Origin of the sequence: Streptomyces sp. CA-106110 (assembly GCF_050936285.1) — a bacterium.
Lineage (GTDB): Bacteria > Actinomycetota > Actinomycetes > Streptomycetales > Streptomycetaceae > Streptomyces.
Genome location: NZ_JBNJNB010000001.1, coordinates 222,086 through 279,756, shown reverse-complemented (window position 1 = coordinate 279,756; position 57,671 = coordinate 222,086). Strand labels below are relative to the sequence as shown.

Sequence of the window (57,671 nt, the reverse complement as noted above, 5' to 3'; positions counted from 1 at the left end):
GGTGAACTGGCGGCTGTTCCTGCCCGCCGAATGGGATCCGGCCACCGCAGACGAGCCCGAGAGCGCCGTCCTGCGGCGCCGTCGGGCGCGCGTCCCCGATGAGGTCGGGCACGTGCCGAAGTGGCAGCTGGCCGTGGACATGGTCGACGAGCTGCGCTGCTGGGGCCTGGATCCGCCGCTGGTGGTGGCCGACGAGGGCTACGGGCAGGACGGGGCCTTTCGCCTGGCACTGGAGGAGCGGGAGATCGCGTATGTCGTCGGGGTGCGGTCGGATACCGCGGTGTTGCCCCAGACGGCGGCGCGCACCGCCCCGCCGTGGTCGGGCACCGGGCGGCCGCCGGTGCCCTGCTACCGGGACAAGCCGGTGTCGGTCCGCGAGATCGTGCTGGCCGCCGGGCGCGGCGCACGGCACCGCGTCACCTGGCGGCGCGGCTCGAAGGGGCCGCTGCGCTCGTACTTCGTCGCGCTGCGGGTCCGGCCGGCCGGAGCGCGGGTCCGCCGGGCGCACCCCGGTGAGGACCTGCCGGTGTGCTGGCTGCTGGCCGAGTGGCCCGCCAAAGAGCCGGAGCCGACCAAGTACTGGCTGTCCACCTTGCCCGCCCACGTTCCCCTGCGGCGCCTGGTGCGGCTGGCGAAGATCCGCTGGCGGGTCGAGCACGACTACCGGGAATTGAAGACCGCCCTGGGGCTGGGCCACTTCGAGGGACGCACCTACCAAGGCTTCCTGCGACATCTCACGCTGGCCTCGGTGGCGCAGGCGTTCTGCACCCTGGAGCGACTGTGCCCGCCAGCACCGGCCACGGTCTGACGATCTACCAGGTCGTGGCCGGGCTCCAAGTCCTCCTCGTCTGCTGGGCCGGGGCGTGCCCCACCTGCCGAAGACCCTGGCCCTGATACGACACGCTCGCCCCCTACCTGACCAAGCCCTACTAGACGAGTCTGTCCAAATGCCTGCGGGCATGAAGAGAGGGTGTTCAAGATCCGTTTGTGACGACAGAACTGAACACCCTCGTGACCGCACTGTACGTGAAGATCGACGACGAGTGGGCGGGGATCGGCCGCTTGCCCGGACGGCCGCCGAAGCTCAGTCACTCGGAGTTGCTGTGCCTGGCCGTCATGCAGGCACTGCTGGGCTTCCATTCCGAGGCCCGCTGGCTGCGGCACCTGCGTGCGCACTACCGACCCCTGTTCCCGTTCATCCCGCAGGACTCCGGCTACAACAAACGGCTGCGGGCCGCGCTGCCGCAGATCAAGCGGGTGATCCGGATGCTGGCGAAGGACACGGACTTCTGGCACGACACCGTGTGGATCGCCGACTCGACCCCGGTGCCGTGCGGGATGTCCCGTCCCACCGTCAGGCGGTCGGAGCTGGCGGGATGGGCGAACTACGGCTACTGCGCGTCGCATTCGCGGTACTTCTGGGGGCTGCGGCTGTACCTGGTGTGCACGCCGGCCGGGATGCCGGTCCTGTGGGCCCTGGCCGATCCGAAGCTCGGCGAGCGGGAGGTGCCGGCCGCCATGCTGGAGATTGACGCCCGTCTGGTTAGTGAGCGGCCCGGTCTGCTGCTGATCACCGACAAGGGCTTCGCATCCAAGCCGTTCGAGCAGTCACTGTCCGCACAGGGCATCACGCTGTTGCGGCCCTCCCGTAAGAGGGAGGTTCTGCGTCCGGGCGAGCCGATGCTTAAGAAGGTCCGCCAGCTCATCGAGTCGGTCAATGACACCCTCAAGGGCCAGCTCGACCTGGAACAACACGGTGCACGCACCCATGAGGGCGTCGCCGTGCGAGTCGCTCAGCGCGTGCTGGCGCTGGCGGCCGCAATTTGGCACAACTTCCAGACCGGCCAGGCGGTCAGCCGCTCACTGACCGCCTTCGATCACTGAACGTATTCGGACAGACTCGTCTAGTAGGGCTTGGTTAGGTTGGGATGGGCTTGGTGTGTCTGGGTGGGGGCAGCGGCGTCCGGCACAGCGGGCAGCGCCCGGCCCAGCAGGACCTGCAGTCCGGCCACGACCTGGTAGGTCGTCAGGCCGTGGCCGCCGCTTTCGGGGACAGTCGCTCCAGGGTGCAAAACGCCTGGGCGACCGAGGCCAGGGTGAGGTGCCGGTGGAAGCCGTTCCAGGTGCGGCCCTCGAAGTGACCCAGCCCCAAGGCGGTCTTCAGCTCGCGGTAGTCGTGCTCGACCCGCCAGCGGAGCTTCGCCGAGCGCACCAGGTGCCGCAGGGGGGTGTCCGCGGGCAGCGTGGAGAGCCAGTACTTGGTCGGCTCCTTCTCGCCGGCGGGCCACTCGGCCAGCAGCCAGCACACCGGCAGGTCCTCGCCGGGGTGCGCCCGGCGCAGCCGCACTCCGGCGGGGCGCACCCGCAGTGCGGCGAACCGCGAGCGCAACGGGCCCTTGGAGCCCTGCCGCCAGGTCACCCGGTGCAGGGCGCCGTGCCCGGCGTCCTGCACCAGCGTGCGCACCGAGGTGGGTGCCTGCCGGTAGCGGGGCACCGGGGGCCGGCCGGTGCCCGACCAGGCCGGAGCGGTACGCGTGGCGGTCTCGGGCAGCACCGCGGTGTCCGAACGCACCCCGACCACGTAGTCGATGCCGCGCTCTTCCAACGCCAGCCGGAAGGCACCGTCTTGACCGTAGCCCTCGTCGGCCACGATCAGCGGCGGGTCCAGCCCCCAGCACCGCAGCTCGTCGACCATGTCGACGGCCAGCTGCCACTTGGCGACATGCCAGACCTCGTCGGGGATGTGGGCCCGGCGGCGGCGCTTGGCCACCTGGTCGGCGTCCTCGGCGGGCGCGGCGGTCACGTCCCACTGCTCGGGCAGGAACAGCCGCCAGTTCACCGGACAGGAGGCCGCGTCGGTGACCAGGTGCACGCTCGGGGCGACCTGGCAGTTGGCGGTCTTGCCCAGCGCCCCGCAGTACTGCGCGGCCACGCCGGGCGAGGCGTGGCCGTCCTTGGGAAAGGACACATCGTCGATCACCCAGGCGGCCGGGCGGATGACCGGCTCCATGCGCCAGGCCAGCTCGGCCAGCACCATCTGATGGGACCACGGGGCGTCGGCCAGGAACTGCTGCAGGCCCTGCCGGTCCACCCCCAGCCGGGCCGCCATCGGCTCCATCGACTTGCGGCGGCCCGCACCGAGCAGCCCGCGCACATACCGCTCGCCCCACCGCCGCTGGTCGGACCGTCCCAACGGGGCGAACACCTCGGCCGCGAACGCCGCCAACCGGTCCTGGGCCTCCACGAGCTCCTGCGGAGTCATGGCCCTCACCTCCGCGAGGCCAACACGCCCTCCTTCCCCCAAGATAACCAAGCCCTACTAGTTCCAAGCCCTGCGAACCACCGCTCCTCACTCACTGATCGCAAGAAGAAGGACAGATTGACGTGGATCTCGACAAGCTCATGAGCAAGCACCTCACCAGGTACTTCGACCCCAGCAAGACCATTCCGGAAGAGACCCTGGAGAAGTTGCTGAGGTTCCTGCGCTCCACGCCGACGTCGGTGAACGTACAGCCCAACCACTTCTACGTCCTCGCCACGCCCGAAGGCAAAGAGCGGCTCGCCAACAACCTGGGCGAACGATTCCAGGACAACGCCGAGAAGATCCTGAACGCCTCGCACACCATCATCCTCACCACCCGGGCTGACGTGCCGGACAGCCACCTCGAGGCGGTGTTCAGCAAGGAGAGGGCCGACGGCCGGTTCCCTGACCCGTCAAAGCAGCAGCTGTGGGAGTCGATGACCCGCGACTTCCTCAACCTGCGCAACTACGGCTACAAGGACCTGAACCACTGGATGGAGAAGCAGACCTACATGGCGGTGGGCCTGACCATGATGGCGGCCGCCGAGCTCGGCGTCGAGGCCACACCGCTGGAGGGATTCGACCCGACCAGTGTCGACAAGGCGTTCAAGATCCGCGAAGCCGGACACAGCACAACAGTGCTGCTGGCCCTCGGCTACCCCGACCCGGAGAAGGTGTACACCACCCCGATCTCGCGCTTCGACGCCGACCAGCTGTTCACCTTCATCTAAACACCAACGGCATTGGGAACGGCTGAAGTACGCAGACCGCGGACACCTCGATCCTCGCTGTCGGCCCAGCCCGGGCAACCAGGCCGGCGGCAGGCGCCGCCGGTCGTCACGGCCTGCGCGATGTCAGTCTCGCGGCGCCTCGACGTTCACGGCGTACCGCTCGTCTAGCGCCGCGGCCTCTTGGCGGCATCGGTCGTCGTAGACCAGGTGACGCGGCCAGTCTCGTCCAGCAACAGCGCTACCGCCTCTGAAGGGTTCTCAGCGCCCCCTGGCCGGCCACGGGACTACGGCCGCTTCGTCAGCAGCGAGGACGGGTTCGTGTGGGACTGCTCGTCGAACCGCTCCAGCGCCCCGCATCAGTGAGGCGTGCGGGCCATGCCGGAACGTCACCAGCGGCCGGGGCCTGATCCGGGCCAGTGTGTCGACGGCCGCCGGTCGACCCATTGGTCGTCCGTGTGTGAGTGCGGCGTTTGGTGTGTACCACGCGCGGTTGCCGTCACAGATTCCGCGAGCAGGTGCCTGGAGTGCTGGAGCGATACCAACGACGCACAGCTCGCCTGGCCAGTCAGGTCAAGGCTGTGGGCAAGGAGTTAGCGGGTCGGGCCGGGGCACGCCTGCTGGCGATGCTCGCGGTGGGCGTGTCTCGTCACACGGCCCGGCGCGCCCTGCTGCGCTGGCCCCGGAGGCCTTCCAGCGGCCGCACCCCGGCCCCGGCAGGCGTCCCGTCGGAGATACTGACCCACTCCGAGCATGGCGCCCCGAGCATGCGACGTGGCGCTCCGGCTTCGCGGTGCAACTGGCCTGACAGGCGGCGCCCAGGGGCCCGCCTGGCCGTTCGACGCGAAGTGGCCCGGCCTTTTGCTCAGAAAATGGTCCACACGTGTGGGCGGACGCGCGCATACGCTTCGGTCATGGCCAGCGCGGATTTGGCCGCCTGCGTCGCGCCGCCCGCGTAACTGTCTCTGTACCCCGTCGGCTTCCGTCACTGTTGCCGGCGTGCGGGCGCCGCCGTTCGTGGCGGCCATGCGGGAGACGCCACCTTGGGCCTTGGCCGGGCGGTCAGGGCACCCAGATCGATAGAGGAGTTGATCACCTTGGACGGACAGGAGCTGCAGAAAATCGCGGGCGACTGCACTGTGGAACTGCCCGCCACCGACCTGGAGCGTCGTTTCGGCCCCGACTGGGAGGTCTATAAGGTGCGCGGCAAGGTCTTCATGCTCATGACCGACATGCCGGGGCGCCCCGTCGTGATCCTGAAAGCTGATCCGGACGACGCCGCAGCCCTGCGTGAGGAGTACGCAGACATTACCCCCGGCTATCACATGAACAAGAGGCACTGGATCACGGTGGAAGGCGGGGACACCGTCGACGAGAAGCTGGTGAAGGAACTCGTGATCGAGTCCTACCGTCTCGTGGTCGGCGGGCTTCCCAAGTCCGCGCAGCCCGTGGATCCGCGGACCTACGGCCGCCGCGCCTGACCTTCGTCATGCCCATCAGCGGCGAGAAGCTCCAGGACGGAGCGCGCGACACGGCACTGGTGCTGCCCGGGGTCAGCAACGGGCGCCCGTTCACGGAGGAGCTGGACGTCTACAAGGTGGCCTACCAACCAAACCTTCGTTACCCAGCACTTGGCGGAGTAGTCACCCCGGGGTGGAGCGCCCTGGTCGCCACACTTCCCGATAGGCCGATCACCCTCGCCATCGACGGACCTGCCGCCCTGGATTGGTCTGCGGACGTCAAGTTGCTGAACTCGGCGCTGGAGGCGTGGGCTCGATCGCAGTTGCTGCAGGGTGAGGTTGGTCCGGTAGGCAAGGACGATCAGCAGGACTGGATCGGCGATTGGTAGTGCCCAGGGCCGGCCGCGGCCCGTGTCCGGTGCGAGCTCCCTCAACTGCCGTACCAGATGCTGCATCTGCGGGTCGGTCAAGCCCGTCCGCGCGCGAAGTTCGGTGGTCGTGCAGTGCGCGAGACGCAGGCGCATGAAGGGAGCATGTGGGTCCCGGCGTTGCTGCTGCGCGAGGGCACGAGGCCCACCTGATGGTCCTGGCCGGCGGCTACGCATTACCCACCACGAAGGCCCGGCGCGCTGCCGCAGCTGAACTCGACCGGTTCGGCGGAGTCGACGGCAACGTATCTAACCTGTCCATTGTCTCCTTCCCATCCACGTTCGACCCTGCCCACGGCGATATCGAGGCGATGCGGGTCGAGCTCACTGACGACGAGCTTGCGGCCCTGGCGAATGCTCGACGCAAGGAGCGAGGGTGCAAACGCGCGCTCGACCGTTCCCGCCGGGCCTTAAACCCCGGCCAGTACGAACCGTCGAAGCGGCAGCAGGCCCGGGCCGAACGGCGCCAGGCCGGCGGCCTGCCTGAGCGGACCATCGAAACTCCCCGTGGCGCCCGGTCAGCGAACAAGGCCAGCGTGCCTCAACAGACGTACCGGCGCGAGACGCTGTCGGCTGGCTGCCGCCTAATGGGACTTGCCGGGTCGGAGAGACTTGGTGCCGTAGCCGCCAGCAGGTGAGCACTACTGCCGCCGGAACCCTTGGAGTTCTGGGTTGAGACCGTGCCCCTGCTGGTCGGCCGGGAGGCCAGACCGCTCATGGGGTGGCGTGCCCGCCCGATGGGGCGTGAGCACTGAATCCATTAGGCCGCGCGCCGCGCCTTCCGCAGGCTGCAAGGGAAGCGAAGTACCTGACCTGGAGGACGAGTTGCTGCTGATCGGCGATGACTGGGCCGAAGACCACCACGACGTCGAGGTCCAGGACGGGGCCGGCCGGAAGCTGGCCGCCACGAGGCTGCCCGAGGGGGTGGAGGGCATCGCGAAGCTGCACGAGCTCCTCGCGAAGCACGGCGGCGGGGACCTGGATGCCGCCGAAGTCGTGGTCGGGATCGAGACCGACCGCGGTTCGTGGGTGCAGTCCCTGATCGTCTCCGGCTACCGGGTCTATGCGATCAATCCCCGGCAGGTCGCCCGGTTCAAGGAGCGGTACGCCTCCTCCGGAGCCAAGAGCGACAAGGGCGACGCACATGCGCTGGCCGACATGGTCCGCATCGACCGGGCCCAGCTCCGCCCGGTGGCCGGGGACAGCGAGCAGGCCCAGGCCGTCAAGGTCGTCGCCCGCGCTCACCAGACCCTGATCTGGGAACGCACCCGCACCTTCCAACGGCTGCGCAGCACGCTGCGCGAGTACTTCCCCGCCGCTCTTGACGCCTACGCGGACCTGACGCTGACCAGCACGGATGCGCTGGAACTGCTGATCAAGGCGCCTACCCCGGCGGCCGGGGCGAAGCTGACCCGCACCCAGATCACCGCCGTCCTGGCCCGCGCCCGTCGGCGGAACCGGAACGCGAAAGCGGCCACGATCCAGGCCGCGCTGCGCGAACGGCAGCTCGGCCTGCCCGAGCCGGTCACCGCCGCCTACGCGGCCACCGCCACCGCCCACGCCCGTGTGATCATCGCGCTGAACGAGCAGATAGCCGCGATGGAGGAGCAGGTGAAGGCCCATTTTCGAGCGCACCCGGACGCTGAGATCTACCTCTCGATGCCCGGCATCGGACAGATCACCGGCGCCCGGGTGCTCGCCGAGTTCGGGGACGACCCCACCCGCTACGCCTCCGCGAAAGCCCGCAAGAACTACGCCGGCATCAGCCCCATCACCCGGGCCTCCGGCAAGAGCCACACCGTCCAGGCCCGCTACGTCCGCAACAACCGGCTCGCCGACGCCCTGCAAGCCCAGGCGTTCTCCGCGCTGCGGGCCGCACCAGGCGCCCGCCGCTCCTACGACAAGCAACGCGCCCGCGAAGCCGACTACAACCCCGCCCTGCGCCAGTTCGGCAACCGCCTCGTCGGCATCCTCCACGGATGCCTCAAGACCCGCTCTCTCTACGACGAAGCGACCGCCTGGTCGCACTACGCACAACCCCACGCCGCTTGACACTCAACGACATGGGGTGTCTCAACCGGGCGAAGCTCGCCGAGGCCGCGGCCACTGCGGCCGCAGCGAAAGACCACCGCGCACGGCGAATCGCTGAGCGGATCGTTGGCGCTCATGGCGTCAACCTGACCGTCGAGGACTGCGACATCCGCACCTGGTACCGGCTGTGGGGCCGCGCCCTGCAAGCCACCACACCTGGCCGGCTCATCGCCGCGATCGGCAAAGAATGCGAGAAGACCAGCGGCCGCCTGCTGCGCGCGTCGACCTTCACCACGAAGCTGTCCCAGACCTGCCTGTGCGGCGACCAGGTGCGGAAAAGCCTCGCCGACCGGGCGCACACCTGCACCTCCTGCGGCCTGGCCGCCGACCGTGACATGGTCTCCGCCGCACTCGCCGCGCACGTCCGGGTTCAAAACCCGGACGATCCCAGCACGGCGGGCCTGGACACCGTCCAGGCCCGCACCACACAGATCTTGTTCTCGCCAGGGCTGCAAGAAGCCCTGTCGAGTCAACCGCAGCGCGGTGGCCGCCCCAGCAGGGGCCGCACCCACGCGGCAGCCCACGGTCCGGGAATCCCCGGCCGGCAGGCCTCTGCTCGACGAAACACCCCCGACCGGCACCGGCCCACCCCGAATGAGACCCGACCCGCGAACCAGCGGCACAAGGACCACGTCGGAACAGCCGGCTGTATGGACAACACGCCACCCAGGCGCGCCGGCTCCGCACAGACACCGGACGGGCATCACGGCAATACGTGATGACTCTTAGCTCATTGCGCCGATCCTCGTGCGCGGCGATCGACGTGCGTCGACGAGCGCGGGCGGTGACCTGCTCAGGGTCGGGTGGGGTCTGGTTGACGGTGAGGTTCGTCAGGATTAGTCACCATGCTGGCTGTTCCCCCGGTCGTATCGGTATGCGGGTTGCGTGCAAGGAGAACAGCGAAAAGGGTGGCGACGATGGCAAGTCCGCCGTACCCGAGGGCGATCTGCGGTAGCGAGAAGGTGTTCGAGAGTTGCCCGGAGATGAAGCTGAGGAGGGCGGCGCCAACGTAGCAGAGGAGGTAGATCGCGCTGAAGATCGGTGCCCGGTCGGCCAGGGTGCTGCCGTACAGCAGGCCGCGGGTGGCGGCACTGATGGCGATGCCTTGACCGGCGCCTGCGACGATCGTTGCGGCGATGAACAACGCCAGTGTGCCTACGTCGATCGCTGTGATGATGCCGATCCATCCGGCCAGGAAGATGATCATGCCGATGCGTTGGGCCGCCGCGGATGTGAACCGGCCGCCGAGGGGAGCGCCGAGAACGCTGGGGGCCATATAGGCGGCGAACACCAGTCCGAGGATGAGGGAGCTGTGGGTGTGGAGTTGATCTTCGACGAGCGCAGGCATGAAGGCCTGGTAGAAAGCCCCGGTCGTCCAGGTGGCGACGAACACCGCGGCCGCGACAGGGAGCAGATGCCTGACCCGGGCCGGTATGCGGACCCGGGGTACCAGTGATCGCCAAGCGCCAGGCGTCGGCTTCGCGGTCTCCGGGCTGATGACGATGAGTGCGGCAGACAGTACGAGGAGACCGGCGGAAACCAGGTAGATGAGGTGGCGTGGCCAAGGGCCGAACTGGACCAGGGCGCCGGAGGCGATCGCGCCGAGGGAGAGGCCGAGCATGGGTCCTTGGCTGGACGCGACAGAGGCCAACCAGGCCGGCCTGCTAGGCGCGGCGTCGACGATGTAGGAGGTGAGGCTGCTGCTGGCCAACCCCGTACCGACGCCCATCAGGAGCCGGCCGGCCAGCAGAATGCTGATGTCGTGCACGTTCAGCAGCAGCAGACACCCCAGCAGAAGCAGGCCGAGGCTGGCGATCGCGGTGAGCCGTCGGCCCAGATGATTGGACAGTCGTCCCAGCACCAACAGTGCGGCGATAGTGCCGACGGAGTTGGCGACGACGGCCAGCGCGATATCGGCGTTGGTGAACCCATCCTCAGCCCGATAGGTGTTGAACAGGGGGATCGGCGCGACCAACGCGGCAAACGAGGCCACCAGGGAGACCACCGCAGATGAGAATGCCAGCCGGAGCGTTCTGCTCCGGCGAGTCCGGTTGATCACTGGTGCCACGTCTTGCATCGAGCCGTGCCTTTCTATTGTTCTGAACCACCCCGGAGTTTCTGGAGGCTCCGGGCTGTGTCTCTGCCCAAGGGGCCGACGCCGGACAGAGCCAGGCCCGTGCAGCCAGGCCAACTGGCGCACCACGCGACACCGGTGAGCACGAAGGCACAACAAATGGCGTCATGGTCCGTCTCATGAGCGTCGATCCGCGGCGCCGTCTTACCAACAACGTCGCGATCTCGCCCGTGCCTCCTCGCCCTCTCGCCGTAGCTGGCTGCGTCTGCATGAGTCGCTGCTGGCCGAGTTGCGTGCCGTCGGCATGCTGGACCGGTCGAGGGCGGTGATCGACGGCTCTCACGTCCGGGCCCTGAAGGGCGGCCCAAAACCGGACCGAGCCCGGTCGACCGTGCCCGGACAGGCTCTTAGCCTCGATCCACCGGTCGGCTTTGAAGGGGTCTTTTGAGGTTTCGAGGGTCGGGCGTTGGGGCTGTGACTGGACGTGGGCAGGGGGTATTTGCTGGTCTGCCCAGCGTTTCCACGGTTCTGCTCCGGTCGGGCCCCTGGCGGGGCGGGATGGTCAGTGACGTCGGGCCGCCTCGGGTGGCGGGTGGACGGTGTCGAACAGTCGTGTCCAGGCGTGCTGCCAGGGCCATCGCTGCGGTAGGTGCAGGGTGAGGCGGCGGGCGGAGCGGGCGATCCTGGCGGGGACGTGGACGAGGTGGGCGCGCAGGGTGGCGGTGGTGGCTTTGGCGTGGAAGGCGGAGGTCAGGGCGCCGGTGGCCCGCAGCAGGTTGTAGGCCATGGCCCACAGGGTGAGCCAGGCGGCGTTGGCGTGGAAGTGCCCGGACGGCAGGTGGGCCAGTGCGGAGTTCTTGCTGTCGGCGATGACCTGCTCGACGACGGCGTGGTGGCGGTGTTCCCGCTCGGCCTGGAGGGTGGGGGCGGGGTTGTCGGTGAAGAACGGGTGGTAGCGCCAGGCGGGGAAGAGTTCGCCCTGCTCGCCGATGGTGGCGGGTTTGGCCAGGTCACGGACCCGGCGCACGATCAGCCGGGCGGTGACCCGATCTGCCTTCTTCCGGCCGGCGAACGCGGTGTAGGCGGGTATCTCGGCGACTTCGGCGTCCGAGATGAGCTCGCCGCTCTCCGGGTCGAGCACCGCGGTGGGGTAGGTGATCTGCTGCCAGGCGGTGTCGTCGATGGCGGCGATGGCCCGTTTGATGGAGGGGTTCATGCCGGTGGTGAGGGAGAAGCGGGCGCCGGCCCGGCGGCAGGCGGCGATGACGCCGGCGTTGTAGAACTGCGAGTCGGCGCGCAGGATGCGCAGGCCGGTGCAGCCGGCCTCACGGGCGGTGGCCAGTGCCTCGCTGACGAGTTTCGGGGCGCCGCGGGAGTCGGCTGCTTTGCCGCGGCGCATCCGCACGGTGGCGATCACCGGTCGGGAGGTGGGGGTGCAGATGGTGGCGAGCAGGGGGTGCAGGGTGCGGATGCCCTTGAACCGGCCGTACTCGCCACCCTGCTTGGTGCGGCCGTAGACGCGTTTGTGAGTGGAGTCGACATCGATGAACGCCTTCTCGCCCGCGCCGGGCAGCAGCGGGGTGTTCGCGGCCAGCGCGGCCAGGAACTGACGGTGCACCGCGTGGAGTTGGAGGGCATGACCGTGGGTGAACGAGCGCAGGAACGTGCCCAGAGTGGACGGGGCACGGATACCTGCGAACAGCAGGGGCATCGCACCGTGCCGCAGCACGTCCAGGTCGTCGATGCTGTCCGCGCCCGCGGCCATGCCGGCCACGATGCTGGTGACCTTGGCGTCCGCCGCGGCACCCGCCCCGTTCTTCGCCCCCCTCAGCTTCACCTTGTCCGCCGTCAGACGGGCAAGCCCGCACCGCTCAGCCAACCGCATCACCGGGACCAGCCCGGCATACGCGACCAGATTCGCCTCATCGAACGCGGCGGACACCGCCGAAGTGGCATGGGAAGATTGCATCTCGCGGATGTACTCCGATTCTGTGGACATGGAACCCTAGGAAGTCCCATCGTCCCAGCTCAGAGGGCATCCGCGTCTTCATGTCCAAGCCCTGGACCGGCTATTGCCCGGTGGATCGAGGCTAAGCACGACGCGCGGACGCCTCGCGGGCACGATGCCATTCGATCGGGCGCACTGCCCGCCCCGGGTCCCGCCGGTGCAGCGGCCCTCGCAGGCCTGCTGGTATGGCTAGGGAGCAACGTGCCGCTAACCACTAACGATCCCCCCGGGGGGCAAGGCCGATGAAGGTCGGTATGACTAGCGGACAGGGCGGCCAGTTGCTTGGCCCGCCCCTCGCGGCGGACGCCGCGACCTACTTCATCGACCCGGCCTACAGCAATGTGACGGGGCGCCTCCTTCCAGTCGAGCGAGCGACGCCCGCGCTCCAGCGCGCGGAAAGAGACACCGGGCCTCAGCGCCCTGGGACGGAAGCGCCAGAACGTCTACTGCCCGTCTACCCCACGTCGGCCGGACAGGCCCGAGCAAGGGCGCGGCACCCTGCAGCTGCCACCAGGCCGAGCTGGCGGCACCGGCCCGTGGCTCCGGCGTCTACCGGAGCTCTATCAGCCTTCTGTAGGCACGGGGGGACGCGCAAGACTGGCCGCCCCACCGGCACTCGCAAGGGAGACGACCCTGTGGCGCTTGGCCTGCCCGCCGGGATACGGGCTTGTCTCTTCGACCTCGACGGCGTCATCACCGACACGGCCTCCGTCCATGCTGCTACGTGGAAGGAGGCGTTCGACACGTTCCTGCAACAGCGCGGGGGCGACGGCATGCGCCCGTTCAAGGCGGACACGGACTACCGCGAGTTCGTCGACGGGCGGCCCAGAGCCGACGGCGTGCGGTGCTTCCTGTCCTCACGCGGCATTGAACTGCCCGACGGCAGCCCCGACGACCCCGCGGGCCTGGACACCGTGCACGGCCTGGGCCGCTGGAAGAGAGACCTGTTCGAGGCCAGGATCCGCTCGCAGGGAGCTGACGTCTACCGGGACACCATGGCCTACCTCGTGGCGGCCCGTGACCGAGGGGTGCTCACAGCCGTCGTCACGCGACGGCGTCGTTGCCGCGAGCCAGTGCTTGCGGGGCAAGCCCTACCCCGACACGTTCCTGGCGCCAGCCCGCGACCTGGCCCAGCGCCCCTCCGAGTGCGCGGTCTTCGAGGACGCGCAGGCAGGCATGGACGCCGGCGGGTCGGGGCACTTCGGGTGGGTGGTCGGCGTCGACCGGACGGACCAGGCCGGCGTCCTGTACGCGCATGGCGCCGATACGGTCGTCAGGGGCCTGAGAAACTTTGCGGGCACTCCCGACCGGCGGCACCGGTGATCAGCCATCCGTCCCACGCCGTCAAGCCGTGGGCACTGCGGGAGACCGCTGGACCACATATCCGAGCCACTGAATCAGTAGGAGCGCCACCGATGCTGCTGAGACCACGAGCGATGCTCCGTGGGTGTCTCTTGGTCGACACCGCTCCCTGTTGTGGGTTTCCGGCCCGTACATCCCGGTCGGCCGGACTGAACGAAAAGGACAAAGAACTACTGTGAAGGCGTGCGGAGTGTCCGGGGCGGAGAAGGAAGTCGCCCTGCTGGAGTTGCCGGAGCCGTCGTCTCCCGGGCCCGGCCAGATCCTGGTGACGGTTGAGGCGGCCGGTGTCGGCCCCTGGGATCGACTGCTGAACGGCGGCGGCTGGGACGTGGGGCTGCGCCCCCCGGCGGCGCTGGGAGTGGAGGGCGCGGGCAAGGTGCTGGCCGTCGGCGCGGGCGTCGACGGGTTCGCCGTGGGCGACCGGATACTCGCGCACGAGGCCCCGCTGCCCGGGCGAAGCGGCTTCTGGGCCGAGCGCGTTCTGATCACTGCGGCGCACGCGGTGGCTTGCCCGTCCGGACTGGATTCTCTGGAAGCAGCGGCACTGCCGGTCAACGGGCTCACCGCGTTGCAGTCCTTGGAGAAGCTGGGCCTCAGCCGAGAGCAGCGACTCCTGATCACCAACGGGAGCGGGGCCACAGGAGCCCTGGCCATCCAGCTCGCCGCGGCCAAGGGCATCGAGGTGACCGCGACCGCCTCCGCCGGCGCCGCCGAGCGTCTGCGCGGTCTGGGAGCGACTGAGGTCGTCGACTACCACGACCCGAACTGGTCGGCCAAGGTGCGCGGCGGGTTCGATGCCGCCCTCATCATCGCCACCGGCACAGCGGACGCCGCCCTGCCTCTGCTGCGTGACGGCGGCCGCCTGTGCTCCGTGACCTCGGACGCGCCTCCTGAAGAACGAGGTATCACGAGTTGGAATCTCTACGTCGAGCCCAACGCCGCGCAGCTTGCCCAGTTGGCGGAGCAGGTGGCCGCGGGAGCCTTGAAACTCGCGCCGGAGCCCCTGCCGCTGAGCGAGGGACCTGCTGCGTTCGCCCGGGTGGTTACCGGACAGGCCGGCGGTAAGAAGATCGTGCTCATCTGCGCATGATTCAACCAGCCACCGCCCGATCTTGATGCTGGGTCACGGTGCTCGCCGGGACAGGGAGCGGCCGCATATGGCAGTGCGGCATGGGGATCACCCGCACTTGCCGCTTGACTGGCGTCCGTGATCATGCACAGGGTGGCGGCGGATGTCATCCTGCACGTCGGATGACCAGTACGGCCACATCGTCGATATGGCCCACCGCGACGGCTGCGTCGAGGATTCGGTCGGCGGTCGCCTCGGCGTCCAGTCCGTCGTGGAGGGCTTCGCCGGCCAGTGTTCCGATCAGCTCCAGTCCGGCATCCAACGTCAAACTTGGTCCTTCCAACACGCCGTCGGTGACCATGACCAGCGCGTTGTCCCTGTCCAGGGTGAAGGTCACCTCGTGGTAATCGGTGTCGGGCACGACTCCCAGGACCGGGCCGCCCGGCAGCTCACAGACGTTGTGGCTGCCGTCTTGGTGCGCGTACAGCAACGGCACGTGGCCAGCGCTGGTACCGGTGACCTGGCCGTCGTGTGGATCGATGTGCAGCATGGTGCAGCTGGCGAATCGTGCGGTGCCCATCGTGATGAGCAAGTCGTTGGTGCGTGTCAGGACGGTTCCGGGATCTGGTTCTTGGGCGGCGATCGCGCGTATGGACGAGCTCACTTGTCCCATGAAGGCGGCGGCGTTCACATCGTGCCCTTGAGCGTCGCCGATCTCCAGGGCGATCGCGCCGTCGGGCATGACGAAGGCGTCGTACCAGTCGCCGCCGATGTCGAGTCCGTCCTGGCTCGGTCGGTAGCGGGCGGCGACCTCCAGGCCCGGGAGGTGCTCAGGCAGCGTGGGGAGCATGGTCTGCTGGAGCGCCGTGGCCAGCTCGATTCGTGCCTTTTGCAGCCTGATGCGCTTCAGTGCCTGGCCTGCCAGGTCGGTGAGAGTACTGATGAGGGCACGCTCGTGCGGGGACCAGTGGTGCTCACTGTCGTAGGTGACCGACCAGGCTCCGACCGGTTGCTCGCCCAGCGGGCCGAGGGGACTGGCCACGGCAGCGAAGTCGGCCCCGAGCTGGTCGATCCACGGCAATAGGACTCCTTGTGGCCAGTGGCGGATGTATTGCCTCTGGTTGGGAATGAACTGCGGCTCGCCGGTTCGGATGGCATGGGACAGTGGGCTCGGGGCATCCAGCGACAGGTCTTGCAGGGCCTTGGCCAGCGGCAGCGGGTACCCGGCATCGGAGAGAACGCGTAGCTGGCCGTCGTCGACGAACGCCAGCACCGCGCCGGTACCACCGAAAGTCGCGGCGAGCCGTGTCAGGATGACCTGCTGCAGTTCTTGCTCCGTGGCTGCAGTGATCAGGGCGGAGGAGAATTCGGCGACCTCGTTGGCGCGCTGCCGCTCAGCAGTCAGCGCGACCAACGCTCTCCGTCGGCGCGCTTCCTGCTGGGTGTCGTCCCGGACCACTGCGAAAGTCCGCACAGGGCCGCCGAACCCCAGTTGGATCCGACGGGTCTGGCAGGCCAGATGGCGCCAGTCATCGTGCTCAGCGAGGTACCGCAACCTGATCCAGGGTGACTGGGGGGCGGTCGTACGCATGAGCCGGCGCAGCGCCTGCCGGTCATCAGGGTGGGCTCGCCGCACCACGTCGGACATGGACACGGAGGCCTCCGGGAACAGCATCGCCAGGGCGGGTGCGCCGCCCATCCACTCCAGCTGGCGGTCATCAGGGGAGCACATGCACAGACCGAGATTGGCAGCCTTGGCTGCCAGTCGGAACGGAATCAGCAGACTGCTCAGGTCGTTCCCGGCGTGCAACGAGTGCACCCACACGAGCTGCTCGCCATCTGCGGGATCCTTCACTGCCCGCGCCTCGATCAAGCAGACAACGGGTGCATGGCCTGGCCCGGGGAACTCCAGCACTCGCATGGCGACCGTTCCCGTGGTGGCGGCGTGGGCCACGAGACTCCTGGCTGACATCCGCTGACTTGCGGGCAACAGATCACCGATGTCACGACCCACGCACTGGTTCGCCGGCCTGCCCAGGTTGCTGGCCATCGCAGCATTGAGGCTGCGGATGGCACCGTCCAGGGTCAGAAGAGCCGACGGGCCGGCGCTTCGAAGGAGCTCGTCCGAGGCGTCCATCTACCGCTCCCTGACGATCAGCGAGCGACGTTATATTCCTATTTATCGTACTTCGACTCCCTGAGGGCTTCGCATTACCCGATCAGGCACCCGGCCGGGCTCCGTTACGCCGGGCGAGCTGTCCGGCTCCACTCCTGCCTCCGACTCGCTCTGGTGAGTTGCCTGGGGTCAGACACGATTTCCCCCATGTGTCTCCCGACAGCTGCAGGCTCCGGAGAAGGCGCAGGCCGCAGAGGGTGAACGGAGCCAGCTGTAAAGGCCCGGGCAGCGGCGGTCCCCCGCGATCGGCTCGCCCGCGGATCTTTCCCCCTCACGCCCGGTCGCCGGCGCGGGCCTTCCTGCGCGGCTTCCGGCACTCCTGACTACCTGAAGGGCGCGCGGCGGGTGCGTCCTCGGCATCTATGCGGCGTACACGTCCCTGGCAGGGCACCCCAGCCGGGTCCGTCGCCCGCTGCCGCATCTCGCCCCTCCGGGGTGCAGGAGCATCTCGGGGACCACGACGGGGAGTAGACGCCGAGTCGATGCCAGTAGGTCCTACTTGGAACCGCGGGTGCGACTGCGCCCCCACTGCCCACAGGACGGATAGGACGGAGGCGGGCTCGTGCGGGTTCATCCCCGGCGGCACGGAAGGTCGGCGAACTCGGCGAGCTCGGAGTCCGGCGGGTGAGCACGGGCTCTCTGCCCTACGGTGCCGCTGTCCGGGCCGCCGCCGGCATCCGCGACGGCCTGACCCCGCCAGCGGTGACGCCGTACCCGGATATGCAGCAGTCGCTCGTTCGCTTCGCCCAGGCGGCCTGCGACCGACGGCTGCGACCTGCTGCCCAAGAACCAACACGACGACCGGGAGGAACAGCATGACCGACGTTGCCGAAGACTTCGACCTCGTTGTCCTGGGGGGCGGCAGCGGTGGTTACGCTGCCGCTCTGCGTGGGGCGCAGCTGGGCCTGCGCACCGCGATGATCGAGCGGCACAAGCTGGGCGGGACCTGTCTGCACAACGGATGCATCCCTGCCAAGGCCCTGCTGCATGCTGCCGAGATCGCCGACCGGGCCCGCGACGCACAGCTCTTCGGCGTGATGGCCACGTTTGAGAGCATCGACATGCCCGCGGTGTTGCGTTACAAGGACGAGACGGTCGACGGCCTGTGCAAGGGGCTGACGGGCCTGGTCAAGGCACGGGACATCACTTACATCGAGGGCGAGGGCCGGCTGGCCTCCCCGACCTCCGTCGACGTGAACGGCCGGCGGATCCAGGGCCGTCACGTGCTGCTGGCGACCGGCTCCGTGCCGAAGTCGCTGCCGGGCCTCGAGATCGACGGCAACCGCATCATCTCCTCCGACCACGCCCTCGTCCTGGACCGCGTGCCGAAGTCCGCGATCATCCTGGGAGGCGGTGTCATCGGCGTCGAGTTCGCCTCCGCGTGGAAGTCCTTCGGCGCGGACGTCACGGTCGTCGAGGGCCTCAAGCACCTCGTCCCGGTCGAGGACGAGAACTCCTCCAAGCTTCTCGAGCGCGCCTTCCGCAAGCGCGGCATCAAGTTCAACCTCGGCACTTTCTTCTCCGAGGCCGAGTACACCCAGGACGGCGTCAAGGTCATCCTCGCCGACGGCAAGGAGTTCGAGGCGGAGGTCCTCCTCGTCGCCGTCGGCCGCGGCCCGGTCTCCCAGGGTCTCGGCTACGAGGAGGCCGGGGTCGCCATGGACCGCGGCTATGTCCTCGTCGACGAGTACATGCGGACGAACGTCCCGACCATCTCCGCCGTCGGCGACCTGGTCCCCACGCTCCAGCTCGCGCACGTCGGCTTCGCCGAGGGCATCCTGGTGGCAGAGCGGCTGGCCGGCCTGAAGGTCGTCCCGATCGAGTACGACGGCGTCCCGCGGGTGACCTACTGCCAGCCGGAGGTCGCCTCCGTCGGCATCACCGAGGCCAAGGCCAAGGAGATCTACGGCGCGGACAAGGTCGTCGCTCTCAAGTACAACCTGGCGCGCAACGGCAAGAGCAAGATCCTGAGCACCTCGGGTGAGATCAAGCTCGTCCAGGTCAAGGACGGTGCCGTGGTCGGCGTCCACATGGTCGGCGACCGCATGGGCGAGCAGGTCGGCGAGGCCCAGCTGATCTACAACTGGAAGGCGCTACCGGCCGAGGTGGCCCAGCTCATCCACGCCTACCCCACGCAGAACGAGGCGCTCGGCGAGGCCCACCTGGCCCTGGCCGGCAAACCCCTCCACACCCACGACTAATGCTGAGGCCGCATCGGTTCGCCGGGTCGTCAGGCTGCGATTTCGAGGGTTCGCCCGCCCCAGCGGATGCCTTTCTCGCTGTGGATGCGGTCACGGGGAGCGATGGCAATGATCTCAAAAGCCTGCCGTAGCTGCGCTGGACTGATCGTGGCGCTGGCACCGAGGGGCTCGACAGTGGCCGCGTTGTTGATCAGAACATCGACCGGGCGCCGGACAGCAGGTCGTCGATGGCCATGGTGAGCTGGTTGGCTGGATCGCGAGTCACGATGCAAACCTCGACACCCGACGCAGTCGCTCTGATGGCGTTGTCGGCTTCGTCGAGTTCGTCGGCAGCACGGGCGAGAAGAATGACCTCGGCTCCGGCCTGGGCAAGTCCGGCCGCGATCGCTGCACCGCTGGGCCAGAGCCGATGATCAGTGCGGTCTTGCCAGCAAGCCCAGCCGTCATGCTTGAGGGTTCCTTTCAACGCGCGCGATTTGTGGGATGGGCTTACCCACGCCCCGTGACGCACCGCGCGACTCCGATGAGCGAGGAGGCGCACCGGATCGCGCCTGTATCTATCTCATAGGCGCCGATCCTCCGCGCCGTCTTACCGACAACTTCGCTATTGCGCTTGTTCCTCGACGCCCTCGCGCCCCACCCCTTATTCATCAGCGTGGTAAGACGCCGAGGTCCGGCGCCGCTATCACTGGTGAACCGAGAATGCCGTGCAGGCATGGACTGGATATAGGGAGGTGCCGGATGAAGGCGATTGTGGTGATGGATCAGGCCGCGGGAACGGCCGGGATGACGCTGGTGGAGCGGCCCGATCCCGAGGCGGCGGGGAACGATGTCCTCGTTCAGGTTCATGCATCGGGATTCACCCCAGGCGAGCTGTCGTGGCCCTCGAACTGGACCGATCGCCTCGGCCGTGACCGGACGCCTTCGATTCCCGGACACGAGCTGGCCGGAGTGGTCACCGCCCTCGGCTACGGCACCACGGGGCTGTCGGTGGGACAGCGGGTGTTCGGCCTCACAGACTGGACTCGCGACGGCACCCTCGCGGAGTACGTAGCCGTCGAGGCACGCAACCTCGCACCGCTGCCGGGCGATGTCGACTTCACGGTGGGCGCATCCCTACCGATCTCCGGCCTGACCGCGTGGCAAGGGTTGTTCGAGCACGGCCGCCTGCAAGCGGGGCAGAGCGTCCTCGTGCACGGTGCGGCTGGCGGGGTCGGATCGATGGTGACTCAGCTCGCACGAGAGACGGGTGCGTACGTCATCGGCACTGGACGCGCTGCTGACCGCCAGACGGCGCTCGACTTCGGTGCGAAGGAGTTCGTCGACCTCGATAACGACGCTCTGGAAGATGTCGACGGGGTCGATGTGGTGTTCGACGTCATCGGCGGAGATATCGGGAAGCGGTCCGCAGGTCTGATTCGCGCCGGAGGAACTCTGGTGACCATCGCCGGCCCGCCGGAGGCGCGCCCCGCCGACGGCCTGGCAATCGACTTCGTCGTCGAGTCCGATCGCGCCCAACTGGGCGAGGTCGTCCAGCGGGTCCGGGATGGCCGGCTGCGGACAAACATCGCCAACGTGGCTGCCCTCGACGATGCCGTCGCTGCCTTCAACCCGACCGAGCGGATCAAGGGAAAGACGATCATCCGCGTCCGTCCATAAGGACTCGGAGACAGCAGAGTCCCCCGCTATGTCGTCCTAGCGGGGGTCTCGTCTCGCGTCACTGCGTGATGTGGCTACGCCGTACGCCTGACGGGGGTCTGTGGTGTGCAGGGCGGCATCTGTCGGGGGATGGGGAGGAACGGTCAGGACCCTTCGTTACGGGGACTCCCGCATGCGTCGATTGCACCTTCAGCGGTGTACAGAATGAGGGATCGTAGCCGCGCCTCCATGCGGGCTCATCTGCCGTCGTAAGACGCCGAGCCCGTGCGACGCCAATAGTTTGCGGCTCGGCGTGCCGTGGAGGCGAAGACTGGCACAGGGAGGCGGACGATGAAGGCGATCGTGGTGACGGACCAGGCCGCGGGAACGGCCGGGATGAAGCTGGTGGAGCGGCCCGAGCCACAAGCATCGAGGCTCGCCAGCCTCGCGGGCGCGAACTACGGCGATGTCGTCGTTCAGGTTCATGCGTCGGGATTCACCTGGGATGAGCTGTCGTGGCCCTCGACCTGGATCGATCGCCTCGGCCGTGACCGGACGCCTTCGATTCCCGGACACGAGCTGGCCGGAGTGGTCACCGCCCTCAGCTATGGAACGGCGGGGCTGTCGGTGGGACAGCGGGTGTTCGGCCTCACGGACTGGACTCGGGACGGCACGCTGGCGGAGTACGTAGTCGTCGAGGCACGCAACCTCGCGCCGCTGCCGGGCGACGTTGACTTTACGGCGGGCGCGGGCCTCGTGATGCCGGGCCTGACCGCGTGGCAGGGACTGTTCGAGCACGGCCGCCTGCAAGCGGGGCAGAGCGTCCTCGTGCACGGTGCGGCCGGCGTAGTCGGATCGATGGCAACTCAGCTGGCACGAGAGGCCGGCGCCTACGTCATCGGCACCGGGCGCGCTGCCGGCCGTCAGACGGCGCTCGACTTCGGTGCGAAGGAGTTCGTCGACCTCGATAACGACGCCCTGGAAGACGTCGGCGGAGTCGATGTGGTGTTCGACGTCCTCGGCGGAGACATCGGGAAGCGGTCCGCAGGTCTGATTCGCGCCGGAGGGACACTGGTGACCATCGCCGGGCCGCCCGAGGCGCGACCCGCCGACGGCCTGGCGGTCGACTTCGTTGTCGTGTCCGATCGCGCCCAACTGGCTGAGGTCGTCCAGCGGGTCCGGGATGGTCGGCTGCGGACAAACATCGGCAACGTGGCTGCCCTCGACGATGCCGTCGCTGCCTTCAACCCGACTGAGCGGCACAAGGGGAAGACGATCATCCGTGTTCGTCCGTAAGGGCTCAGGGAGAGTGACCGGGCCTCGTGGATCAGCGTCAGCCGTGTGACCCGGTCGCTCACGCCGGTACGGCGTGGTGACAGCCGTCTCCTCGTCGTGCATTGCAAATGCGCGAGCGACGCTGGATTCCGCGCGCGCCGAACTTGGGAGAACCATGCAGAGCAGGCCGTCTCCGTCTTTGCAGGCGAGTAGGGCACCGAGCGGATGGCGGGGCTACCGCTGGGTGACCCTGTGGTCCGTGCCGATCGTGGCGGTTCCGGTGGCCGACTGGTTCCTGCCGCCGCACATCCACCTCGCCCATCTGCTGGTCATCCCGCTCGCGCTCGCCGCCGCCTTCACCGACACCCGCCGTACCGCCGTCACCGCTCTGCTCGCCCTGGCGGCGCTGGTCGTCGCGGGAGCCGAGCGACAGACGCTGACCACCGAGAACGTACTCGTGCAGACGCTGTCCCTGGTGCTGTTCTCGGCGCTGCTGCTGATCGCCACCCGTCTGCGCGAGCAGCATCAGCGCCAGCTGGCCATCGTGCGCCAGGTCTCGGAAGCCGCACAGTCCGTGCTGCTGCGGCCGCTGCCCCGACGCGCCGGAGCGATATCCCTGGCATCCACGTACGTGGCCGCCGAGACCGAAGCCCGGATCGGCGGCGACCTGTACGCCCTGGTCCGCGCGCCGGGCGCCACCCGGCTGATCATCGGGGATGCACGCGGCAAGGGGCTGGGGGCCATCGGGGACATCGAGACCGTCCTTGGTGCCTTCCGCTTCAACGCGCACCGGCACGCCACACTGTCCGGGCTCGCGTCCGCCCTGGAGTCCGATGTGCGCTGGGACCTGGGCCAGGCGCACCGCGGGGATCTCGACGAATGGCCCGGTGAACGCTTCGTCACGGCGGCCGTGCTGGAGATCCCGGACGACCAGCCCTGTGCCCGCCTGATCAGTTTCGGCCACCTGCCGCCGCTTCTGCTGCACGGGGGACACGTCACGCCCCTGGACGTCAGCGCCCCCGCTCCCCCGCTGGGACTTGGCACCCTGACCGAGACCGAGTACACCCCGTTGACCTTCCGTTTCACCCCGGGCGACCGGCTGGTGCTGTACACGGACGGAGTCACCGAGGCCCGGGACCGCCTGGGCAGCTTCTACCCCCTCCTCGAGCGGGTGACGGCCTGGGCCGATCAGCGTCCGGACGCGCTCGTGCGCAGGATCGGCGCGGACCTGCGGGCCCATACGGACGGGCCGCTCGCCGACGACATGGCCCTGATCGTGCTGCAGCGCGAGGGGGCGCGCGTCCCGGCCCGGATATCCGAGAACCGGTGGGTTTCGTGACGAAGGCGCGGCCCGCCTGAGGAAGGGGGGCGACGGCGCCGGGCGCCCCCGGGCCCGGCGGGCTGTTCCCTGCCGGGGCCGGCGAGGCGCGGGTGCGGGCCCTGGGCCGGTGCGGGGTGTACGTTGCGCAGCCGTCCGGCGTACACCCGGCACATGCCGGGGACACGGCCAGCCAGGGCCTGCATGATGTCGGTGTCCGCCGGGAATCACCGAGAGCCATCACGTCCGCGTGTCCCGGCCGTACTCAGAAGCCATTTCCCGGATACGGTCCCAGCTTGCGCGCAGTTCTGCGGCTCCGGCCGGCCCGGGTGTGGCAAGTACCGGCAGTCAGCCGTCTGCGCGCTTGGCAATGCGCTGTACGGCCTTGGAACTGGTGCCGCGGCCGAGGTTGCTGCCACCGCCGCCCAGCATCACAGGGATTGTAGAGACGGGCTTGGGCAGGATCGTCGCGTTGTCGATGACTACGCGAGGACCCCGGAAGGTCACCGGGTCCGGCCCCACACGGCATCGAAGAGGTCCAGCGTCTTGTCGAGGGGGCGCCCGCGATCCGCTCGGGTGGCGCCGAGTGGTTTCACGCACTGGCCGGCAGTTGCTGATCAGCCCAGGTGAGTTTGCCGTCCGGGATGTGGCGGGTTCCCCATCGGCGGGACAGTTGGGTGACGAGGAAGAGGCCGCGGCCGTGTTCGTCGGTGGTGCGGGGGTGTCGCAGGAGCGGGTGGCTGTGGCCGGCGTCGGAGACTTCGCAGGTCAGCATCTCGTGCCGGATGAGGCGTAGGCCGATCGTGCGGTCGCTGTTGCAGTCGCCGTTGCCGTGGATGATGGCGTTGGTGACCAGTTCGCTGACGATCAGCTCTGTGGGCTCGGATAGGTGTTCCAGTCCCCACTGGGTCAGCTGCCGGGTAGCGAGAGTTCGGGCACGGCCGGCGACGGCGGGGTCGCTGGGGAACTGCCAGGAGGCGACCTGGTCTGCGCTCAGCGAGCGGGTCTGTGCGAGGAGCAGAGTGACATCGTCGCTCGGCGGCTTGGCCCGCAGTGTGTCCACCGTGGACGAGCACAGATCGTCCAGTGTGAGGTGGGGCCGTGCGAGGGCCGCGCGCAAACGGTTCATGCCGGCGCTGATGTCCTGATCGCGGGCCTCGATCAGACCGTCGGTGTAGAGGGCGAGCACGCTTCCTTCGGCAAGTTCGAAAGTTGCGGACTCGAAGGGGCCCAGTGCGAGGCCGAGCGGTGCTCCGGTGGGCAGGTCGGGGAAGGTGACGTGGCCGTGCGGGTCGATGATCGCGGGCGGGGGGTGGCCAGCCCGTGCCATGGTGCAGGTGCGGGTGATCGGGTCGTAGACGACGTACAGGCACGTGGCGGCCATCGTGGTGGTGGCCGGGTGCCGGGGGTCGGCTTCCGCCTCGGTGAGGCGGATGACCTGCTCGTCGAGGCGGGACAGTACTTCGTCGGGAGGCATGTCCATGTCGGCGAGGGTGCGCATGGCGGTGCGGAGTTGGCCCATCTTGGCCGCCGCGTTGATGCCGTGTCCGACCACGTCGCCGACGACCAGGGCGACGCGGGCGCCGGAGAGGGGGATGACGTCGAACCAGTCACCCCCGATGCCGTGGTGGCTGTCGGCCGGCAGGTAGCGCCAGGCCACATCAGCGGCGGAGCCGCCTGTGGCGCGGTGGGGGAGCAGCAGGCGCTGCAGGGCGAGAGCCGCGGAGCGTTCGCGCACGTATTGGCGGGCGTTGTCCAGGGCCAGCGCTGCCCAGCTGACGAGTTCCTCGGCCAAGAGCAGGTCGTCCTTCTCGAACGGCCTGGGGTCCTTCGTCCGCACGAAGACGGCCACGCCCAGCACTGCGCCCCGGGCGTGGATCGGGACGACCATCAACGAGTGCATGGCGTGCTTGCGGATCTTCTCCGCCCGCGCCGCGTCCTGGTGGTCCAGCCAGGTGCCCGGGGATGTGTCCAGTATCGGCTCGAAGTGGGATTTCCCGGAGCGCAGGACATTGGTGAAGGGCGAAATGGGCGGGACGAAGACCGGCTCTCCGCGAGCGAACAGGGACTCCGGCGTTCCCGGGTGGATCGAGGCCAGGCCCGCACGGCGGAAGGCGGGGATGTGTCCGTCCTGTGGGCCGAGATGGGCCAAGGGCTCCTCGCCGAGTGGGACGGACTCCGCCAGGTCGACGGTGGCGTAATCCGCGAGGAAGGGCACGGCGAGGTCGGCCAGTTCCTGCCCGGTCTGCATGACGTCCAAAGTGGTGCCGATGCGTCTGCTGGCCTCGCCGAGGATTGTCAGACGCTCTCGCGCCCGTCGGCTGTCGGTGACGTCCACGCTCACGACGCACACGCCCAGCGCGCGACCCTGCGCGTCATCCAGGCGGAAGAAGGACGCCGTCAAAATGCGGTTGCTTCGCACATTCGCCGGCAGGAAGGCCTGGTAGTCCACGTCCATCGCCGGGTCGCCGCTCTCCAGCACCCGGTGCATCACCGCCTCCATCGTTTCGGCGTCCGTCCCGGGCGCCGCCTCCGTCAGCCTGCGGCCCAGCCGCTGGGGGGGAGGGATGCCGTCCTTGGAGCCCTGGATGTCGTTCACCTGGATGCAGCGCAGGTGCGTGTCCCGTATGACGACACCGATCGGCAGGCGGCTCGGCAGCGGCAGCGTAGCGAGGAGCGGCTCGGCCTGCCACGGGGGAAGCGAGGCCTTGTCGGTCGCCCAGACCACCCACCAGTCTCGGCCGTCCTTCCCGGACAGTGATGACACGCACAGGCGCAAGTCGATGATGCGGCCGTTGCGGTGGCGGACCTGCGCGAGGTCGGACCAGCGGCCCCGGAGGGTGCTCTCTTGTGCGGCGTGTGAAGCCTTCGCTCGGTCGTCAGTGGCCACCAACAGGGCACCGGCGGACCGCCCCACCACCTCCGCGGCCGAGTAGCCCACGAGTCGCTGAGCGGCCTGAGACCATCCGACCACCATCCCCTGCGCGTCGAGGAGAGCTATCGCCGGGCCGACTGTCTCGAAAGCCGTCGAAGCCTTGGAGACTGCCGTCTCTGCGGAACTGCCCACTGATCTTCCCTTCTATGTCCCCCGGCGATGCGGTCCGCCCAGGCGCCCGGCTGTCTGGTGGATGGACAGGTCCAGAGCAGGGGGTGATCGAGCTGCCAGGCACGGCAGGCCACAGCCCTTTCACACCGCCCCCGCCGGTGGCTGCGGCGGTGGTCTCGGCCCCTCAGACCTGCTCCGGCGGGACCCCGTCGGGGCCGGGTGCGGTCAACGGACCGTCGGCTGACGGCGACGGCAGCAACACCGCCGTCCGGTGACGCCCCGCTTGCTGTCACCCGCACCTCACACGGGTTGCCAGGAACGTGCGGGCACGATCGCGGCGTAGCCGATCGACGAGGGAGCCCGCAGGCCCCACACCAGGCGTCCAAGCCCCATCCCCGCCGCGGACCATTGGGGCCAGCACATAGGGAACGATGCTGCACCCGAGGAAGGCGCCCATAGGCCGCAGGAAGACCGTCACGGTCCCGTGTCCAGGCGGATCATGGCCTTGAAGGCTTCCGGGGCGAGCTTCACCTAGTCCAGACGGGGCGTGTGCTCGGGGAGGCGCTGCGGGCTTCCGTGTGCTTCGTTCGTGTTCATGCCTGCAACGCTACGGACCCAGTGGCACCGGAGTATGGTCCATTTCTATGACAGATTCCCGGGCCAATTCTGCGGACAAGGCAAGATCGCGGTCTACGGAGCTGGAGCACTGACCCGTTCCCGAGGGTGGCGCCCCGAGCATGCGAGGTGGCGCTCGGGCTTCGCGGTGCAACTGTGCGGCTGCCGGCGGCCGGGTCGTGGCGGCGTCCAGGGGTCCGCCTGATCGTTCGGCGCGAAGTGGTCCGGTCCTTTGTCTGGACAATGGTCCGCACGTGTGGGCGGACGCGCGCATACCCAGTCTGATGAACATCGGTGTCTTCCTCTCCGCCAGTGACCTCGACGAGCGCTGCACCCGGCCGACCCGCGAGTGCGCGGAGCTCGTCGGTGGGGGCGGCCACACCCTGGTGTGGGGCGGATCCGATACCGGGCTGAAGGTCCCCGCCGCCGACAGCACCATGACGACTCCGGTCAGCGTACGGGCAAGCGGGTCGGCGTCCTCTACGGTGCGAAGGGCCAGCAGGACGGCTTGGGCGGCGCCATCCGGATAGTGGTCGCCGGGGCTGGTCAGCAGCAGCCTGTCCATGGGCATGCTCTGGATGCGCTCCAGCAACGTCCGGTAGGAAAGACGTTGAGTCCGGATGGCCGCGGCAGCCTGCCCCAACGCGAGGGGCAAACAGCCGACTTCCTCGGCTAGTGCCTGGGCGTCGGCATCCTCGTCAAGACCGGTTCGCTGGTGCAGAAAGGCGACCGACTCGGAAAGGGAGAAGGCCTCGACCCTGACCGGAGTACCAAGGTCCTCGCAGGCATGGCTGGTACTGGTCACAATGACGTGGGCGGCCCCGGCTGCAGGCAGCCACCGTCGCACGGCCTCCGGATCGGGCACATTGTCGAAGACCAGCAGGCTGCGCGCCCCGGCGTCGACCTCCAGCCAGGCCCGAGCCTTGCGGGCGGCCGTGAGCGAGTCGTCCTGGCGCGCGGTCAGACCCAGTGCCCGGGCCAGCCTGTCCATTCCGGCCATCGCCTGGTTCTCGTCCTCGGCGACGATCCACGCAACAAGCGGCCAGCCCTGGGCGATGCAGTGGCGCGCAAATCCCGCAGCCAGATGCGTCTTTCCAATCCCACGGCTGCCGGTCACGGCCGTAACGACGGCGATCCCTCGTATGTCGACCAGTTGTTGGCGAAGGTCCAGCCGTTGCTGATAGGCGGGAGGCTCACGCGGGATCTCCCCAACGACCACTTGACCTCGCCCATTGGTATCAAGGCGACCGCGGTTGAACCGTCTGCTCGCGTCACGCACTGAAGGCCGTTGGTTGCCGGCCCACACCCCCAGCGGCAATGACACGACCGCGGTGGCCAGGCCAGCCAGCGAGAGCGCGACGTCCTGACCAAGTCCCGGGAAGAGCAGGGCGCACAACCCCCACGAGCCGAAGAACGCCGCGCTGAGAAGGACGCCGGACAGGCCCCACCGCAAACTCCTGATCAACTGCGTACCCCCTCTTCCCCCCAGCCCGAGCCACCTCACTCAGGCCCGGGCCCCAACGTCTGGCATTCCCTCTCGAAGCACGCAGAATCTCCTGCGTCGAATGCACTGATCCGGCTCCTGCACTGGGCCGAACGCCACGGCCTGTCGATCGCGGTCGAAGACCTCGACTTCAGCGCGGAGAAAGCCCGGGAGAGGGACGGGCGCAGGAAGCGGTTCAGGCAGGTGATCTCCGGCATGCCCGTGTCCAGGCTGCGGGCCCGGCTCGTCAGCATGGCGGCCGAACTCGGCATCCCCATCATCGCCGTCGACCCCGCCTACACCAGCAGGTGGGGCGCCCAGCACTGGCAAAAGCCCCTCACCCACACGACCAGGAAACCCAGCCGTCACGATGGCGCGAGCATCGCGATCGGCAGGCGCGCCCTGGGGCACCGCATCCGGCGACGGACGGCACCGCCTTCTGCCCACCAGAGCGATGGACAGGAGCATCGGACCGCCCAGGCCGGACACGGCGCCCCAGGGCGTGAGGGAACCCGCCCCCGCATCCCCGGACCACGGACACGATCCACTGGGACCAGACGCGGCGCGGACGCGGGAGACCAGGACGCCCAACACCGTTCGGAGCGTCCGACTGAGCCCGTGCACCTCATGCTCAGTCCTTAGTCAGGAACGGTCAGTCCCGGATGTCCTGCAACAGCCACTCACGGGGGATCTCGTGGCCCAGGCCGCGCTCACGGGCCCGCTCGTAGACGATCGCCGCGAGGGCGTGGAACTGGGCGCCCTGGATGTTGCCGCGCTCGGAGAACGTCACCTGCCGGTCGTCGTCCCGCGCGCGGGCGCGCCCGGCCAGCACGGCGTCGAGTCGGACCACCCGTGTCCCGCTGGGGGGCCGGCGCGATCCTCTGCCGTGCTGGTGGTGGTCCCAGACGGCGGCTTCCGGGCGGGCCCGATAGGTCACGTATTCGTCGTCGGTGGCCCAGTCGGGCGCCGACGAGGGCACGCTGGCACTGCCGAGCCGCAGCCACACGTCGAAGCGCTGTCGAGCGTGAGCATCGGGGCGTCCGCCGATGCAGGTGACGTGCGTGCCCGGGCGCAGGTGGCGGCCCAGGACGACGTCGCCGACCGCGTCGGTGCAGCCGGCCACGAGGTCGGCGCCGTGATGGGCGGTCTCGGGATCATCGACCGCCACCACCTCCACGCCGTGCAACTCCCGCATCTGTGCGGCGAAGCGCTCGCGGTGGGACCGGGTGGGGCTGTAGACCTGGACCCGCTCCAGAGGGCGGACGGTGAGGAAGGCCTCGATGTGGCTGCGCGCCATGCCGCCGGAGCCGAGCAGGCCCAGCACGCGGGCGTCCTCGCGGGCGCCGAGACGCACGCCGATGGCCGAGTCGGCACCCACGCGCAGGTGCTGCAGCAGCCCGTCGTTCAGCAGCGCGACGGGCTCGCCGGTGCGGGCGTCCAGCAGGAGCACCAGACCGCAGAACATCCCGGGGCGCACGCAGTACTTCTCCTGGGTGCGACCGCCCGGGGGACCGGCTTCGGTGAGCACGTCCGACTTCATCCGGATGGCCGCATAGCCGCTGCGTGCCGAGCCGCCTTCCATCGTCCCCCACTGGTAGACGCGCTCGTCGTCCACGGGCAGGGACAGGTCGATGCGCGGGCGGCACACGCCGATGCCGGCGGCCAGGTCCCGGTACGACTCCTCGAGAGCGCTTACCACGTCGGGCATCGTGAGCACGGCGGCCGTGACCTCGTTGTTCAGGACGAGCATGATCCTCCGTTCGGCCGTGCGGGGAGGGGGCGGGCCCGGGGCCGGGCTGGTCACGCGGGCCGTTCAGGGGCGCAGGGGTGTGCTCGGGCCTTCGTGCTCCGCGCGGGCCGCAAGGTGGCGCCACATCGCCGCCACGTTGAACGCCGGTCCGAGGTCGGGCAGTTCCTCGATGTCCTCGTCGGGAATCGGGCGCAGGGGCGCGGCGGTGGCGGCCACGGCCAGGGTCATGCGTGCCAGGGAGTCCACCGCCAGGGCCCGGGTGACGGCTTCCGCGACGGCATGGGCGGGGTCGCCGGTGCCGACGGCCACGAGTCCGTGCCCCCGCAGTACGACCACAGGACGGTCCCCGAGGCAGTCCGCCATCTTCTCGGCCAGGTCACGCCGGCGGATCAGGGCCGACTGGGGCCAGACGGGGATGCCGTCGTGGGCGAGCCGGGCCGCCGGTATGTCGTAGGAGCCGACGAGCGGAAGCCAGGGCAGGTCAGCCACGGACGCGGCGACCACGGCGGGCGGATGGGCGTGCACCACGGCCGTGACCTCCGGCCGTGAGCGCAGAATCTCGGTGTGGATGGGCAGTTCGCTCGGCGCCTTCCATCCGGAGGGGGCCGAGCCCGTGCCGTCGAGGCCGACCTCCTGCACGTCGTCGACGACCGTGAAGGCGAGCCCGCGCTCAGCGGGTCCGCGTCCGCGGATCAGGAGGGTGTCCGGGCCGGTCCGGGCGCTCACGTGGCCCAGGATGTGCTCGACGAGGCCGGTGACAGCGAGTACGCGGCAGGCGACGGCGACGCGTTCACGAAGGGCTTCGTAGGACTCCACCTGGATTCGCCCACCCCTTGGATGCGTCCACTCCATTGGCCTGTTGGTATGACTTTAAGCCATTGCGACGAAGGGCGTCAATAAAGCTCCTGGTCATGGGACAATGCGCTCATGCCATCGCGACCCAGCCAGGCTCAGCGTGCTGAGACCGGAGCCGAGAACCCCGTCAAGGCGGCCGCCCCGGCCGAGGGGCTGTTCAAGACGGTCTCCTCGAGCCGTGTCTCGCAGCTGATCGTCGACCAGATTCGGATGCTCCTGAAGGAGGAGCGCCTGCAGCCCGGTGACCGGCTGCCCAGTGAGCGCGAGCTGTGCACGCAGTTCGGGGTGAGCCGTGTGACCGTGCGTGAGGCGCTGCGCAGCCTGGAGGCCAGCGGGCTCGTCGAGATCCGGCTCGGTGCCCGAGGCGGCGCGTTCGTGACGGCGCCGTCGTCGCGGCGGGTCGGTGAGGGGCTCGCTGACCTGCTGTCGCTGTCGCCGCTGACCGCCACCGAGGTCACCGAGGCCCGCCTCGTCTTCGAGCTCGGCATCGTGCCCCTCATCATCGAGCGAGCCACCGAAGAGGACCTCGACGCGCTCCGCGCCCTGTGCGACGAGCATGCGGAGGCCGTCAAGCAGGACAGGTACGACATGGAGATGTCGGCGGACTTCCATACCCGCGTCGCCGCCTGCACGCACAACGGCGCGATCGAGATGCTCGTCCAGTCCTTCCACGGCCCGCTGCTGATGAGTCTGCGTGAGGCGCAGAGTATCGAGCCGCAAATGGGGCACCGCGGATCGAAGGAGCATCGCAAGTTCGTCGAGGCGATCGCGGCGCGTGATGCCGAGGCCGCGACGGAGATCATGCGTACGCACCTGCAGCGGACCGCGTCCAGAGTGAAGGGCGACGGCCGGCGCAGGTGATCCCGAAAGTGCCATGCCCCGGGTCCTGTTGGGCCCGGGGCTCTTTTGTGCTCCCCGTGAAGGCATTATGGTTAGACCATAAGGCGATTGAAAGGCTTCGGCCATCACAGGAGGCACCATGGGCAAGAAGGGACGAGTCTTCGTCCGCGGCCTGACCTCGGAGACGTACGGGCTCGGTGAGTACCGCCGCAGACAGCTCGCCGTCCAGCGGGTCCGCGACGACTCCGTGGTCGTCGACGACGCGAAGGTGGCGCACTCGGGCGACAGCGAGAAGTCCCGGACGTGGTGGCGGGTCGGACCCGGGGACGAGGACTTCCTCACCCAGACGATCCAGGTCCACTTCGTCGAACTGCCGCCCGAGTCAAGCAACCACGGGCACGGACACCAGAACGAGGCGGCCTTCTACATCCTCCAGGGCCGGGGCTACGAGATCCACGACGACCAGCGCTACGACTGGACCAAGGACGACCTCGTCTTCGTCCACGCCGACTCGGTACACCGCCACTTCAACCCCTACGACGAGACGGCCACCGCCCTGGTGGTGAAGGCCAAGAGCACCTGGATGTTCATGGGCCTGTGGCAGCAGGGCCGCAGCGGCCCGGTCGAGCGCGAGGCCGAGTTCGGGCCCCGTGAGGACTGGTCCCGGATCTGGACATCCGGCGTCACAGATCGTAAGAAGGTCATCTCCCTGGCCGACACCACCTGGGAGAACACCCCGCTCGGCCGCGTCCGGGTGATGTCCTCACCGGAACGCACCGACGCCCGCATCTTCTCCATCGACGCCTTCGAGCTCGACATCCCCGCCGGCAGTCGCTCGGGCAAGTACTGGAAGATGGCCGACGAGGTGTACTACGTCCTCGACGGCAGCGGGTACGCCCTCCAGTGGGAGGTCGAGGCGGAGATCGCCGAGAAGTACTACGCGCGGGTCGCCCTGGAGCCGACCCGACACGAGATCACCAAGGGCGACACGCTGTATGTGCCGCAGAACCACGTGTGCCAGCTCTTCTCCTACGACGGCACGCCGCTGCGACTGCTGTCGGCGCAGAACCGCGTCTTCAAGCACCTCGGGTACGACACGGTGCACTTCATGGAGGACGCTCCCGAGTACCACGCCGGGCAGAACGCCTGACGGACCGGAACACTTCGGCCCCACACCCGCTCAGTCACTGGGTGTGGGGCCGAAGTCATCCCTAGCGCGTGCCTGTCACGGGCGCGCCGACGCGGCCTCCTCCGCGGCGGTGACGAGGTCGTCGACGCTCAACAGGGCTGGCTCCCGGGCCGTTTCGAGGCGCAGTGCCAGTGCCCCGTGCACGGTTTTGCGGATCCGGCGGCCGTCCAGACCGGTCAGCAGCTTGCCCACCCGCTGGTGCACGGCCGTGTCCTCGGCCAGCGTGGCCAGTTCGGGCCACTGCGCCGCCAGCCCGCGCAGCGAGTCGGCCACGATCAGCGGGACCACCGAATCGTCGGGCAGTTCGGTGTGCACGACGAGGTCGGCGCGCGAGAGGAACGCCTCGTCGACGGCCTCGGCGAAGTTCGTCGTGACGACGAGCAGGGTGCCGGGGCGCTGCGCCCGCAACGAGTCCAGACCACTGAGCACGGCGTCGGTGGCCCGGTGGACATCGACCGGGTTGGTGTCGAAGGACGCAGCGTGGCGCCGAACCGCGAGCGCCTCGACCTCGTCGACGAGGACCAGGGTGTGGGGCCGGCGTGCGGCCAGCTCCGGGAGCGTCTCGCGGAACAGCCGTGAGACGGCGCGCTGGCTCTCGCCCAGCATCTCGCTGGGGAAGGCATGCGGATCGACCTCGACGAGCGTCGTCGCACCGTGCGGGGCCAGAGTGCGGGCGGCGGCCTGCGCGAGCCCCTGGGCCAGCGTCGTCTTGCCGGTGCCGGGCGGTCCGGCCAGCACGACCAGACCGTGCGGCGCCACGGGCGAACCCGCGAGCCGCCGCCCGTGCCTGAGCACGAGAACGGCGGTCGCGAGCAGCCTCTCCTTGACGCGTGGGTCGATGATCACCGAGTCCCACGGTCCGTCATGGTGGTCGGCGGGCAGCGCATGGATCCCGGCCACGCCGTGCGGCAATGCAGTGCTCACCGCTTGCGGCCCCCGTTCACCGGGTTCCCCCGAGGATGCGCCAGCCTTCAGGCCAGGGAGGAATCGTGCTCTTGCGGAGCAGGGCGGGGATAGCCGGATCGCCGTCAGGGCGATCCGGTGTCGACCCCGTGCGGCGGTGCTGTCGCCCACGATGATCGAGAACTCTCAACTGTCAGTCCTCCCGGGTAGGTTCGGATGTATGACGACAGAAGCGACCGCGAAGGACAGCGGGCATGCCCGGTACACCTTCCGTGTGCGCCTGTCGAACACGGCCAGGCGCGGGCTCGAAGCCGAGTGGCATCGCTGCCGCTGGATCTGGAACGAATGCGTGGCCAAGTCCAAGCAGGTCCACGTGCGGAGCAAAGCGGGCGGTGAGAAGCTGACGTGTGGTCCGGCTCAGCTCGACAAGATGCTGACCGAGGCCCGCAGGGGGATGCCGTGGCTGGGTGAGGGCGCGAGCGTGCCTCAGCAGCAGGTGATACGCGACTTCGCCACGTCCCGCGCCAAGGCCCTCAAGGACCTCAGGGACCGGGTTGCGACGCATCGCCGGGCCGGGATGCCCAGGTGGAAGAAGAAGCGGGAGGCGCGGCCGAGCCTGAACTACACCCGGCGCGGCTTTCGTATCAAGGACGGTCGTTTGCACCTTGCGGGCGGGATCGTGGTGAGCGTGGTGTGATCGCGGGAGCTGCCCGCGGATCCGTCCAGTGTGCGCGTGTACCAGGACAGCCTCGGCCACTGGCACGCGTCCTTCGTCCTCCCGGCTCAGGTTAAGCCGCTCTCTGAGACCGGCCGCTTCCTGGGCGTGGACTGGGGTGTGAAGGAGACCGCCACCACCACCGATGACGCCTACGACCTCCCGAACGCCGAGCACGGCAGGCGGGCCGCGCAGCGGCTTGCGAAGTACCAGCGGATGATGGCCCGGCGGCGCCGGCCGAAGGGACAGCCCGCATCCGCCGGCTACCGGCAGGCGCAGGCACAGGCCGCGAAGCTGAACAAGAAGGTGGCTCGGCAGCGGGAGGACACCGGCCGCAAGTGGGCCAAGGGTGTGATGCGCGGTCATGACGGGGTTGCGGTGGAGGACTTCCGGCCGAAGTTCCTCGCGAAGACCACCATGGCCCGCAAGGCGGCGGATGCCGCCATCGCGGCGACGAAGCGTGCCCTGGTCGAGATGGGCCGCAAGCACGCGCGAGACGTCCGTCTGGTGCACCCGGCGCACACCACGATGGACTGTGCGCAGTGCGGAGCGAGAACCAAGCACGCACTCCCTCTCTCGATGAGAACGTATGCCTGCACCGTGTGCGGAGCTGTGTCCCCCAGGGATAAGAACTCCGCCCGCGTGATGCTGGTCCGGGCAGGTTGGAACCCGGACGGTGCTGAGGGCGTAAGACCTCTTGGTCCGGTGGACCCAGAGGCAGCCTGAGCCGTAAATCCCCGCAGCCCTGGAGGGTGGAGAATCCCCTCCCTTCAGGGAGGGGAGCCTTCAAGGCCAGGTGGGGCGCGTGAGCGCCGGCCACTGGACGGTCGTGGGGTCACCGGCCTGCGCGTCCCGGATGTGCTCCGGCGGCTCTTCGAACAGCACCAGCGGATCGCACAGGGCGCGCATCGTCTCCAGCAGACTGTCGAACATATGGATCCGCACCACCTTGGCCGTGCGGTCCGTTGCGGAGTTGATGTGCTGGTGCCACAGGAAGTGGTCGACGACGATGATGTCGCCTTTCTTCCAGGGGTGCCGCTCGACGCCTTCCGGCTCGGTGCCCAGATAGCTCTCGCCGCTACCCTCGACGACATACAGCCACGCCTCGCCGGGATGCCGGTGCATCGACTGGGCCCGGCCCGGAGCGATCTCGAACATCGCCATCGTGATGCCGGAGGCCTGGTAGCCGATGGCGCGGTCCAGCAGGAACGTGGTGCGCGTGCCGCGCGGGGTGTTGCGCAGCTCCAGCTCGTCCCAGCTGGTGTGCAGTCGGCCCGAGCGGCGTGCCTCCTGGTCGCGGGCGAGTCGCCGCAGCCGCGTCGCGTACGGGTCGGCACCGTCACGGCCCGGCGAGAACGGCGGGCGCGGCGGCAGTTCGGACACGGGGGTGTGGCCCGCGTCCTCGAGGACGGCCATGCCCATCGTCTCCAGCAGCGGCGCGCTGGAGAAGGTGAGGTAGCGCGTTGTGGTCTCGCCCTCGTTGCCGCTGCGGTGCCAGGACCAGGCAGGCAGGTGCAGCGAGTCGCCCGGCCCCCAGTCGATGCGCTTGCCGTCGATCTCGGTCCAGCCCCGGCCGGCCACCACGAACACCATGGCGTCCCATGAGTGCCGGTGCAGCGTCGTCACGGTCCCTGAGTCCAGTTCATGGGCCAGAGCGTCCATGGTTCGGGTGGGCCGGTCACCGTCGGCTCCGACGTAGACGCCCACGCGGCTGCCCCGCTCGGTGGGGTGCATCTTGACGTCCTCGAGGGCGACGACGGTGCGTTGGTTCTTCCGCCACTCCTCGATGAAGGCGGCTCGTCGGCGCTTCTGTACGTGGTAGTGAGTGACCTCGGTCGTGGTGTGCGTACTCAAGCGTGTCTCCCAACAGGACGAAATGCACACGGAGTCGGAGGATCAGGAGGTGGCCGGCTGGGCTGTGGGGACGCTGTACTCGCGTACCGTGCGGCTGCGGGCCGCGCTCGCGCCCGACACGGCGGCAGGGACCAGACCGCCGAGGGTCAGTGCCAGAACCGGGCCGAGCGCGCCGGCGGCCAGGCCCATCACCGAATCGCCGATCGCCGGACCGCCGCGCGAACACATCTGGTAGATGGCGGAGACCCGGCCGCGCAGCTCGTCCGGCGTCTCCACCTGGACCGCGGCATGGCGGACGGTGGTCGCGACCGCGTCCGCCGCCCCCAGGGCGAGGGCCATGGCGATCGCCACCGGGAAGGTGCGCGACTGGGCCAGGCCCACCACGGCCAGGCCGTACGCCGCCGTGCCCCAGAGCACGATCCTGCCGGCGCGTGCCGTGCGCACCAGCCGGAACACCCATACCGAGCCGATCAGCGCGCCTGCCGAGGGGGCCGCGGACAGCAGTCCGTAGCCGGTGGCGCCCACATGCAGGACGTCCGCGGCGAAGGCGGGCAGCAGCACCCGGTAGGCGCCGAACACCGTGGCGGTCATGTCCAGGCCCATCAACTGCCAGACCACGGGCCGTTCCGCCACGTAGCGCACGCCCTCGCGCAGGCTTCCCAGCAGGGACCGCCGCTCGCCGCCGCCCGCCAGTGGAGGCACCCGCAGCAGGGCGAGGACGGCGACGAGAGCGGCGTAGGTGACGGCGTCGAAGACGTACACCGCCCCCGGGCCGCCGACGGCGATCAGCACACCCGCGAACGCGGGGCCCACCAAAATGGCCAGTTCCCGAGACGGGTTGAGCAGCGCGAACGCCTCGACGAGACGTTCGCGCGGCACCATCGCCGGGATCAGCGCCTGCCGCGCGGGCTGGTCGAACGTCGCGGCCGCCGTCGCCAGCAGCGACGAGACCACGACCGACCACACCGTGGCGGCGCCCGCCAGGGTGATCGCGGCGAGGGCCGCCGACACCAGCAGTGCGACGCCCTGAGTGACCTGGAGCAGGCGTCGGCGGTCCAGTCGGTCGGCGTAGATCCCGCCGACCGGCGACAGCACCAGCAGGGCCACCGCCTGGGCGAGACCGACGAGTCCCACCTGCGCGGTCGAGCCGGTGAGCTGGTAGACCTGGTAGAGGTTGGCGGCGACGGCGCCCCTGGTCCCGATCTGGGAGAAGACGACGCCGCCCCAGTAGAGGTCGAAGTCCCGGTTGCGCAGTACTTCGGGTATCGCCATCGGTCAGTCGACCGGGACGAGGGTCACCTTGTCCGGGGCGACCGAGAAGTGCACTTCGGTTCCCGGCGGGATCGACAGGTTGGGATTGGAACGGTTGCGGACCTCCAGATCGCCCACACCCACGATGTGGTCCACGACGTCGCCCATGAAGGCGCGGGTGAGGACCGTACCCGACCACTCGTTGGGCACATCGCCCCGCCGCTCACGGGACAGATCGACGCACTCGGGCCGGATCGAGATGAGCACCGTGTCACCGACCGCGGGCGGCGCCTCCACCCCATGTGCCACGAGGCGCCCCTGTGCCGCGTCCACCTGCACCTCACCGCCCGAGACCGAGACGACCTTCGCCTCCATGAAGTTGGAGGTGCCGATGAACTCGGCGACGAACCGCGTGGCCGGCTTGGTGTAGATCTCGCGGGGCTTGCCGATCTGTTCGATGCGGCCCTGGTTCATCACCGCGATGCGGTTCGACATCACCAGCGCCTCGGACTGGTCGTGCGTGACGTAGATCGCGGTGAGATTCAGCTCCCGCTGCAGGCGCTTGAGTTCGAACCGCATCGTCTCGCGCAGCTTGGCGTCCAGATTGGACAGCGGTTCGTCCAGCAGCATCAGCTCGGGCCTGGTCACCAGGGCGCGGGCCAGGGCCAGTCGCTGCTGCTGGCCGCCGGAGAGCTTGGTGGCGGCCCGGGCCGCGTAGGCGCCGAGCTCGGTGACTTCGAGGACCTGGCCGACACGGTCCTCGATCTCCTTGCGGCCGGGGCGCTTGGCGCGGGGCATCACGTCCAGCGGGAACGACACGTTCTTGAAGACCGACATGTGCGGCCAGATGGCGTACGACTGGAAGACCATGCCGAGTCCGCGCTGGTTGGCGCGCATGTTGACACCGTGCTTGGAGTCGAACAGCACGCGCCCGCCGAGTGTCACCCGGCCCTCCGTCGGGCGTTCCAGGCCCGCGACGGAGCGCAGGGTGGTGGTCTTTCCGCAGCCGGAGGGGCCGAGCAGCGTGAACAACTCGCCGTCGTGCACCTCGAAGTCGACCCCGCCGACGGCGAACACACGCGTCCCCGCGTCGGATCGCCGGCCGGAGGAACGCCCGGCTGTGTCGTCGTAGCTCTTCTTGAGGGATTCGACCGTCAACATTGCTGAAGGTCCCTTCGATCAGTTCGCGGAGTCGCTCTGCAGCCCGAAACGGGCACCCAGGCGGTAGGCAATGGAGACGAGGACGACGAGCAGGACGACCATGCAGACGCCCAGGGCGGCCAGGGTGGTGAACTGGCCGTTCTCGAACTGCTCCCAGATCAGCACCGACAGCACCTCTTTGCCGGGGCTGTACAGGAGGATCGTGCTGGACAGCTCACGGAAGGACACGACGAGGATGTAGACCCAGCCGGCCAGGATGCCGCCGCTCATCAGCGGCAGCAGCACACGGCGGAAGGTCTGGAACCACGAGGCGCCGGACACCGCCGCCGACTCCTCGAGCTCGGGTGACATCTGTGCCATCGCGGACGAGGAGTACCGCATGCCGTACGGCAGGTAACGCGTGCAGTACGACACCAGGAGGATGAGCAGCGTGCCGTAGATCGGCAGCGACATCCGCAGATAGACGAACGACAGCGCGAGACCGAGCACGAGACCGGGGATCACGATGGGGGTGAAGGCCAGCAGGTCGAGCAGCCGTCGCCCGGGGGCCCTGGTGCGCAGGACCACCCAGGAGACGATCGCGGTCAGGAGCATCACCGCTGTCGCGGCGCCCACGCCCACGATGAGCGAGTTCTTAAGCGCCGTGAACGCCAGCGGCATGTCGAAGACGGCACGGTAGTTGGCGAAGCTCATCTGGCTGAGGGTCTTGCGGGTCGGTGCGGCGTAGTACTTGAGCAGCGAGGCGTACACGAGGACGGCGACCGGCAGGACCACTGTGAGCAGGAAGTAGAGGATCACTCCGGCGCCCACGAACGGCCGCGCCCGGCCCAGCTCGACCGGGCGCGGCCGGAACGCCTTGCCCGTCACCGTCTGGAAGTTGCGCGAGGAGCGCTGGAGCCAGCTGGAGACCAGTACGCCGACCGCCGCGATGACCAGCAGTCCGATGGCGTAGGCGCCGGCGGCTCCGTAGTCGATGGGGTAGGCCCGCAGGACGAAGTAGATCCGGCTCGTGAACACATAGACGCCGTTCTGCAGTCCGAGCAGTCCCGGCACCTCGAAGCTTTCCAGGGACTGCACGAACATCAGCAGTGCCGCGGAGATCATGGCGGGCCGCAGGAGCGGAACCGTGACCCGGCGCAGAACCGTGAGGCGGTTCGCCCCCGACATGGCGGCGGATTCCTCCAGCGAGGGATCCATCGCCCGGAAGGCGGCCACCATCAGCAGGAACGCCACCGGCGCGAGGTGCAGCCCCTGCACCCAGATCATGCCCCAGACGCTGTAGATGTTGACCGGGGAGGAGCCGAACAGGGGCTTGAAGACGAGTGAGTTGAGAAGCCCGCTCGATGGATCACCGAGGAAGATCCACGAGGTGGCGTACAGGATGCCCGGCACGATGAGCGGCACGAGCGACGCCGCGAAGAACAGCCCCTTGAACGGGGTGTCCGTCCGTACTTGCACATACGCCAGGGCCGTGCCGAGGACGAGCGCGAGGGCGGCCGAACCGAGGGCGAACCACAGCGAGTTCAGCATCATCTCGCCGGACTGCGAATTGCCGCCGTAGGCACGTGCGAACGCGTTGAAGGAGAGGCCGCTGCCGTCGGCGCTGAGGAAGGTGTCGTGGACCAGGTAGCCCAGGGGCACGATCGCCAGGTATCCGACCACGACGACGGCGCCGCCGACCAGCAGGCCCTGCAGAGACAGCGGGCGCCGCAGCAGGCGCAGCAGCCGGTGCGCCCTGCGGTCCTCCGCGGGCTGTGGTGTGCGTCCGGGACGGGCTTCGGGGCCGTCGTCCCGGGCGGTCGTGGACGTGGGTGCGAGGGTCATCGGTGGTCAGCTCCCCGTCGTGGCGGCGCCGCGCAGCAGCGCGTCGTACTTCTTGTCCCAGGAGCCGTCGTCCTTGCTGAGGCCCTTGACGTCGAAGGGGACGAGGGTGAGGCCGTTGAGGCTCTTGTCCCCGGGGACCTTCGTCGACGGCGTGAGCCCGAGCTTGACGAGTTCCTTCTGGCCGTCGGTCAGCAGCCAGTTGTAGAAGAGCCAGGCGCCGGCCGGATGCTGCGCGTTCTTGATCATGCCGACGCCGTTGGGCCGGGCGAAGGCGGGTATCTTCGACACCCCGCCCTGGGGCAGGTGGGTGACGGGGGCGCCCTTCTCGGCGGCGCGGTCCGTGATGTAGGTGTAGTTCATCGCCTCCATCGGCGACTGGCCGGCGGAGAGGAACTGCATCATCGTCGTGTGCCCCTTGGACACCTTGGAGTTGGCGACGATGCCCTTCCACAGCGCGTCCACCTGGGCCTGCGACTTGCCGTGATCCAGCCAGTACTGGGTGACGTTCTCGAACCAGTCGCTGTCGCTGACCTCGAGGGTGAGCTTGCCCTTGTACTTGGGCAGGGCGAGATCCTCCCAGCTGTGCGGCTCGTCGGCGGGCTTGATCAGGTCGGTGTTCCACGCAGGCTGGAAGACGTTGAGCCGGCTCGCCGTCCAGTGGGTGAACTTGCCGGCCGACTCCACCTGGTCGAGCGCGGAGCCGTTGAAGTCCGCCAGGAGGTTGTTGTCGGAAAGGGCCGTCATCTCCAGGAAGTTGGTCTCCACCGTGTCAGCGCCGGCCTTGCCGGCCTGCGCCTCCTGCAGGGCCCGCTGCAGGACGGTCTCGGAGTTGCCGCGGAAGACGCTGACGTGGATGCCGTACTGCTTCTCGAAGGCCTGCGCGACCGGGGTCGCGATGTCCGCGGTCATCGAGGTGTAGAGGGAGAGAGTTCTGCCCTCTTTCTGGGCGAGCTCCTTGGCTTTGGCGACCTGTTGGTCCTTGGGGAGGGCGGCGATCTGCGCGTAGGTGCCGTCCGCCTTGGCGTTGGACGCCGTGGTGACGGCGCTGCCGCATCCGGTGGTGGCGGCCGCGACCAGTAGTCCGGCCAGGGCGAGGGTGGTGTTACGGGTCCTCATGCGGTGCTCTCCTGGAGAAGGGCGTGAAGGGGGAGTGCGGTCAGCCCGCCGTGGGGACGCCACGCAGCAGCGCGTCGTAGGCGGTGTTCCACTTCTTGGTGTCGGTCTCGGCGGTCTTCGAGAGGCTGTAGGTGGTGGTGCCGGCCGGGATCGGGTCCTTGTAGCCGGGCACGCTCTTGGCAGCCGGGATCCGCAGCGACTCGGCGATGATCTTCTGGCCCTCGGTGAGCACCCAGTCGGTCCACAGCAGGGCAGCGGCCGGGTGACGTGGGCGGGCCATGAGCGCCACGCCGTTGGGGCGGAGGATCACCGGCTCGACGGCGGGCCGCCAGGCCACGGGCGCGCCCTTTTTGGCCGCCTTGTCGACGGTGTGGCTGTAGACCGAGAGGGCCACGGCGAACTGGCCGGCGCTGAGCAATTCACCCTGCACAGTGTGGCCCTTGACGACCTTGACGTTGGCGGCGATCTTCTTGAACAGGGTGTCCACGGCGGAGGGGCTCATGCCCTTCTCCTCGGTCAGGTACGTGTGCATCGACGCGTACCAGTCCCAGTCGCCGACCTCGACGGAGAGCTTGCCCTTCCACTTCGGGTCGGCGAAGTCGGCGAAGTCCTTCGGTTCCTGGCCCGCCGTGACCTGGTCGGTGTTCCAGCCGACCACGAAGGCGTTGAACCGTTCGGCCGTCCATCCGCCGAGGCTCTTCGCGGCGTCCTTCAGACCGGCTTCGGCGGGTCCCTCGTAGGCGTGGAGCAGGTGCTGGCCGTCCAAGGCACGCAGTTCGAGGTCGTTGGTGTCCATGACGTCGTTCTGTGGCTTGTTCGCCTGGTTCTCCTGCAGTGCACGCTGCAGCACTGTCTCGGAGTTGGCGCGGAAGGCGTGGACCTTGATTCCCGGGTAGGCCTTCTGGAACCCGTCGACGAGGTCCTGGATGTCGGTGTTGGAGGTGTACAGGTCCAATACGCCGCCCTCGCTCTTGGCGTCGGCGAGGAGCTTGTCCGTGCGCTCCTTGCCGGTGAGGGACTCGTACGCGGCGTAGGGGTTCTTGTCGGCGGCGGAGCCGGCGGTTCCCGTCGTCGGCGAGGCGCCGCAGCCGGTGAGAAGGAGGCCGCCGACCAGAAGGCCGACGGGGAGAGCACCTTGACGCATCGCACACTCCTTAGACGAGGCGGATGGCTCCAGGGCGGACGGGAAGGGCACAGAGTGTGGGGGAGCGGTGCGGTCGTGCCGACGGCGGGTGGTGAGTCGTCGGCGCGACGGCGTGCGGCTGCGGTTCGCGTCCGTCCGAGTGCCGGGTCCCTGCATAAAACTGCAGGGTCGGTCTTATGGTCTAACCATCGGACAAGAGCTTTACGTTATTGTTACGGCCCAGGGGCGAGGGGTTCACACCCCTGGGCTCTGTGTCAGGGGAAGGCAGGAGGTCGGTCGGGATTTTGTCCGAAGACGAGCGACTTGATCGTGACCGGCACCGTGCGGGACGGGAAGCGCACCCGTCCGATGTCGACGTAGTCGAAGTCCCGCAGGCTCAGCCCGTCGATCACGAGCAGATCGGCGGTGACGTCCAGCTCGTCCCGCAACAGCCGGCCGAGTGTGAGTGCGACATCGCCGTCGAGCACGACGTACAACGGCCTTCCCTGCGCGAACCGTTCGGCGAGCGCGTCCCGGATGCTGCGTGCGAAGGGCAGCAGCCGGTCGTAGCTCGGCGGCCCGCTCCACGTCAGGGCGAGGGCGATGTCCGCACCCGTCTGCGCGACATCCAGGGCGACCAGATGCCGGCGGACCGCCGACTCGACCGCAACGCTGTCGACCCTCTCGCCGAGTTCGTATGCCGGTCTGAGCACCTGCAGGTTGCGACGCGGCAGCAATGCGTCGGGGTCGGAGATGAAGCCGGTGTTGCCGCTGAGCTGGACGCTGTACTCCGATGCGCCCACCGCCGTCGCGCGGATGCACTCGCCCGGCGGAAGCAAGGGATACGGCAGCGCACCGTCGTCCAGCCGCCGGCGCAGCGCGCGTCCCAGGCGGCGACCAAGGTCTCCGAAGTCCGTACGCTCCCTGTCGTAGACGTACTCGGCGACCCCGCCCGAAAACATCACCCCGTCGACCGGGGCGAGTTCGGGCAGCGGCTCGGTGAGGAAGAGGGCCCGGACGCGTGAGCTGGGCGCCGCCGCGGTGAGGGCCTCGACCAGCGTGTCCGCCATCGCCTCGGCCACGCGGTCCAGTTCCTCGCCCCGGACGGTGTCACCGTGCGTCCAGTCCGCGAACCCGGCCCGCTCGGCGTGCACACGGCCGGCCGGATCGAGCCGGACGATACGTCCCGCGGCGTCGACCACCTGGAGTCTGCCGCCGATGTGCACGGCGGCGGTGGCTATGACCCGTCCCCGGTCCAGCACGGCGAGCTTGGTGGTCCCGCCTCCGATGTCGACGTTGAGGATGCGTTGCCCGGTGTCGTACGACGCCTTGGCGGCGCCCGATCCGTAGGCGGCCAGCATGGCCTCCATGTGGTGGCCCGCGCTCGCGTTGACGAGCTCGCCCCCGTGCTCGGCGAGGACGGCGGCGATCGCCTCCGCGTTGCGCCGGCGCAATGCCTCGCCGGTGAGGATCACGACACCGGTGTCGACGTCGGCCGGATCGACGGCCGCCTCCTTGTACGCCACGTCGATGATCGCGCCGAGGGCCTCGGCGTCGATGTACTCGTCGCTCGCGTAGGGCGTGAGTTCCACCGGGGAGCGGTGGAGGGTCTCCCGCCGCACCACGAGGTACCGGCTCGTCAGATCCTCGCCGATGCGCCGTAGATGCAGGCGGGAGAAGACGACCTGGGTGCCGGAGGACCCGATGTCGATGCCCACGCTGTGCAGGGTGACGTTGTCCTGCTGCCAGATCGGGTTGTCCTCGAGCGCCCCGGCCACGTCGTCGTCGTGCACATGGTCGTGGTCGGGGAGGTACGCCGAATGAACCGTGCGCACCCCGTCGTCATGGTTGTGGTCTTCGGCGTGCCGCACGGTTCCCGCTCCTCAACTTCCTGTGTCAGACGGTGGCCGACTGCTCCGGGCTCGGCGGGAGCGTGGCGAGCTCCGCTTCGTAGACGGCGTCCATCCTGGGCTCCATCCCGTGCTTGGCCAGGGCCTCCCGGAACGTCTCACGCACATAGGACGACTCGTCTGCGTAGTCGATCTGGTCGCCGCCGACGCGCCGGCTGATCCAGGCCTTCGGCACGCCCTGCGCGTTGCGTACGGACACGACCTCGTGCTTGAAGGCCAGATAACGACTCGGCTCAGTGCCGGTGTTGAAGTGCTGGTGGAACCACATGTTCGGCGGGACGATCAACGCGCCCGGCCCCCACTCGTAGCGGCGGGGCTCCTCGCCCTCCGGCCACATGAGGCTGTAGCCCTCGCCGGAGAGGATGATGACATGGGCGCCGGGTCCGTGCCGGTGGCCCTTCTTGTACGTCGCGGTCGGAAACTGTGAGATGTGGCTGTTCATCGACCCCTTGGCCATCGCGAAGCGGATGTGTCCACCACCCGCGCCCCGCTCCTTCGCCTCGATCAGTGGAAGGTTGACCGCGTCCGCGACGAAGTTCGTGTCGAGCAGCAGGCCCTTCTGCTCGCCCCTGGGGGAGAAGTAGTCGGGCTCGCCGTCGAAGCGGTCCGGGAAGTCCCTCGGGGTGTTGAAGACGAAGTCCGGGTCGCCGTAGAGGTTGATGACGGGAGGCAGGTTCGTCGAGGAGACGAAGCGCGCCGCCTTGCGGCCGGACCCGTTGAAGTGCTGGTGATGGGCGTTGAGCGGAATGGCGAAGATCGATCCGGCCTGCCACTCGAAGGTCACCTCGGCGCCGGAGTCGTTCCATACCTTCGTCGACCCCTGGCCGTCGAGGACCAGGATCATCTCCTCGAACAGCTGCCGCTGGGGGGCGAGTGCACCGCCGGCCGGGATCTCGCAGACGTAGCAGTCGTTGGAGGTGCGGGTGGCCTCGTGGTTGATGAAGACGCCCCGGCCGCCGCGTCGTTCCCACGTCTTCAGCTCGACGGTACGCAGATCGGGGATGTAGTGGGCCGCGATGATGTCGAGTCCTTCGGCGGCGACCCAGCGGGTGTAGGGGGATTCCTTCTCCGTGGCGAACTTCGCCGCCAGGGAGTCGTTGACGAGCGCATCCTTGGCCATTCGGCGGCCCTTCCTGGTCGGCTCTTGCGACATGACGTGCGCTGACAGGGAAATAGGGGGTGTGGATTGGTAGAACCATAAGTCCACTACTGGAGGGCGTCAACGAGTCGTGCGCGATGATCGGAATCCCTCTGCGGCCACTTCCGTGGCCGCCGCAACGGCGGCCGCGGGTTCCAGGTAGCGGCCGCCCCGGACGAGCGGTTTCAGGTCCTCGCCGAGGTCGTACCGCAGCGGCATGGCGGTGGGGATGTTCAGGCTTGGCACCTCCTCGCGGCTCATCCGGTCCAGGTGGGCGACAAGGGCCCGCAGCGAGTTGCTGTGCGCGACGAGCAACGTGGTGCGGCCCGCGCGCAGATCCGGTACGACGGCCTGGTGCCAGTACGGCAGCAGCCGGGCCGTGACGTCTGCGAGCGACTCCGTGCGCGGCAGAAGGGAACGGGGTACGTCCGCGTAGCGCGGGTCGTCCGAGACGTCTCCCGGGGCGCCTTCGGCGACCGGCGGCGGGGCTGCGTCGTAGGAGCGGCGCCAGAGCCGGAAGCGCTCCTCGCCGAACTCCTTCAGGACGTCGCTCTTCTCCCGGCCCTGCAAGGCTCCGTAGTGGCGTTCGTTGAGCCGCCAGTGGGCGGTGATCCGCGCCCCGTGGGCGCCGGCGCCCCCCGCGACCAGGTCGGCGGTTCGCACCGCCCGGGTCAGGACCGAGCTGTGCACCGCGTCGGGCACGAGACCCGCCTCGCGCAGCAACTCGCCGCACCCTGCGGCCTGTTGTTCTCCGTGTGAGGTCAGGCCGACATCGGTCCAGCCGGTGAACAGCTGCCTGGCGTTCCATGCGCTCTCGCCGTGGCGAAGCAGGATCAGTGTTCCCATGCCGCCGATTGTGATCCCTCGTCCCGTCTCTTGTTCCCTCTTTCAGCATTCTGGTCTAATGGACAGACCACCGAACGGAGTGCGGCCCCAACGGCATGCCCGTTCGCAGTGGATTCCGCCGATCGCGAGAGGAAACAGGGACCTTGCCCAAGGTGATCTTCGTCGGCAGCGACGGTCCCGAGTACACCGTCGATGCGACGGTCGGGGACTCGGTCATGGCGGCCGCGGTGAAGAACGGTGTTCCCGGGATCGTCGCCGAATGCGGCGGCAACCAGTCCTGCGCCACCTGCCATGTGTGGGTGCGTGAGGAGTTCGCTCCGCTGGTCGGACCGCCGGGCGACATGGAGGACGACCTGCTCGACTTGGCCGTGGCCGAGCGCCGGGAGACCAGCCGTCTGTCGTGCCAGATCCGTCTCACCCGGGAACTCGACGGGATCACCGTTGACATCCCCCCGGAACAGCCGTGAGCCCCGGGCGGCCGACGCACCGTTCCACACCGAGCTCAGCACCGATGTCCACGACCCGCCGGCGGGTCAGTACCTGAAAGGGATATGGCCGTGCTCAGAAAAGACATCAACGAGCTGCTCACCCAGACCGGACCCGGGACGCCGATGGGCGAACTGTTCCGCCAGTACTGGATTCCCGCGCTGCTCGCGGAGGAACTCCCGGAGGACGACTGCCCGCCGGTACGCGTCAAGCTTCTGTCCGAACGCATGGTGGCCTTCCGCGACAGCGAAGGGCGCTACGGCCTCATCGACGAGTTCTGCGCCCACCGCGGCGCCTCCCTGTGGTTCGGCCGCAACGAGGGATCCGGCCTGCGCTGCCCGTACCACGGCTGGAAGTACGACGTGACCGGCCAGTGCATCGAGGTCCCCTCGGAGGCCGACAACAGCAGCTTCTGCCAGAACGTCCAGTTGACGTCGTACCCCCTGGTGAAGATAGGCGACGTGCTGTGGACCCACATGGGAGACGCGGCCACCCGGCCCCCGCTCCCGGAGTTCGAGTGGGTCCACGTCCCGGCCGAGCAGACCTACACCTCCAAGCGCTGGCAGCAGTGCAACTGGCTCCAGGCCTTCGAAGGCGGCATCGACTCCAGCCACGTCACCTTCCTGCACTCCGGCGGCCTGAAGACCGACCCGCTGTTCAAGGGCGCGAAGGGCAACGAGTACAACCTGAACGACACCAAACCCTTCTTCGAGGTCGCCGACAGCGAGGGGGGTCTGTTCGTGGGCGCCCGGCGCAACGCCGAGGAGGGGCGGTACTACTGGCGGATCACGCCCTGGGTCATGCCCGCCTTCACGATGGTCCCGCCGCGCGGTGACCACCCGGTGCACGGCCACTTCTGGGTGCCGATCGACGACGAGAACTGCTGGACGTACTCCTTCGACTACCACCCCGTGCGGGACCTCAGCGAGACCGAGCGGCAGGCCATGATCGACGGCCACGGCGTCCACAGCAAGAACATCCCCGGTACGTACCGGCCCATGGCCAACATGGACAACGACTATCTGATCGACCGCGAGGCGCAGAAGCGCGGCGAGACCTATTCCGGCGTGGCGGGCATCGCCATGCAGGACGCCTCCCTCCAGGAGAGCATGGGGCCCATCGTCGACCGCTCCAAGGAGCGACTCGTCCCCGCCGACAGCGGGATCATCAAGGCCCGGCAGAAGCTGCGCAAGGCCGCCATCGCACTGCGGGACGAGGGCGTCAAGCCGCCCGGTGTGGATCCGGCGCACCAACGGGTGCGGTCGGCAGCGGTGGTACTGCCGCAGGCCGAGTCCTTCTTGGACTCCTGCCGTGACGCGGTCAAGGTGACCCCCGGCGTCGCTCAGACCTCGGTGTGACATGACGACCGCGTCGATGTACCTGAGTGAGAGCGCCCGAGCGGCCTCGGCGAGCGAGTCCCGGTTCCGGATCGACGTACCCATCGCTCCGGCCCGGGCCGCGCGGGTGGTGGCGCTGGACGATCGGGCCGTGTCGGTGGTGCGCCGTCTCGCCGAGCGGTCCTGGGCCCATGCACGCTTCTACACCAGCCGCGAGATCCGGGACGGCGACGGCCTGCTGCACGAGCTGGACGGCCCCACCGTCCCGCTCGACGAGGTTCTCGCCGGCACCGACGTGGTCGTCGTCCTCGCCACGGAGGACGGCGGCCGGGCCGCGGCGGCCGCGATCGGCAGGATCTGCGGCCGGCGGGGGATCACCACGGCGGGCGTGATCCTGGGCGACGGTTTCGAGGCCGACGACGCCGTCGCGGCTCTGCGGCCCTATGCCCGCGTGCTGCTGCTGTCCGCCGACGAGGGCGACGCCTTCGAACTGCTCACGGCCCTCAGGGTCTAGGAGAACCCGTATGCCCGAGAAGGTCACCCTGCGCGGGTTGCGGCGCATGAAGGACGAGAAGCGCAAGATCGTCGGTGTCGTGGCCTGGGACTACCAGATCGCGCGCATCGTCGACCGGGCCGGCGTCGACCTGGTCTCCGTCGGCGACACCGTCGGCGTGAACCTGTGGGGGCAGAGCAACCCCTTCGAGGTGACGATGGATCAGATGGTCACAGTGACCCAGGCGGTACGCCGGGGTGTGCGGCGGGCCCTGGTGAGCGCCGACTTCCCCTTCGGCCCGTTGCAGGAGGGAACGGACAGCGCGGTCAGGGCAGCCATCCGGTTCGTCAAGGAGGCCGGAGTCGACATGGTCAAGGTGGACGCGGCCTCCGATTTCCCCGATGCCGTCACCGCGATCACTCGAGCGGGCATCCCGGTGTTCGCCCAGTTCGGGATCACCCCGCAGACGGCGCTGCGGTACGGAGTCGAGTACAACGCCATTCCATCGAGTGCCGACCAGGTGCCGGTGGAGATGAAGGACGCCCTCGTCGCGGAGGCCGAACGGCTTCAGGAGGCGGGTGCCGCCCTGCTGAACTTCACCAACTCCGGGCCGGTGGTGGGGGCGGCCGTGGCCGAGGCCGTCTCCATCCCGGTGCTCGGCGGCTTCGGCGGCGGCCCCTGGCTCGACGGGCGGATGCGCATGGCCCACTCCGCCATCGGCTATGCCGCGTCCGCCCTCGACGATCCCCCGGACACCTACGCCAACGTCGCCCGGATCACGCTCGACGCGATCACCGCCTACAGCGCGGACGTGCGAGCGGCACGCCAGGTCGCCGGCGGTGTGCCCGTCCCGCCGGCGACCTGACAACCGGCCGGCCATCGGGTCGGCCGGCATGACGCGAAAGGAGCGAACAACGGTGCCCACCGCCGTCATCGACGGGATTCCGACACGCTACGAGGTCACCGGTTCGGGACCGCCGCTGCTGATGTTCTCTCCCGGAGGCTTCGACTCCAGTCTGGAGGGCTGGCGGACCGTGGGTGTCTACCGGCGCCTGCGGCTGCTCGACCACCTCGCCGAGAGCTACACCTGTGTGACCTTCGACCGGCGTGAGTCGGGTCGGTCGGGGGGACGGCTGGAGCGGATCTCCTGGGCCGACTACGTCCGCCAGGGTGTCGGCCTGCTCGACCACCTCGGGATCGAGCGGGCGCACCTGATGGGGGGATGCGTCGGTTGTTCCACCGTCGCCGCATTCGCGGTCGCCCGCCCGGATCGGGTGCTGAGCATGGTGCTGTACTCGCCCGCGGGCGGGGTGAAGTACCGGATGAAACAGCACGATCGGTTTCGGAGCCATGCGGTGTACGCCGACGAGCACGGGCTGGAGCAGGTGGTGTCCCTCGCGCGTGGCTCGGACGCAGGCTTCACGAAGGATCCCCGGGTCGGTCCCTGGGCCCAGGCGATCCGTGGCGACGCCGGGTTCGCCGACGCCTACGCACGGACCGATCCCGACCGCTACCGGGCGATGGTGACCGGCATGGCGCGGCTGCTGTTCGACCGGGACACGGTGCCGGGTCCGGAGCCGGAGGATCTGCTGCGGCTGGACGTGCCGGCGCTGATCGTCCCCGGCCAGGACACCTCGCATGCGCCGTCGGCAGCGCGGTATCTGCAGGAGTGCCTGCCCGACAACGAGTACTGGGACGTGCCGGTGGCCGAGCAGACCGAGGAGTCGGCGCCGGCACGGGTGCTGAAGTTCCTGGCGGGAGTACGGACGTAAGCAATGAAGGGGCCCGGCCGTGGGGGGAGGCGCGGCCGGGCCCCCGGCTCAGGTGCGCGCCGATTCCCTTTCCAGCGCGGCGATCTGCTCGAGCCGCCGTGCGTGCACCCCGCCCTTGAAGGGCGTCGTCAGCCATGTCCCGACGATGTCCTCGGCGTCCTCAGGTGCCAGGATCTTGGCGGCCAGGACAAGGACGTTGGAGTCGTTGTTGCCGCGGGAGATGCGCGTGCTCCACAGGTCGTGGCACAGCCCCGCCCGGATCCCCCGGATCTTGTTACAGGCGACGGTCTCTCCGAGTCCGCTTCCACCGAGGACGATCCCGCGCTCGGCGTGACCTTCGGTCACCTGCCGGCACACGTCCGCGCACAACGGCGGATAGTCGACCGTCTCGTCGCTGTGGCTGCCGCGGTCGTTGACGGTGTGCCCCTGTGCGGTCAGCCAGGTGGTGAGCCGGACTTTGAGGGCGTAGCCGTTGTGGTCGGCGGCGATGGCGATGCGCATACGGGTCCCTTCGGCTGACGGTGAGCGTGCGGTCAGGCGATCAGCGTGCGCGTGCTCTCGACGAACAACTCCTCCAGCGGAAGGGGACGTTCGAGGATGTGCTGGTCCACGGCGTGCCGCATCAGCTCCTCCAGCACGGAGCGGTTGGGCTCCACGCCGTACGGCAGCGGATCCGTGCCGGTCACCTCCAGGACCCGCCGGTACATGCGGTCCGTGGCGGTGGGGGAGTTGATGCCTCCGCTGTGCAGCCGGTCCACGTAGAGTTGCTTGGCCCGGGCGAAGGCGTCGAAGACCAGGGCACCCAACTCGGGTTGTTCCGCCAGCAGTTCGTCGCGGATGACGATCAGGTGGTTGATCGGGTACAGGGCGCGCTCGCGCAGGGCCGTGAAGCCCGCCTCTTCGGGCTCCGGGATCAGCGGAGCGAGGGCCGAGGACGCCGACTTGGGCCCGATCACCGCGGCGAGGTCCCCGGCGAGCAGCGCGTCCTGAAGCGAACCACCGGAGTCCATGGGAACGACGTTCGCCGGGGACCGGTACGCCGCGACGTGCTCGTCGCCGGACAGCACCCAGGTGACCTTGTCGAGGTCCACGCCGTACTCTTCCTGGAGGACCGCGCGCGCCCAGACGCCGGTGGTCACCGTGTAGCCCCGGCTGACGCCGACCCTGCGGCCCTCGAGGTCTTTGGGGCTGCGCACATCCGACGCCGGGTCATGGAAGACCGCCCCGTGGTGGAAGCCGCGCACCAGGAAGACGGGCACGGCGGTGAACCGTGCCCCGTGTGCCTTGGCGACCAGATACGTGGTCAGTGCCATCTCGCTGACGTCGAACTCCAGCCCGCGCACCATGCGCCGGAAGGCATCGACGAGAACGGGGACTTCCTCGAACTCGAAGCGGAAGCCGCGGGGCGTGACCGCCCCCGTCTTGAGCGCCTCGTTGTTGCCCTGCGTCCGGGTCACGGTCCTGAGTTGAGGTACGGCCATGACTCGAAAAGGTAGCATGGTTAGTCCATAAGTCCATAGACTGTCGTTCCGGCGGGACATCCCCGAACGTGAGGAGACGACGTCATGGCGGAACAGGTGCTGGCGGCGGTCAGAACGGCGCCCGGCCGGACCGAGCTGCGGGAGTTCCCGATGCCGGACATACCCGACGACGGAGCCCTGTTGAAGGTCGAGGTGGCCGGCATCTGCGGCACCGACGTGAAGATGTACGCAAAGCCGCCGTTCACCGACCCCGTGATCATGGGGCACGAGAACGTGGGCGTCATCGCGAAGGCCGGCCGCACCTTCACCGAACGCAAGGGCCTGGCCGAAGGGGACCGGGTGTTCGTCGAGCACTACGTCGGCTGCTATCGGTGCGAGTGGTGCCACCGGGGCGAGTACCGCCACTGCGAGGCCACCGACTGGCGCACCAACTCCGACGCCCGCCGGTACGGCTACACATCGGCGAACCACCCGTACCACCTGTGGGGCGGCTTCGCCCAGTACCTCTATCTGCCGTGGAGCTCGGTCACCCACCGCGTGCCCGATGGGGTATCGGCCGAACTCGCAGGGCTCGTCACGCCGTTGTCGAACGGCATCGAGTGGGCATTGTTCACCGCGGGCGTCGGCTACGCCTCGACCGTCCTCATCCAGGGTCCCGGACAGCAGGGGCTGTCCCAAGTCGTCGCCTGCAAGCAGGCCGGTGCCTCCCTCATCATCGTCACCGGCACCACCCGGGACGCGGCGCGCCTGTCCCTGGCCCGGGAGCTGGGTGCCGACCACGTCATCGACATCACCCAGGAGGACGTCCTCTCCCGCGTCCTGGACATCACCGGCGGCCGTGGAGTCGACGTGGTCCTGGACTGCACCGCGGGCGCGGGCACCGCGCCCGTCCTGCTCGGCATCGACGCGCTCAAGCGGCGCGAGGGCACGATGGTGGTCCAGGGCGAACTGGCCGCGTTCCCCGACTTCCCCATGAAGAAGCTGACGGAGAAGTCGATCGCGCTGAAAAGCGCTCGCGGCCACAGCTACCGCTCCTGCGAACTCGCCCTGGAACAGCTCGCTTCGGGCCGGTTCCCGCTGGAGAAGCTGAGCACCCACAGCTTCCCCCTCACCGAGGTCGACCGTGCCATCCGCACGGTCGGCGGCGAGAGCGGCGAGGACGCCGTGCACGTCTCGCTCCTGCCCTGGGCGGCCGCATGAGCATCGTCGTCCGCGACCCGCACCGTGCCGACCGGGCCACGGTCGACGCCCTGGCGGCGTTCGGCGTGGCCACCGTCCACGAAGCCCAGCACCGCACCGGGCTCCTCGACCCCGCACTGCGTCCCGTGTGGCCGGGCGCGCACATCGCGGGCACCGCCGTGACCGTGAGCGTGCCGCCCGGCGACAACTGGATGATTCATGTCGCGGTGGAGCAGTGCCGGGACGGCGACATCCTCGTGGTCTCCCCGACCTCGCCCTCCCAGGCCGGCTACTTCGGTGACCTGTTGGCCACCGCGGTCTCCGCGCGTGGTGTGCGCGGAGTGGTCATCGACGCCGGCTGCCGTGATGTGGCGGAGCTGCAGCGCATGGGATTCCCCGTATGGGCGCGGCACATCAGCGCGTTCGGCACGGTCAAGGAGACCCTCGGTGACGTCAACACCCCGATCGTGTGCGCCGGGCAGCACATCCAGCCCGGTGATGTCGTCGTCGCAGACGACGACGGTGTGGTCGTCGTGCCGCGGCAGGATGCCCAGGCCGTGCTCGACGGGTGCCGGGCGCGGGAGGAGAAGGAAGCCGTCAGCCGAAAACGCTATGCGAGCGGCGAGCTGAGCCTCGACGTCAACTCGATGCGTGAGCGCCTGGCCCACAAGGGCCTGACCTACGTCGACCGGGAGGCCACGGATGATCATTGATGTACATGGCCACTACACCACGGCACCCCGGACCCATCAGGCCTTTCGGGACGCGCAGTTGGCCCGTCTCGCCGACCCGGCGCGGCCTGTCCCCGAACCCGCCGCGATCAGCGACGACGCGATCCGTGAGAGCGTCGAGACCAACCAGCTGAAGCTGCTGCGGGAACGCGGCGGCGACCTGATGCTCTTCTCGCCGAAAGCATCCGGCATGGAACATCACGTCCCGGACCCGGCGACCGCGCGTACATGGGCGCGTGTGAACAACGACCTCGTCCACCGGGCCGTCGGACTGTTCCCGCGGAACTTCGCGGCCGTGTGCCAGTTGCCGCAGACCCCGGGCGGTGCCCTCGAAGACGCCATCGCCGAACTGCGCCGCTGTGTGGAGGACCTCGGGTTCGTCGGCTGCAACCTCAACCCCGACCCGTCCGGCGGCCACTGGACCTCGCCACCGCTCACCGACGCGTACTGGTTTCCCCTGTACGAGGTGATGGTCGAACTGGACGTCCCCGCCATGATCCACGTATCGGCGTCCTGCAACCCCAACTTCCACGCCCTGGGCGCCCACTACCTCAACGCGGACACCTCGGCGTACATGCAGTTCGTCCAGAGCGACCTGTTCGCCCGCTTCCCCGCGCTGCGGTTGGTGATCCCGCACGGCGGCGGGGCCGTGCCCTACCACTGGGGTCGCTACCGCGGGCTGGCCATGCGGCTGGGCCGGCCGGACCCGGCCGAGCACCTCAAGGACAACGTCTTCTTCGACACGTGCGTGTACCACCAGCCGGGCATCGACCTGCTGCACCAAGTCGTCGACGCCGGCAACATCCTGTTCGCCTCGGAGATGCTCGGCGCCGTGCGCGGCGCCGACCCGGACACCGGCATCGCCTGGGACGACACCAAGACTTACGTCGACCGGGCCGGGCTCACCGACGAGCAGCGGCACCAGGTCTTCGAGGCCAACGCCCGGCGCGTCTATCCGCGCCTGGACGCACGACTGACGGCACAAGGCAGGTAGGACCCCCATGACCCGACTGCACCTCACCTTCGCCTGCGGCGACTACGACCGCACCCGCGCCCTGGCGGAGGGCGCCGTCCGACCCGACGGCATCGATCTGACGTATCTGCGGCTTCCGGTGGAAGAGACCTTCTTCCGGATGATGCGGCACCAGGAGTTCGAGGTCGCGGAGCTGTCGCTGTCCTCCTACGTCCTGTCGCTGCGCGAAGACCCCTCGCCCTTCGTGGCCCTGCCGGTGTTCACCTCACGCATGTTCCGGCACGGCGCCCTCTACTGCCACGCCGACGCGGGCATCTCCCGGCCGGAGGACCTGCGCGGCAAACGCATCGGCACCCCCGAGTACCAGCTCACCGCCTGCGTATGGATGCGCGGCATCCTGGCCGAGCGGCACGAGGTGCCGGTCGACTCGGCCGAGTACGTCACCGGCGGGCAGGAGACGCCCGGCCGCATCGAGAAGGCCGGCGTCGACCTGCCGCACTCGCTGCGCATCAGCCGCATCCCCGAGGACCGCACGCTCGCGCAGATGCTCGCCGAGGGCGAGATCGACGCCCTGTGCAGCCCGCGCGTACCGAGCCCGTTCGCCGCAGGCGACCCGCGCGTGCGCCGGGTGTTCCCGGACGTGATCGCCGCCGAGAAGGAGTACTACGCGGCCACCGGCATCTTCCCGATCATGCACGTGGTGGCGATCCGCCGGGACGTCTACGACCGCCACCGCTGGGTCGCCCAGTCCCTGTACAAGGCCCTGCTGGCGGCGCGGGACGCCGCGTACGACAACCTGTACGACACCTCGGCGCTGCGCTTCATGCTGCCCTGGCTCACCCCACAGCTGGAGGAGGCCCGCGCCTTGATGGGCAGGGACTACTGGTCCTACGGGGTCCCGGCGAACCGGGAGACGCTGGCGACGTTCCTGCAGTACCACCACGAGCAGGGGCTGTCCGCGCGGCTGTGGCAGCCGGAGGAGATCTTCGCCCCCGAGTCGCTGGAGTCCGCAGTGATCTGACGGGCCATCGAACGCCGGCCGACCGAAAGACGGAAAGACGGAAAGCGGGGCGTGTGGCACAGAGCCGCACGCCCCGCTGGTCAGGAGTACAGGAGTTCAGGAGGAGGACACCGCGTCGGGGCGGGCCGCCAGCAGTGTCTTGAGCAGGGTGCCGGAATCGGCAGCGGCGCTCGCGGGGAGGACCGCCCCCACGGTCAGCGCCTTGCGGACCGCCATGTAGTCGGCGGGGCTGTTGACGGCGTCGATCGCAAGGAGTTCGCCCCGCCGGTAGTACAGGACGGAGAAGCGCTCGCTGTCCGGTTCGCCCCGCACGACGTACTCGTCGTGGCCGGCCGACAGTCCCGCGATCTGCAGTTTCAGATCACCCTGGTACGACCAGAACCAGGGCACCGGCCGCGCCCCGACGGGCCGGCCGAGCAGTGAGGCGGCCGCGGCCGTGGCCTGCGCGACGGCGTTCTGCACGGACTCCAGCCGCACGGCGCCCAGACCCGGCACCGGATGCGACTGGACGGTGCAGTCGCCGGCCGCGTGGACATGGGGGTCGGAGGTGCGGGCCTGGGCGTCGACGATGATGCCGCGGTCGCAGGCGAGCCCCAACTGTTCGGCGAGTTCGGTGCGCGGCAGCACGCCGACCCCGACGAGCACTAGATCCGCCGGCAGCGCCGTGCCGTCCGTGAGCCGTACGGCACGCACACGCCCCTCGGCGCCCTCGAAGCCCGAGACGCCCGTCGACAGCAGCACGCGGGTGCCGCGCCGCAGATGGGCCCGACGGTAGAACTCCGAGACGACGGGGGCCACGGCGCGGGATATCAGCCGGTCGGCGGCCTCGACGACGGTGACCTCCTTGCCGAGCGCACGCGCCACCGCGGCCGCCTCGAGACCGATGAAACCGCCCCCGACGACCACCACCCGCGCGCCGGGTACCAGCCGTTCGCGCAGATACGCGGCATCGTCGCGGTCACGCAGGCAGCAGATGCCGTCGAGGTCGGCCCCGGGCACATCCAGCCGCCGGGGCGCGGCGCCCACGGTCAGCGCCAGCCGGTCGAAGGCGAAGGTGCGCCCGCTCGCGGCCCCGGCGACACCCGAGCCCTGCCGGCCGGCGGAGGACAGGGCCACCTCAGTGACCCGTTCGCCGCTGACCAGCGCGATGCCGGCGTCGGCGTAGTACGACGGGGCGCGCAGGGTCAGCGACTCGAGGTCGGTCTTGCCGCTCAGGAACTCCTTCGACAGAGGCGGTCGCTGGTACGGCGGATGGATCTCCTCACCCACCAGAGTGATCGGCTCCGTGTCCCCGAACTGCCGCAGCGAAGCGGCCAGTTGCAGACCAGCCTGGCTGGCGCCGACGATGAGCGTTCCGCCCGTCATGACGTGGCCCCTCTCGACCCTATTAAATGTCAGACCATTATACCAACATGAGGTCGGGTGCGGTCGAGAGGGCAGGGCGAGTCCG

At 69.0% G+C, this 57,671-nt stretch carries 45 protein-coding genes and 8 pseudogenes (1 of these 53 cut by a window edge); 30 read left to right on the top strand and 23 right to left on the bottom strand.

Annotated elements, in window-relative coordinates; all coding sequences use genetic code 11:
* Together ACQEXA_RS01460 and ACQEXA_RS01455 are read left to right on the top strand one after the other, a co-directional pair.
* On the top strand, positions 1-808 hold the 3' portion of the coding sequence (locus tag ACQEXA_RS01460; RefSeq protein WP_432923500.1) for an IS701 family transposase. Its footprint begins 422 nt before the window's first position; 808 of the gene's 1,230 nt are visible here — the last part of the coding sequence; its start codon lies beyond the left edge, outside the window; the stop codon is at positions 806-808.
* A 179-nt stretch (positions 809-987) separates the two neighbouring features.
* Complete coding sequence (locus tag ACQEXA_RS01455) at positions 988-1,884, top strand: IS982 family transposase (RefSeq protein WP_433128231.1); 897 nt, start codon at positions 988-990, stop codon at positions 1,882-1,884.
* A 142-nt stretch (positions 1,885-2,026) separates the two neighbouring features.
* Here ACQEXA_RS01455 and ACQEXA_RS01450 read toward each other — a convergent pair whose 3' ends face one another.
* Positions 2,027-3,262 carry an IS701 family transposase gene (locus tag ACQEXA_RS01450; protein ID WP_432937488.1) on the bottom strand — a complete coding sequence of 412 codons (1,236 nt, stop codon included), beginning with the start codon at positions 3,260-3,262 and terminating at the stop codon, positions 2,027-2,029.
* A 122-nt stretch (positions 3,263-3,384) separates the two neighbouring features.
* Here ACQEXA_RS01450 and ACQEXA_RS01445 point away from each other — a divergent pair, with 122 nt between their 5' ends.
* From ACQEXA_RS01445 to ACQEXA_RS01415, 7 genes and pseudogenes are all read left to right on the top strand, one after another.
* Entirely contained in the window at positions 3,385-4,032 is a 648-nt protein-coding gene (locus tag ACQEXA_RS01445) for a nitroreductase family protein (RefSeq protein ID WP_433128229.1), read from the top strand.
* Between the two features lie 461 nt (positions 4,033-4,493).
* Positions 4,494-4,754: pseudogene (locus ACQEXA_RS01440) on the top strand (ISL3 family transposase); the annotation flags it as partial.
* Between the two features lie 372 nt (positions 4,755-5,126).
* On the top strand, positions 5,127-5,510 hold the full coding sequence (locus ACQEXA_RS01435) for an MmcQ/YjbR family DNA-binding protein (RefSeq protein WP_432938141.1): 384 nt from the start codon (positions 5,127-5,129) through the stop codon (positions 5,508-5,510).
* Positions 5,511-5,518: 8 nt separating this feature from the next.
* Positions 5,519-5,878 carry a hypothetical protein gene (locus ACQEXA_RS01430; RefSeq protein WP_433128227.1) on the top strand — a complete coding sequence of 120 codons (360 nt, stop codon included), beginning with the start codon at positions 5,519-5,521 and terminating at the stop codon, positions 5,876-5,878.
* 191 nt (positions 5,879-6,069) lie between these two features.
* Positions 6,070-6,555, top strand: a complete 486-nt coding sequence (locus tag ACQEXA_RS01425) for a hypothetical protein (RefSeq protein WP_433128225.1) — start codon at positions 6,070-6,072, stop codon at positions 6,553-6,555.
* A gap of 187 nt (positions 6,556-6,742) precedes the next feature.
* Complete coding sequence (locus tag ACQEXA_RS01420; protein ID WP_433128223.1) at positions 6,743-7,969, top strand: IS110 family transposase; 1,227 nt, start codon at positions 6,743-6,745, stop codon at positions 7,967-7,969.
* An 11-nt stretch (positions 7,970-7,980) separates the two neighbouring features.
* Positions 7,981-8,727: a zinc ribbon domain-containing protein gene (locus ACQEXA_RS01415; protein WP_433128221.1), complete on the top strand. Its 747-nt coding sequence runs from the start codon at positions 7,981-7,983 to the stop codon at positions 8,725-8,727.
* A gap of 74 nt (positions 8,728-8,801) precedes the next feature.
* On the opposite strand, the gene ACQEXA_RS01410 is transcribed toward ACQEXA_RS01415, so the two are convergent.
* A complete protein-coding gene (locus tag ACQEXA_RS01410; protein WP_433128219.1) occupies positions 8,802-10,013 on the bottom strand; it encodes an MFS transporter in 1,212 nt (403 codons plus the stop codon).
* 325 nt (positions 10,014-10,338) lie between these two features.
* Here ACQEXA_RS01410 and ACQEXA_RS01405 point away from each other — a divergent pair.
* Positions 10,339-10,490 (top strand): annotated as a pseudogene (locus tag ACQEXA_RS01405) (IS5/IS1182 family transposase); the annotation flags it as partial.
* Positions 10,491-10,644: 154 nt separating this feature from the next.
* On the opposite strand, the gene ACQEXA_RS01400 reads toward ACQEXA_RS01405, so the two are convergent.
* Positions 10,645-12,051 (bottom strand): IS1380 family transposase, encoded by a 1,407-nt coding sequence (locus tag ACQEXA_RS01400; protein ID WP_433134404.1) that lies wholly within the window; start codon positions 12,049-12,051, stop codon positions 10,645-10,647.
* Between the two features lie 674 nt (positions 12,052-12,725).
* Between ACQEXA_RS01400 and ACQEXA_RS01395 the strand changes: the two are divergent.
* Positions 12,726-13,413: pseudogene (locus ACQEXA_RS01395) on the top strand (HAD-IA family hydrolase).
* A gap of 229 nt (positions 13,414-13,642) precedes the next feature.
* Positions 13,643-14,542, top strand: a complete 900-nt coding sequence (locus tag ACQEXA_RS01390; protein ID WP_433128217.1) for an NADP-dependent oxidoreductase — start codon at positions 13,643-13,645, stop codon at positions 14,540-14,542.
* A gap of 145 nt (positions 14,543-14,687) precedes the next feature.
* On the opposite strand, the gene ACQEXA_RS01385 is transcribed toward ACQEXA_RS01390, so the two are convergent.
* A complete protein-coding gene (locus tag ACQEXA_RS01385) occupies positions 14,688-16,658 on the bottom strand; it encodes a SpoIIE family protein phosphatase (RefSeq protein WP_432938176.1) in 1,971 nt (656 codons plus the stop codon).
* 854 nt (positions 16,659-17,512) lie between these two features.
* On the opposite strand from ACQEXA_RS01385, the gene lpdA reads away from it, so the two are divergent.
* The gene (lpdA, locus tag ACQEXA_RS01380) at positions 17,513-18,898 is read left to right on the top strand and encodes a dihydrolipoyl dehydrogenase (RefSeq protein ID WP_433128215.1); all 1,386 of its coding nucleotides are present in this window, start codon (positions 17,513-17,515) and stop codon (positions 18,896-18,898) included.
* A gap of 190 nt (positions 18,899-19,088) precedes the next feature.
* Here lpdA and ACQEXA_RS01375 read toward each other — a convergent pair whose 3' ends face one another.
* A complete protein-coding gene (locus tag ACQEXA_RS01375) occupies positions 19,089-19,364 on the bottom strand; it encodes a hypothetical protein (RefSeq protein ID WP_433128213.1) in 276 nt (91 codons plus the stop codon).
* Between the two features lie 275 nt (positions 19,365-19,639).
* Here ACQEXA_RS01375 and ACQEXA_RS01370 point away from each other — a divergent pair, with 275 nt between their 5' ends.
* From ACQEXA_RS01370 to ACQEXA_RS01360, 3 genes are all read left to right on the top strand, one after another.
* Positions 19,640-20,557, top strand: coding sequence for an NADP-dependent oxidoreductase (locus ACQEXA_RS01370; RefSeq protein ID WP_432938183.1), 918 nt, complete (start codon positions 19,640-19,642; stop codon positions 20,555-20,557).
* A 330-nt stretch (positions 20,558-20,887) separates the two neighbouring features.
* Positions 20,888-21,832, top strand: coding sequence for an NADP-dependent oxidoreductase (locus tag ACQEXA_RS01365; RefSeq protein WP_433128211.1), 945 nt, complete (start codon positions 20,888-20,890; stop codon positions 21,830-21,832).
* Positions 21,833-22,070: 238 nt separating this feature from the next.
* Positions 22,071-23,150 carry a PP2C family protein-serine/threonine phosphatase gene (locus ACQEXA_RS01360; protein ID WP_433128209.1) on the top strand — a complete coding sequence of 360 codons (1,080 nt, stop codon included), beginning with the start codon at positions 22,071-22,073 and terminating at the stop codon, positions 23,148-23,150.
* Between the two features lie 116 nt (positions 23,151-23,266).
* Here ACQEXA_RS01360 and ACQEXA_RS01355 read toward each other — a convergent pair.
* Together ACQEXA_RS01355 and ACQEXA_RS01350 are read right to left on the bottom strand one after the other, a co-directional pair.
* A pseudogene (locus tag ACQEXA_RS01355) lies at positions 23,267-23,376 on the bottom strand (NADPH-dependent F420 reductase); the annotation flags it as partial.
* 345 nt (positions 23,377-23,721) lie between these two features.
* On the bottom strand, positions 23,722-26,196 hold the full coding sequence (locus ACQEXA_RS01350; RefSeq protein WP_433128207.1) for a SpoIIE family protein phosphatase: 2,475 nt from the start codon (positions 26,194-26,196) through the stop codon (positions 23,722-23,724).
* Positions 26,197-27,074: 878 nt separating this feature from the next.
* On the opposite strand from ACQEXA_RS01350, the pseudogene ACQEXA_RS01345 reads away from it, so the two are divergent.
* Positions 27,075-27,221: pseudogene (locus tag ACQEXA_RS01345) on the top strand (TIGR00730 family Rossman fold protein); the annotation flags it as partial.
* Positions 27,222-27,418: 197 nt separating this feature from the next.
* Here ACQEXA_RS01345 and ACQEXA_RS01340 read toward each other — a convergent pair.
* A pseudogene (locus tag ACQEXA_RS01340) lies at positions 27,419-28,009 on the bottom strand (NB-ARC domain-containing protein); the annotation flags it as partial.
* Positions 28,010-28,354: 345 nt separating this feature from the next.
* On the opposite strand from ACQEXA_RS01340, the pseudogene ACQEXA_RS01335 reads away from it, so the two are divergent.
* Positions 28,355-28,915, top strand: a pseudogene (locus ACQEXA_RS01335) (IS200/IS605 family accessory protein TnpB-related protein); the annotation flags it as partial.
* A gap of 10 nt (positions 28,916-28,925) precedes the next feature.
* On the opposite strand, the gene ACQEXA_RS01330 reads toward ACQEXA_RS01335, so the two are convergent.
* Positions 28,926-30,023 (bottom strand): ornithine cyclodeaminase family protein, encoded by a 1,098-nt coding sequence (locus ACQEXA_RS01330; RefSeq protein ID WP_432929769.1) that lies wholly within the window; start codon positions 30,021-30,023, stop codon positions 28,926-28,928.
* A gap of 63 nt (positions 30,024-30,086) precedes the next feature.
* Positions 30,087-30,839 carry a class II aldolase/adducin family protein gene (locus ACQEXA_RS01325; RefSeq protein WP_433128205.1) on the bottom strand — a complete coding sequence of 251 codons (753 nt, stop codon included), beginning with the start codon at positions 30,837-30,839 and terminating at the stop codon, positions 30,087-30,089.
* Between the two features lie 111 nt (positions 30,840-30,950).
* Here ACQEXA_RS01325 and ACQEXA_RS01320 point away from each other — a divergent pair, with 111 nt between their 5' ends.
* On the top strand, positions 30,951-31,739 hold the full coding sequence (locus ACQEXA_RS01320) for a FadR/GntR family transcriptional regulator (protein ID WP_432938200.1): 789 nt from the start codon (positions 30,951-30,953) through the stop codon (positions 31,737-31,739).
* 118 nt (positions 31,740-31,857) lie between these two features.
* Positions 31,858-32,868 (top strand): cupin domain-containing protein, encoded by a 1,011-nt coding sequence (locus tag ACQEXA_RS01315; protein ID WP_433128203.1) that lies wholly within the window; start codon positions 31,858-31,860, stop codon positions 32,866-32,868.
* A gap of 75 nt (positions 32,869-32,943) precedes the next feature.
* On the opposite strand, the gene ACQEXA_RS01310 is transcribed toward ACQEXA_RS01315, so the two are convergent.
* On the bottom strand, positions 32,944-33,831 hold the full coding sequence (locus tag ACQEXA_RS01310; RefSeq protein ID WP_432938205.1) for an AAA family ATPase: 888 nt from the start codon (positions 33,829-33,831) through the stop codon (positions 32,944-32,946).
* A gap of 199 nt (positions 33,832-34,030) precedes the next feature.
* Here ACQEXA_RS01310 and ACQEXA_RS01305 point away from each other — a divergent pair.
* A pseudogene (locus tag ACQEXA_RS01305) lies at positions 34,031-35,251 on the top strand (RNA-guided endonuclease InsQ/TnpB family protein).
* A 60-nt stretch (positions 35,252-35,311) separates the two neighbouring features.
* Here the strand turns inward: ACQEXA_RS01305 and ACQEXA_RS01300 are convergent.
* From ACQEXA_RS01300 to ACQEXA_RS01260, 9 genes are all read right to left on the bottom strand, one after another.
* Entirely contained in the window at positions 35,312-36,379 is a 1,068-nt protein-coding gene (locus ACQEXA_RS01300; RefSeq protein ID WP_433128201.1) for a cupin domain-containing protein, read from the bottom strand.
* 42 nt (positions 36,380-36,421) lie between these two features.
* Positions 36,422-37,651: an MFS transporter gene (locus tag ACQEXA_RS01295; RefSeq protein ID WP_433128199.1), complete on the bottom strand. Its 1,230-nt coding sequence runs from the start codon at positions 37,649-37,651 to the stop codon at positions 36,422-36,424.
* Positions 37,652-37,654: 3 nt separating this feature from the next.
* Entirely contained in the window at positions 37,655-38,791 is a 1,137-nt protein-coding gene (locus ACQEXA_RS01290) for an ABC transporter ATP-binding protein (protein WP_432938211.1), read from the bottom strand.
* An 18-nt stretch (positions 38,792-38,809) separates the two neighbouring features.
* The gene (locus ACQEXA_RS01285; protein ID WP_432938214.1) at positions 38,810-40,615 is read right to left on the bottom strand and encodes an ABC transporter permease; all 1,806 of its coding nucleotides are present in this window, start codon (positions 40,613-40,615) and stop codon (positions 38,810-38,812) included.
* Positions 40,616-40,621: 6 nt separating this feature from the next.
* Positions 40,622-41,731, bottom strand: a complete 1,110-nt coding sequence (locus ACQEXA_RS01280; RefSeq protein ID WP_432938217.1) for an ABC transporter substrate-binding protein — start codon at positions 41,729-41,731, stop codon at positions 40,622-40,624.
* A gap of 40 nt (positions 41,732-41,771) precedes the next feature.
* Positions 41,772-42,875, bottom strand: coding sequence for an ABC transporter substrate-binding protein (locus ACQEXA_RS01275; RefSeq protein ID WP_433128197.1), 1,104 nt, complete (start codon positions 42,873-42,875; stop codon positions 41,772-41,774).
* 254 nt (positions 42,876-43,129) lie between these two features.
* Positions 43,130-44,725 carry an ethanolamine ammonia-lyase reactivating factor EutA gene (locus ACQEXA_RS01270; protein ID WP_433128195.1) on the bottom strand — a complete coding sequence of 532 codons (1,596 nt, stop codon included), beginning with the start codon at positions 44,723-44,725 and terminating at the stop codon, positions 43,130-43,132.
* Between the two features lie 25 nt (positions 44,726-44,750).
* Positions 44,751-45,884 (bottom strand): ethanolamine ammonia lyase-activating protein, encoded by a 1,134-nt coding sequence (locus tag ACQEXA_RS01265; protein ID WP_432938225.1) that lies wholly within the window; start codon positions 45,882-45,884, stop codon positions 44,751-44,753.
* A gap of 99 nt (positions 45,885-45,983) precedes the next feature.
* Positions 45,984-46,748, bottom strand: a complete 765-nt coding sequence (locus ACQEXA_RS01260) for a 2,3-bisphosphoglycerate-dependent phosphoglycerate mutase (RefSeq protein ID WP_432938228.1) — start codon at positions 46,746-46,748, stop codon at positions 45,984-45,986.
* 152 nt (positions 46,749-46,900) lie between these two features.
* Between ACQEXA_RS01260 and ACQEXA_RS01255 the strand changes: the two genes are divergently transcribed.
* The 5 genes from ACQEXA_RS01255 (at position 46,901) to ACQEXA_RS01235 (ending at position 50,836) form a co-directional block, all read left to right on the top strand.
* Entirely contained in the window at positions 46,901-47,215 is a 315-nt protein-coding gene (locus tag ACQEXA_RS01255; RefSeq protein ID WP_425579132.1) for a 2Fe-2S iron-sulfur cluster-binding protein, read from the top strand.
* Between the two features lie 90 nt (positions 47,216-47,305).
* Positions 47,306-48,592 (top strand): Rieske 2Fe-2S domain-containing protein, encoded by a 1,287-nt coding sequence (locus tag ACQEXA_RS01250; protein WP_433128193.1) that lies wholly within the window; start codon positions 47,306-47,308, stop codon positions 48,590-48,592.
* A 1-nt stretch (position 48,593) separates the two neighbouring features.
* On the top strand, positions 48,594-49,085 hold the full coding sequence (locus tag ACQEXA_RS01245; RefSeq protein ID WP_432938232.1) for a 3-methyl-2-oxobutanoate hydroxymethyltransferase: 492 nt from the start codon (positions 48,594-48,596) through the stop codon (positions 49,083-49,085).
* A 10-nt stretch (positions 49,086-49,095) separates the two neighbouring features.
* Entirely contained in the window at positions 49,096-49,929 is an 834-nt protein-coding gene (locus ACQEXA_RS01240) for a 3-methyl-2-oxobutanoate hydroxymethyltransferase (protein ID WP_432938234.1), read from the top strand.
* A 52-nt stretch (positions 49,930-49,981) separates the two neighbouring features.
* The gene (locus ACQEXA_RS01235) at positions 49,982-50,836 is read left to right on the top strand and encodes an alpha/beta fold hydrolase (protein WP_432938236.1); all 855 of its coding nucleotides are present in this window, start codon (positions 49,982-49,984) and stop codon (positions 50,834-50,836) included.
* A 48-nt stretch (positions 50,837-50,884) separates the two neighbouring features.
* Here the strand turns inward: ACQEXA_RS01235 and ACQEXA_RS01230 are convergent, their stop codons facing one another.
* Positions 50,885-51,337 (bottom strand): RpiB/LacA/LacB family sugar-phosphate isomerase, encoded by a 453-nt coding sequence (locus tag ACQEXA_RS01230; RefSeq protein ID WP_433128191.1) that lies wholly within the window; start codon positions 51,335-51,337, stop codon positions 50,885-50,887.
* A gap of 32 nt (positions 51,338-51,369) precedes the next feature.
* Complete coding sequence (locus ACQEXA_RS01225; protein ID WP_433128189.1) at positions 51,370-52,317, bottom strand: ABC transporter substrate-binding protein; 948 nt, start codon at positions 52,315-52,317, stop codon at positions 51,370-51,372.
* Between the two features lie 84 nt (positions 52,318-52,401).
* Here ACQEXA_RS01225 and ACQEXA_RS01220 point away from each other — a divergent pair, with 84 nt between their 5' ends.
* Genes ACQEXA_RS01220 through ACQEXA_RS01205 form a run of 4 tightly spaced genes read left to right on the top strand, consistent with a single transcriptional unit; the run spans position 52,402 to position 56,221 of the window.
* Positions 52,402-53,517 (top strand): zinc-dependent alcohol dehydrogenase, encoded by a 1,116-nt coding sequence (locus tag ACQEXA_RS01220; protein WP_432938245.1) that lies wholly within the window; start codon positions 52,402-52,404, stop codon positions 53,515-53,517.
* On the top strand, positions 53,514-54,209 hold the full coding sequence (locus ACQEXA_RS01215; protein ID WP_432938248.1) for a 4-carboxy-4-hydroxy-2-oxoadipate aldolase/oxaloacetate decarboxylase: 696 nt from the start codon (positions 53,514-53,516) through the stop codon (positions 54,207-54,209). Before ACQEXA_RS01220 ends, ACQEXA_RS01215 begins: the two co-directional genes overlap by 4 nt.
* Positions 54,199-55,221, top strand: a complete 1,023-nt coding sequence (locus tag ACQEXA_RS01210; RefSeq protein ID WP_432938251.1) for an amidohydrolase family protein — start codon at positions 54,199-54,201, stop codon at positions 55,219-55,221. Before ACQEXA_RS01215 ends, ACQEXA_RS01210 begins: the two co-directional genes overlap by 11 nt.
* A 7-nt stretch (positions 55,222-55,228) precedes the next feature.
* Complete coding sequence (locus ACQEXA_RS01205; protein WP_433128187.1) at positions 55,229-56,221, top strand: ABC transporter substrate-binding protein; 993 nt, start codon at positions 55,229-55,231, stop codon at positions 56,219-56,221.
* Between the two features lie 96 nt (positions 56,222-56,317).
* On the opposite strand, the gene ACQEXA_RS01200 is transcribed toward ACQEXA_RS01205, so the two are convergent.
* Entirely contained in the window at positions 56,318-57,586 is a 1,269-nt protein-coding gene (locus ACQEXA_RS01200) for an NAD(P)/FAD-dependent oxidoreductase (RefSeq protein ID WP_433128186.1), read from the bottom strand.
* Positions 57,587-57,671: the final 85 nt, after the last annotated feature.

Excerpts from the sequence above, each read along its gene's own strand:
- ACQEXA_RS01450 (WP_432937488.1), bottom strand. The coding sequence starts at position 3,262 with ATGACTCCGCAGGAGCTCGTGGAGGCCCAGGACCGGTTGGCGGCGTTC.
- ACQEXA_RS01430 (WP_433128227.1), top strand. The coding sequence starts at position 5,519 with ATGCCCATCAGCGGCGAGAAGCTCCAGGACGGAGCGCGCGACACGGCA.
- ACQEXA_RS01425 (WP_433128225.1), top strand. The coding sequence starts at position 6,070 with ATGGTCCTGGCCGGCGGCTACGCATTACCCACCACGAAGGCCCGGCGC.
- ACQEXA_RS01415 (WP_433128221.1), top strand. The coding sequence starts at position 7,981 with ATGGGGTGTCTCAACCGGGCGAAGCTCGCCGAGGCCGCGGCCACTGCG.
- ACQEXA_RS01400 (WP_433134404.1), bottom strand. The coding sequence starts at position 12,051 with ATGCAATCTTCCCATGCCACTTCGGCGGTGTCCGCCGCGTTCGATGAG.
- ACQEXA_RS01385 (WP_432938176.1), bottom strand. The coding sequence starts at position 16,658 with ATGGACGCCTCGGACGAGCTCCTTCGAAGCGCCGGCCCGTCGGCTCTT.
- lpdA (WP_433128215.1), top strand. The coding sequence starts at position 17,513 with ATGACCGACGTTGCCGAAGACTTCGACCTCGTTGTCCTGGGGGGCGGC.
- ACQEXA_RS01370 (WP_432938183.1), top strand. The coding sequence starts at position 19,640 with ATGAAGGCGATTGTGGTGATGGATCAGGCCGCGGGAACGGCCGGGATG.
- ACQEXA_RS01365 (WP_433128211.1), top strand. The coding sequence starts at position 20,888 with ATGAAGGCGATCGTGGTGACGGACCAGGCCGCGGGAACGGCCGGGATG.
- ACQEXA_RS01330 (WP_432929769.1), bottom strand. The coding sequence starts at position 30,023 with ATGCTCGTCCTGAACAACGAGGTCACGGCCGCCGTGCTCACGATGCCC.
- ACQEXA_RS01320 (WP_432938200.1), top strand. The coding sequence starts at position 30,951 with ATGCCATCGCGACCCAGCCAGGCTCAGCGTGCTGAGACCGGAGCCGAG.
- ACQEXA_RS01315 (WP_433128203.1), top strand. The coding sequence starts at position 31,858 with ATGGGCAAGAAGGGACGAGTCTTCGTCCGCGGCCTGACCTCGGAGACG.
- ACQEXA_RS01295 (WP_433128199.1), bottom strand. The coding sequence starts at position 37,651 with ATGGCGATACCCGAAGTACTGCGCAACCGGGACTTCGACCTCTACTGG.
- ACQEXA_RS01290 (WP_432938211.1), bottom strand. The coding sequence starts at position 38,791 with ATGTTGACGGTCGAATCCCTCAAGAAGAGCTACGACGACACAGCCGGG.
- ACQEXA_RS01285 (WP_432938214.1), bottom strand. The coding sequence starts at position 40,615 with ATGACCCTCGCACCCACGTCCACGACCGCCCGGGACGACGGCCCCGAA.
- ACQEXA_RS01280 (WP_432938217.1), bottom strand. The coding sequence starts at position 41,731 with ATGAGGACCCGTAACACCACCCTCGCCCTGGCCGGACTACTGGTCGCG.
- ACQEXA_RS01275 (WP_433128197.1), bottom strand. The coding sequence starts at position 42,875 with ATGCGTCAAGGTGCTCTCCCCGTCGGCCTTCTGGTCGGCGGCCTCCTT.
- ACQEXA_RS01265 (WP_432938225.1), bottom strand. The coding sequence starts at position 45,884 with ATGGCCAAGGATGCGCTCGTCAACGACTCCCTGGCGGCGAAGTTCGCC.
- ACQEXA_RS01260 (WP_432938228.1), bottom strand. The coding sequence starts at position 46,748 with ATGGGAACACTGATCCTGCTTCGCCACGGCGAGAGCGCATGGAACGCC.
- ACQEXA_RS01245 (WP_432938232.1), top strand. The coding sequence starts at position 48,594 with ATGACGACCGCGTCGATGTACCTGAGTGAGAGCGCCCGAGCGGCCTCG.
- ACQEXA_RS01240 (WP_432938234.1), top strand. The coding sequence starts at position 49,096 with ATGCCCGAGAAGGTCACCCTGCGCGGGTTGCGGCGCATGAAGGACGAG.
- ACQEXA_RS01230 (WP_433128191.1), bottom strand. The coding sequence starts at position 51,337 with ATGCGCATCGCCATCGCCGCCGACCACAACGGCTACGCCCTCAAAGTC.
- ACQEXA_RS01225 (WP_433128189.1), bottom strand. The coding sequence starts at position 52,317 with ATGGCCGTACCTCAACTCAGGACCGTGACCCGGACGCAGGGCAACAAC.
- ACQEXA_RS01220 (WP_432938245.1), top strand. The coding sequence starts at position 52,402 with ATGGCGGAACAGGTGCTGGCGGCGGTCAGAACGGCGCCCGGCCGGACC.
- ACQEXA_RS01215 (WP_432938248.1), top strand. The coding sequence starts at position 53,514 with ATGAGCATCGTCGTCCGCGACCCGCACCGTGCCGACCGGGCCACGGTC.
- ACQEXA_RS01210 (WP_432938251.1), top strand. The coding sequence starts at position 54,199 with ATGATCATTGATGTACATGGCCACTACACCACGGCACCCCGGACCCAT.
- ACQEXA_RS01205 (WP_433128187.1), top strand. The coding sequence starts at position 55,229 with ATGACCCGACTGCACCTCACCTTCGCCTGCGGCGACTACGACCGCACC.
- ACQEXA_RS01200 (WP_433128186.1), bottom strand. The coding sequence starts at position 57,586 with ATGACGGGCGGAACGCTCATCGTCGGCGCCAGCCAGGCTGGTCTGCAA.